The sequence below is a fragment of the Thermohalobacter berrensis genome, assembly GCF_003609645.1.
GTDB lineage: Bacteria > Bacillota > Clostridia > Tissierellales > Thermohalobacteraceae > Thermohalobacter > Thermohalobacter berrensis.
The window spans coordinates 1-44984 of record NZ_MCIB01000016.1 but is presented as its reverse complement, the minus strand read 5'-3'; the positions used below and the strand labels follow the sequence as shown (position 1 = coordinate 44984).

Genomic DNA, 44984 nt, shown 5'->3' with positions numbered 1-44984 from the left:
TTTCGTATCGACTCTTAATACTATAGCAAATTTTTGATTTGGTGTCAAGACTTTTTTTCAATTTTTTTGATTGTTTTTTCTTCCCTTTTCGCCGCCCTTAATTAGCGACAGTATGTATCTTAACATAAATTTTACATCCTGTCAAATGTTAATTATATCCTTTTTTGCATATTCTACAGTTGTTTATTAAACCGGAAAAAGTATTACAAATCAAGGAATTAAAGTAGTATTTTTAGGGAAAACTCTTTTTAAGTAAATTTATAAATTATCTAGTTTCAATATAATAATTGTTCCAAATATTTGGGAGGTGTAAAATGTCTTTACTAAACAAAAGAAAAAAGCATAGTGTTAATTCTGATTCTCCTTTTGCAATTTCAGAGTTTAGCAATATAGTCTTAGAATATTTGCATAATTATTATAATGAAAATTATGATAATCTTATAATAGTTTGTATAGGTACTGATAGGTCTACTGGTGATTCTTTAGGACCTCTTGTAGGGGATAAGCTATCTAGTTTTATGAAATGGTATCCTAATGTCCATCTTCTAGGCACTCTAAATGAACCTGTACATGCAAAGAATTTAGAAGATAAAATTAAATTAATAAATTGCTCATTTAGCAATCCCTTTATTATATCTATTGATGCATCTTTAGGTAAATCTGAGCGAATAGGATATGTAACAATTTCTACAGGACCTCTTAAACCTGGTGCAGGTGTCAATAAAGATTTACCTGAGATAGGAGATATACATATTACAGGGATTGTAAATATGGGTGGCTTTATGGAATATGTTGTACTTCAAAATACTAGATTAAGCATTGTCATGAAAATGGCAAATGTAATATCTAAATCTATACTTTTTAGCCTTTGGAAATATTATAATGGAAAAGAAAATATATTATAGTAAAACATATTAAAAATGCTGACGGATTTTAATCCATCAGCATTTTAAGTTTAAAATAGAGGACTATATATTCTATTGTTAATAATGTATTCTATTTCTTCTATAGATTTACCATTTGCATTAATAAGTATAGCTCCTTTACCAGTCATATCCTCCCCCTGATCCATGTTAGTAACCTGACCATAATAGGGAATTTCATGCCCATCTGACATATATATAATTGCTTCAACATCTCTATTTTCATTGATATCAAAAACTTCATATCCTCTTCTAATTAAATTTTCCTTTATTTCATTTAAATGTCCTTGGACTGCTATCTTTTTGGACACAGCTACACCTCCAGCAATAGTTCCTTACTTTTAGTATTATCACTGGAGGTTTTTTTATGCCTTTAGTTACATATTACGTTTAATTTTTTATTATATATTGAAAATAATAATTTTTCACTAATAGGATAAGTTTCTCCATCTAAATTAAGATATGCCTTGTCCAAAACTTCTATTTCTAAAGACTTTACTCTAAAGTACTCAACATATTTTTTATATTTTAAATGCTCTCCTTTAAAAACTGAAGGGAATAATGTTACTACTTTATATTTTGGCATTTCATTTACAATACATATATCAAAATTTCCATCATCTATAATAGAATCTGGACAAATTTCCATGCCACCACCATAGTATTTGCTATTCCCTATAGCTATAAGTAATACTTTTCTATCTATAATATTATTATTAACTTTAACTTTCAGTTTTTTATGTTTGTATGAAAATATAGTCTTTAGAAAACCTAAGGTATAAGCGGTCTTACCCCTAAAATATTTTTTAATATTTTCAATGTTTTGAGCTATTTGAGAGTCAACTCCAATACTAGCAACATTTAAAAAAGGTCTTCCATTTACACTTCCTATATCTATAACTTTAGTTTTTCCTTTTAAGATTAAATCTATTGCTTTATGAGGTTCTTTTGGTATATTTAAAGTTTTAGCTAAGTCGTTTCCTGTACCCCCTTGTATTATTCCTAAAGTTCCATGTCCAACTGAAAGAATTCCTGTTGCAACCTCATTTATTGTACCATCTCCACCTACTGCTGTTATTATATTAAAACCTGATTTTAGCCCATATTTAGTAATACTAACTGCATCCTTGGGAGCTTTAGTTGTAATTATTTTATACTCTATATCTTTATTCTTCATCTTTTCTTTTATAATAGGGATAATACTTTGTGACCTATGCCTACCTGCTATGGGATTTATAACAAAAAGTACCTTCACTTAAGCTCCTCCTAGTTTTATATTTCTCTAGAAATCTTCTTTACTGCATCTATAGCCTTTTCTATATCTTCTGTGGTAGTAAATGGGCCTATACTAAATCTTATAACCCCATGTTCAAAGGTTCCAATAGTTTTATGGGCTAAAGGTGCACAATGAAGCCCTGGTCTTACTGCAATATTAAATACTTTATCAAGAACATAGCTTACTTCTGAAGAGTCTTCATTACCAATATTTATAGAAACAACAGGTGCATGCTTTTCTATATCCATAGGGCCATATATTCTTACTTTGTCTATCTTTTTTAATTCATCCATAAAGTATTTAGTAAGTTCAACTTCATGTTTTCTTATATTTACTATACCTTTATCTAATATATATTTAATCCCTGCTCCTAAACCAATGATTCCCGGGGTATTTGGAGTACCACTTTCAAATTTATCTGGCAGCATTTCAGGCTGTGTAAGTAAATCTGATTTGCTACCAGTACCTCCTTCTTTCATTTGCCTTATCATAAGGCCTTCTTTTATATATAATCCTCCTGTACCTTGTGGACCTAAAAGACCTTTATGTCCTGGAAATGCTAGTAAATCAATTCCCATTTCTTCAACATCTATGTCATATACTCCAGCAGTTTGTGCTGCATCTACCATATATATAATGTTATTCTTTTTAGCTATTTTGCTTATATCTTTTATCGGAAATATTGTTCCTGTAACATTAGAGGCATGGGTTGTAACTATAAGCTTTGTATTTTCCTTAATGTTTTTTTCAATATCTTCTAGATTTATATTACCTTCTGAATCACATTGTACAATAGTTAATTCTACTCCCTTTTCTTCCATTGACTTAAGTGGTCTTAAGACTGAATTATGTTCCATTGAAGTAGTTATTGCATGATCTCCAGGTTCAAGAAGCCCTTTTATTCCAATGTTTAAGGCCTCTGTTGCATTTGAAGTAAATATAATATTCATAGGATTATCTATCTTAAAAAGCTTTGCAATCAATTCTCTAACTTCATATATAGCCCTTCCAGCCTTTAAAGCAAGTTTATGCCCTGATCTCCCTGGATTTGCACCATACTCTTTCATTGAAACATACATAGCCTCATAAACTTCATCTGGCTTTGGATAAGAAGTAGCAGCATTATCAAGATATATCATCGTACTCACCCCCAAGTCTAGATACAACTTTATTATAACATAATATTGCCATTATATTACTTTTTACTGGGACAATTATTGTTTATAATTATATATCATAATAATAAAAAAGCGAGCAAAGCTCACTTCCGCTAGGGGAACCTAGTTCCCCTTCGGCTGATACAAACCCTATTTTTTATTGTCTTACATAATTTTCTATAATACTTAAATGCAGTATTATCTTTTTTTCAGTAATTCGTTGAAATATACTTTCTTAGCCAATAAAAAAAGACTGCTATTGAAAGATCAATAGCAGTCCTTTTTTTACTCATTAACATTTAATTCTATAAAATCAAATTTATTTACATCGAACAATCCTAAGTCTGTCACCTTAATTTCAGGTATAACTGGTAATGCAAGGAATGATAGTGTCATAAATGGATCTATATCAGGGTTTACATTTAATTTATTATAGGCGATGTCAAGCATTTCTTTTAAACTTTCATTAACTTCTGACATAGATTTATCAGATATGAGACCTGCAATAGGTAATGGTAAAGTTTTTAATACTCTCCCTTCAGAACAAATTGTAATCCCACCACCTACACTAGAAACTTCTTTAATAGCTAAAAGCATATCATCATCATTATCTCCAACTACGATTAAATTATGTGAGTCATGGGCAATAGTTGAAGCAATTGCTCCTCCCTTTAATTTAAAGTTTTCAACTAACCCTAAACCTATATTCCCTGTAGCCTTATGTCTTTCAATTACAGCTAATTTCAATATATCTAAATCTTTATGATATTTAAAAACCCCATTTTCTGTGTCTACTTTCCTTACTACTTTCTCAGTTACAAGGTTTCTAGGAAGAAGGCTAATTACATTAACTATATCTGATTTTAATTTTATTTCTAAATCTTTCTTGGTAATTTCTTTTATTCTAACTGTATCGGTTACATTTGAATAATCACATTCTGTCTCTCTAAATAGAGGTTTTTTATTTTCTGCTACAAGTTTTCCATTTTTATATACTTTAGTTATATTAAAATTTTCTAAACTATCTAAAACTATTATATCAGCATCATATCCAGGGGCTATGGCACCAATATTTTTAAGTCCATAACATTCTGCAGCATTAATGGTACCCATTTGTATTGCTGATATAGGATCAATTCCATTTTTAATGGCTAATCTAACATTATTATCAATATGTCCGGCCTTTAAAATATCCTCTGGATGTTTATCATCTGTACAAAATAAACACCTTCTTATATTTTCTTTATTGACAGCTCTAATTAAGGTCCTTAAGTTTCTTGCAGCTGAACCCTCTCTGATTGAAATATACATGCCTAACCTAAGCCTATCTATCATTTCTTCTACTGTAGAACATTCGTGTTCAGTCCTAACCCCAGCTACTACATATGCATTTAAGTCTTTATCCTTTATATTGGGACCATGACCATCTATTATTTTATCTTTTGCTACAACTATCTTATCTATAGTTTTTTCATTTCCTGAAATAACCGAAGGGTAATCCATTAATTCTCCAAGTCCCAAAATTTTATCATGGTCTATCATTTCTCTTAATTCATCGGCTCCTAACACTGCACCGGCATTTTCAAATGAGGTTGCAGGAACACAAGATGGGAGCATAAAGTATATATTTAATGGAAGGCCTTCACTTGCATTTATCATATATTTAATTCCTTCTATTCCACATACATTGGCAATTTCGTGTGGATCAGCAATTATAGTAGTAGTTCCTAGTGGAACAACTCCCCTTGCAAATTGTATAGGGGAAACCATTGAAGATTCAATGTGGACATGTCCGTCAATTAATCCTGGGGCAACATAACTGTCATTTAAATCAGTTTCATTTAAACCTTCATATTCTCCTATCCCAACTATTTTCCCTGAATCTATTGCCACATCGCCTTTTATAATTTCCTGTGAAAAAACATTAACTACTCTACAATTTTTAAGGACAAGCTCTGCCTTTTCTCTTCCCGAAGCTATATCTATCATTTTTTTAATTCTTTCCTTCATTATAAGTCATCTCCTTTTCTTTTATAGCCTTAAGAAGCTTCTCAGGAGTTACAGGTATTTCTGTCATTCTTACTCCTACTGCGTCATATATTGCGTTTAATATAGCTGGTGCCACTGGAATCATAACTGGTTCACCAATCCCTTTTGCTCCATATGGAGCTGTAGATTCAGGGTCTTCAATAATCACCTTTTCTATATCTGGCATATCTAAAGAAGTGGGAATTAGATAATTAGTAAAGCTATTGTTTTTTATTTTCCCCTTTTCTATCTTTAGGTCTTCATATAGTGCATATCCTGCCCCCATTGCAAAACCACCGTCTATTTGTCCTTCTATTAACTCAGGGTTTATTGCCCTTCCTACATCTTGTGCTAATACTGCCCTTATAATTTCAACTCTTCCTGTTTCCGTATCAACCTCAACTTCTACACCACAAGCGGAAAAAGTATAGGGCCAATAGGGTGCTCCTTGACCTGTTTCTTCATCCATTTCAGTTGTTTGAGCAGTAAATACAGCTTCTTCCTTCAAGCTGCTTTCTAAAGATTCTGAAATTTCTCCTAAAGAAACTCTCTTTTCAGGTAAAGTTTTAGGATACACATACCCATTTTTTAAAGTTAAGCCTACAATACTATTTAGACCAAGATAATCTTTGGCAACTTCTAAAATGTCCCTCTTTAATTTTTCACAGGCCAATTTTATTGCATTTCCTGTGTTATAAGTTTGTCTACTAGCAGCAGCTGTTCCTGAATCGGGAGTAATACTGGTATCTTCATTTATAAATACTATATCATCAACAGATAACCCTAAAACCTCTGCAGCGATCTGACTTAAAGCAGTTTTAGCCCCCTGTCCTACCTCAGTTGCTCCAACATATATTGCTATTTTTCCATCTGATTTTAATTGGGCTACAGCCTTTGAAACATCAGGAAATCCATTTCCATATCCTGTTCCATAAAATATACTACCTATTCCAATTCCCCTTTTTTTCATACAACTCCACCCCTTTCACTTAATGGAGTTATACCTATTCTATCTGCTACTTCCTTAATACACCTATCAATTGGTACACTTTCTTCTAAGACCTGTCCTGTAGCCGTTTTTGACCCCTTTTTAAATATATTTTTAAGCCTAAAGGTTACTGGGTCCATATTTAGTTTCTCTGATAACATATCCATCTGTTGTTCATGGGCAATAGGAACTTGGGTTGCACCAAAGCCTCTCATTGCGCCTGCAAAGGGATTGTTAGTATATACTGCATAACTGTCTACCTTAACATTGGGTATTTCATATGGTCCTGTAGCATGAACCCCTGCCTTTCTTAATACATTTATAGCCCATGACGCATAAGCACCTGTATCTCCAATTATTTCAGCCTCCATAGCTAATAATTTTCCATCTTTATTACATCCAGTTTTATATCTCATTATCATGGAATGTCTTTTTGAGTGGGCTAAAAATGACTCTTCCCTAGAATATACGGCCTTGACTGGTCGTCCTGTTACCTTAGCTGCAATTGCAAGGTGAATTTGAAGAGTAATATCCTCTCTTCCTCCGAAGGCCCCTCCTACTGCAGGGTTGATTATCTTTACTTTATCTTTATTTACTTCTAAAGCTTCAGCTACTTCAATCTGGTCAAAGTGTGGATATTGGGTTGATGCACATACAACTATTGTTCCATCATCTTCAGTATATGCAATACCTGCCTCTGGCTGAAGAAAGGCATGCTCTACCATTGGAGTTTTATACTCACTTTCTACTATTACATGACATCTTTTAAAGGCTTCTTCTACATCTCCCTTTCTTAATTTATAATGGTAAATAATATTACTATTTCCATGTATTTTTACTGATTCTTCTTTCATAGCTTCTAAGGGATCAAATACTGCCTCTATATCTTCATAATTAACATCGATTACTTCTATTGCCTCTTCTACCGCCTTTTTATTTGTTGCAACTACAAATGCAATGGGATCACCTACTCTTCTTACCCTTTCACTACAAAAAACCTCATGATCCTTAAATAAAACACCATGGCAATTTTTCCCCGGTACATCTTTATATGTAAACACTTTAACAACGCCATCTATTTTTTCAGCCCTTGAAGTATCTATATTAATATAGGCATGTGGCCTACTTGAACGTAATGTTTTCCCATAAAGCATTCCTTCCATATAAATATCCTGTGGATATAAGGCTTTTCCTTTAACCTTTGACAACCCGTCAACTCGTATAATCTTTTTACCTATAGAATTTAGTCTCACAACCTACTTCCCCCTTTTTAAATATAAGGCTGCCCTTTCAATTGCATCTACTATCTTGTTATATCCAGTACAACGACAAAGATTACCAGAAATAGCTGCCCTTATCTCTTCTCTAGTAGGAGAAGGATTTTTATCTAACAAAGCTTTAGCAGATAATATCATTCCTGGAGTACAAAATCCACATTGTACAGCTCCAACATCTAAGAAAGCTTGTTGAATAGGATGAATTTCTTCCTCTGACTCAACACCTTCTATTGTTATTATCTCTTTTCCATCTGCCTGAAAAGCCAACACTAAACAGGAATTTACTATATCTCCATCCATAATTACTGTACAAGCTCCACATTCACCTTCACCACATCCCTCTTTAACACCTGTAAAGCCTAAAACATCTCTTAATAAATCTATAAGTCTTGTATCTTCCTTAATCTCCAGCATATATTCTTTTTTGTTCACAGTTAGTTTTATTTTTTTCAATACAATCACACCCTCATAAAATTAGATTCATATAATTAATGTAAGTTTTCCAAGGCCTTACTAATTGCACTTTTAAATACACCTTTTACAGCCTCTTTTTTAAAGGGTAAACTTAAACGGCCTTGTAACCTGTGTGAAATTTCCTCTTGAAGAATAATTGCTCCTTCTTCTATAGTTTCTTCATTTAACCTTTTTCCCAATAAAAACTCCTCTACTTTTCTCTCCCTTACTCCATGTTTACCTAATGCCCCATCTGCGATCTTAACCCTTTTACATTCCTTGCTTTTATCTAATTCTAAAAAAACACTTATACAAAGCCTAGAAATAGCCAATGCCTTTCTTAAACCTAATTTAGAAAAAGATAAAACTTGGTTTTTATTAATTTTTTTAAATTTTACACTATATAAAAGCTCATTTTCCTTTAAGTTAACTTTACCTTTATCTAAAAAGAGTTCTTCTAAAGATATTTCTCTCTCTTTATTTTTGCTCTTTAAAAGAACAGTAGAATCTAAAGCCAATAATGGAGGAACTATATCTGCTGCAGGAGAACCATTACATATATTACCCCCAATAGTCCCCCTGTTTCTTATTTGGGGTGATCCTACAGATTTTGCTGCTTCCTTTAATCCAATAAGTTGTTTATTAACTAGGTTACTTTTTACTATTTCCGTAAAAGTTGTTGCTCCTTTAATCTCAATAAATTCTCCTTCTTTTTTAATCCCATGTAATTCTTCAATATCTGAAATATCTACTAGAACCTTTGGATTTAGTCTTTTGTGCCTTAGGTGTACTACCAGATCTGTGCCACCTGCTATTATCCTACAGTCATTCCTATATTTATCTAAGAGTTCTAATACTTCATCAATATTTCTACCTTTATATACCTCCCTTATACCCATAAAACTCCCCCTTTTAATAAAAGCGGCCAAGGCCGCCTTTATTGTCACTAATTAACTGTCAGTTATTAACTACTTAAATTTTTCAGATATGACTTTGCTATGATTATATGAAAATTAATATTAATTAAATTTATCTAGCAATCAATGTCCTTTTTATTCCTGCAGATTCTACTTGCTTTTTTATTACTCTATTTACATCATCAATTAATAAGTCTTCATTAATAGTAGTAAGTTCACCCTCAAGCATTACTACTTTCCCATCGATTATAGTTGTTTCTACATCTTGAGCCTTTGCTGAATAAACTAACTGTGAAACTATATTAACCTCTTTAGAGGGACTGTTATGTAAATTGTTAAGATTCATAATTACTATGTCAGCTAACTTACCCCTTTCAATACTACCTAACCTATCTTCCATTCCCATAGCCTTTGCTCCACCTAAAGTAGCAAGCTCAAACACTTTTTCTGCCGGCATTACCGTTGGTTTAAGAAGCCTACCCTTTTGAATTAATGCAGCAATTCGCATCTCAGTAAACATATCCATATTATTATTACAAGGTGCTCCATCTGCTCCAATTGACACATTAACTCCCATATCAAGCATTTCTGGAATCTTAGCTATACCTGATGCTAGTTTTAGGTTGGAACTTGGACAGTGAGCTACACTTGTACCTGTATCTGCTAGAATCCTCATTTCTTCATCATCTAGCCATATACAATGGGCAAGGACTAAATTTTTACCAGTAAGTCCTATTTTATGCAAATACTTTAAGTTTCTCATACCCCTTTCTTCTTGAATAACTTGAACCTCTTCCCTGTTTTCTGAAGCATGTGTATGAATAATTACATTATATTCTCTAGCTAAATCCCTTACCCTTGTTAGTAACTCTTCAGAACAGGATACTGCAAACCTAGGTGCAAAGGCATATTGTATTCTTCCATTGCCTTTTCCATGCCATTTCTTTAGTAACTTAACACTCTCTTTTATAGATTCTTCAATATCCTCCATAAGACCATCTGGAACACCATCTCCATAATCCATCATACATTTGCCTGTTAAGGCCCTAATACCCGTTTCATAAGTAGCATTTATAGCTGCATCTGTGTGATTTACTGTCTCCATATCAATAATTGACGTAGTTCCACCTTTTATCATCTCAGCTATCCCTAGTTTTGCTGATATGTAATTTGATTCTTCAGTATGTGTAGCCTCTAGAGGCCATACTCTTTCTTTTAACCAATCAAGTAGTTCTAAGTCATCTGCTTGCCCCCTAAATAAGGTCTGTGTTAAGTGGACATGGGTTTGAATAAGTCCAGGAATAACTACCTTTCCTTTTGCATCAATAATTTGGTCAGCTTCTGTATCTATTTTTGATTTAACATCTATAATTTCATTGTCATTAATTAAAATATCTCCTTTAAAAATATCTCTGTTTTTGTTCATAGTGACGATGGTACCATTTTTGATTAGCAAACTAGACATCTATCCCAATCCCCTTTCATAAATTTAGAGCACTATATATAACTCCCATCCAGATGGATGGGAGTTATATTGTTTTAAGCAATTCCTGTTTCTATACAAGAAGCTTAATTACAAATAGTACTGCAAGTCCATACATTAGAGGTGAAGGTTCTTTCCCTCTTCCAGTTAATAGTTTTAATAATACATATGAAAGAACACCAAAAACTAATCCCTCTGCAATACTATAAGTTAAAGGCATCATTATTATAGTTAAAAATGCTGGTATGGCTTCAGTAAAGTCTTCTAAATTAATCTTTAATATTGGTGACATCATAAATAAGCCAACTAATATTAAGGCCGGTGCCGTAGCAGCTGATGGTACTATAGTAAATATTGGAGCAAAGAATAGGGCCAATAGGAAAAGAAGTCCTGTTATAAGTGATGTAAGGCCTGTTCTTCCTCCTTCAGCTACCCCTGATGCACTTTCAACATATGTAGTAACTGTACTTGTTCCTAAACAAGCACCTACAGTTGTTCCTAAAGCATCTGCAAATAAAGCTTCTTTTGCCTTCGGAAGGTTTCCATCTTTGTCTAGCATATCTGCCTTTGAGGCAACACCTATAAGTGTTCCAATAGTATCAAACATATCTACAAATAAGAAGGTAAATAATACAATTAACATGTTTATTGAAAATATCTGGTCAAAACCAACAAACTTAAAAGCAATTGGCTTTAATGATGGTGGTGGACTTATAAATCCATTTGGCATAGGAGTTACTCCCAATGGAATTCCAATTATTGTTGTAATTATAATCCCTATAAGAAGTGCTCCCTTTACCTTTTTTGCCAGAAGTATTCCTGTAATAATTAATCCTATTAATGCTAAAAGGGTTGCAGGACTAGTAATATCGCCTAACCCAACTAAAGTAGCATCATTATTAACTACAAGTCCAGCATTAACCAGCCCTATAAAGGCTATAAAAAGACCAATTCCTACACTTACTGCATGTTTTATGTTAATAGGTATACAGTTAAGTATTGCTTCCCTTACATTTAAGAATGTAAGGATTAAGAAAATTATCCCTTCTAGTAAAACTGCTGTTAATGCAAATTGGAAGGAATATTCCATCCCTATAACTACAGTAAAGGCAAAGAAAGCATTTAATCCCATTCCTGGGGCTAAAGCAAATGGGTAGTTAGCATAGAAGGCCATAACTAATATTGCAACAAAGGATGAAACTGCAGTGGCAGTAAAGACAGCCCCTTTATCCATTCCTGTTTCACTTAAAATTAAAGGATTAACTACTAATATATATGCCATTGTCATAAATGTTGTAAGCCCTGCTATTACTTCTGTTTTTACATTGGTACCATTTTCTCTTAACCTAAACATTTTTTCCAAAAAACCATCTTTAGCATGAGCTTTACTATTCACACAATCTTCCCCCTTTAATATTTATAAAATTTTACTCTACTACAGGTGTTAAAATTTCAAAGTTATTTACATCAACTAATCCTTTGTCTGTAATTTTCCATTCTGGACTTGTAGATAATGATACAAAGGATAAGTGCATAAATGGTGCATGAACCCTACAACCTAAATCCTCTTTAATAGTTTTTTCTAACTTGGCTATTTTTCTACTTACCTCTTCTCCCTTAAGCTCATCAGTAATAAGTCCTCCAACTGGTAGTCTCATATCCTCAATTATTCTACCATTCTTAGCTACAGCCAATCCCCCACCAAGCTCAATTACCCTATTTACTGCCTCTGTCATATCTCTAATATTAGTTCCTACAACTATAATATTGTGAGTATCATGGGCTACACTTTCGGCAAAGGCTCCATCCTTTAACCCAAATCCTTTAATAAATGCTTTTCCAACATTACCGTTTCTTCCATATCTTTCTATACATGCAATTTCTAATATATCTTTATTGGGATCTGGATTAACTATACCATTATTTACTTTTATGTTTGCTTCTAATTTACCAGTTAAATTCTGATCAGGTATAAGTTCTATACATCTAACTAAAGCTTCCCTTCCATCTGCGTAAATTTCTAAATCCCTTTCAGTAATTGGTTGACGTTTTACTGAGTTCTTTACATAATCTGGGTAAGTATATTGTGGAAGGTTTATTAACAGTTTCCCATCAACTGCAACCAGTTCTCCTTCAATAAATACAGCATCTACCTTCATTTCGTTTATATCTGAGATAATTGCTATATCTGCTAACTTACCTGGTGCTAGTACACCCCTATCCTTAAATCCAAAATAGGTTGCAGGGTTAATTGTTACCATTTGTATTGCCTCTACAGGGTCTACTCCTTGTTTTATTGTCCTTTTTACAATCTCATTCATATGACCTAATTTTTCTAAATCCTCTGCTACCATATCATCTGTGGCAAGTATACATCTTCTTGAATCTAGTCCTTCTTCAGTAACTGCCCTTATACATTCAGCCATATTTTTCTGGGTTGACCCTTCCCTCATAAATACGTATACTCCCTGTCTTAATTTTTCAACACATTCTTCCTTTGTTGTAGTCTCATGGCAGGAACATTCTCCTCCTGTAGCAATAATATGTGCTGCAAGTTCATTTCCAAAAAGCTCTGGAGCATTACCATCAACTATTTGTCCTATAGACTTTGCATATGAAGTAGAGGCTATTAAATCTGTAATTACTTCTGGAGTGTTTCTATATACATGTTTTGCATTACTAAATCCTTGTAGTTCACCAATACCTATTACATTAGGGTAATTAAGTATTTCTTCCATATCCTTAGAAGTAATATCATATGCAGCTGTCTCTAATGTAGGACAATCTGGGGTTAATGCAGGAACAACAAGGTGAACATGGTTTGGTACTTTACTTGCCTCTTCTGCCATAGCTTTCATTCCTATGGGCCCTAGAGCATTACCTATTTCATGAGGATCTGCAACTAATGTAGTAGTACCTGAAGGAATAGATAATCTTGAAAATTCAGTAATTGTAAGCATACTACTTTCAAAGTGCATATGAGAATCAATAAAACCTGGAGCTAGGTATTTTCCTTGAACATCAACCACAAGAGTATCTGGCCCTATGAGTTTTTCTCCATCACCCACAAGGAGTATATACTTACCCTTTATTGCTATATCTGCAGTATATACTTCCCTTGTTAACACATTTACTACATTCCCACCATAAAGAATTATATCTGCAAAATTATTATCTGACATTAAGACATCAATTAGTTGTCTATATTCAATTGCCTCTTTTACCTTTAACGGATTAAGCAAGAGACAGCCCCCTTCCTTAACAAATATTATGTAATGTCTTTATAGACATCTATATTGTCCACAATAGCTACAATTGCCACATCTATGGGTGAATCTGGTTTGTTTGCTGCTTTTCTTGCACCACTTCCCTTAGTATATATAACAATTTCACCTATTCCAGCACCAACTGTATCTATGGCTATTACAGATTGTCCTATTGGTTTTTTATCTTCGTTTATAGGTTGGACTACCATAAGTTTATACCCTACTAATCTTTCGTCTTTTCTAGTTGCAACTACTGTACCAACTACTTTCCCAAGAATCATATTACCTCTCCTTTTGTTTAAGTCTATTCCATTATGATTTCTATTCCCTTTTCCCTTGCTGTATCTCTAGCTAAATGGGTTATAATACTTCCCTTTGGAATAATTAATCTATCTTTATTTCCTACAAATTTTAATATATCCCCTTCAGTTATCACCTGTTTTTCTCCTTTTTCTTTACAATAAGTTTCTTCTTTGTAAGTTCTCTTATAATTGTAATTGGTCTTATTACCTCTTAATACTTCTGTTATACTAGATATATAGCTACCCTTACTTATCCTATTTACTCCCATATCCTCTAATTTTTCAATATACCTTTCAACCATATTACAAAGATACTTATTTTCAGACCTTTTGCCACCTTTAGTTACAACTGCTTCCATGTCCATAAAAACAGGCTTATTATCCCATAAAAATTGCCATAATAAAGTAGGTATAAATTCATCTTGTATTCCTAATGCCAATTTTATAGCTGTATTTTGTGTAGTAGTTAGAACAACTGCTCCATCAGACTCCTTGATGATATCTTTATAATGAAGTTTGTTATCATCAGTATAAACCTTTTCTGGTTTAAGTTCTTTCCTTAATGTATCAACACCTATAATCCTTTCAGCTTCCTTAGATATTGCAGCATTAAATTTAATCTTCTTTTCCTTCAACTTATTTATTTCTGAAATTGAGGAATATAAGCCTACATCAGTTCCAGTAAAAAGTACTAAAATATTACTTTTATAATATTTAGTTCTATTGTATCCATGTAAAGGGCTATTTTCTTTTTTGATATCCTTTCCTAAACTCACCTTAAGGCCTAACTCACTTATTATATTTTTTGTCAAATCATATTTATTCATTTTTAGCACCTCGTATCACTGGTGAAAAAAGTATCTTTTTTACTCATTCTTTTCTAGTAATACTCTTTCTACCTCTGTATGTGGTCTTGGGATTACATGTACTGAATGTAATTCTCCTACTGCTCTTGCTGCTTCTGCACCTGCATCAGTTGCAGCTTTTACAGCTCCTACATCTCCCCTTACCATTACTGTTACTAATCCATATCCTATTTTTTCGTATCCAACTAAAGTTACATTAGCTGCTTTAACCATAGCATCTGCAGCTTCTATAGATCCCACTAAACCTTTAGTTTCAACCATACCTAATGCTTGACTCATAAATTTCAACCTCCTTAATTTTTATTATCTAAATCTTTTTTTGTTTTACTTTCAGTTGTTTTTTTAGACTCTTTTTTCTTAATATTTTTTTCAAATCTTTTTATTAAACTATCAACTTCTTCATGGGGTCTTGGTATTACCCTATGAGATAATACAGTACCAACTCTGCTACCTGCATTAACACCAGCCTCTACACTGGCCTTAACAGCAGCAACTTCACCCACAAACTGTATAGTTACACTAACTGCCTTTCCAGCCCCTATGACCTTTTCGTAACCCACTAAAGTAACATCTGCTGCTTTACTTGCAGCGTCAAGTGCTGTAATTGCAGTTGTTAATCCAACTGTTTCAATTAAGCCTAATGCAGCTTTCACATCTCCACCTCCTATTAATCTACTTTAAGGAGTTATTCTTTCCTATTGAATTAAGTGAGACCTTAGGTATATAGGAATTCAAACTACTCTTTTTAACTTTTAACTTTTCCCTATTTTTATAATCATTTTTTACCTCTGTTTTATTGCTTTGGTTGTTTGCTTTTGAAGCTAAATCTTTTAATGTCAGCATAGTATTACTTTTTTTAGTTTTTCCATAGTCTTTATCCTTTCTAGCTAAGTTGTTTTTTCTAGTTAAATCCTCTAATGTTACTCTGTTAATATCTTTATTCCCCTTCTTTTTTACATTTTTATACATCACATTTAATAGTATTTTTTCTTCTTTTTTAGATAAATTATTAGATGTAGGACCTTCAGTATTACCCTTGTCTTTTCCTGATTTTTTTAGGATATTCTGCATAACAACCTTTGTCAATTGATTGGCCATTATCTCACCACCATGAGCCTATATTTTTATTCAATAACCTTCTCAACAACCTTATCAACCTCATCATGTGGTCTAGGAATTACATTAGTTGAAATAACTTCAGCTAACTGCTCTGCAGTTTCTCTTCCATTTTCAACAGCTGCCTTTACAGCTGCCACTTCTCCAGATACTATTGCAGAAACAATTCCGGAACCAACAAAATCTAAATCAAAAAGCTGAACATTAGCTGTTTTAACCATAGTATCTGCAGCCTGAATAGCAGCAACCAAACTCCTTGTTTCAACCATACCTATTGCTTGTTTCACTTTTCATCACCCTTATCTTACTTAATTAAATTGAAGGAAAGTACTCTTTTATATTTATATTTTCATAACCAGGCATTTTTGCCTTTTCAAATCTTTTTCCATCTTCTCCTAAAGGCTTTGTAGCATCAATTCCTACTTTATCTGTAACCCCCCTTAGAAAATGTGAAGGGTCTAACCCAGAACCTATTCCTCCTTCAATAATAACTATGTCCTTTGAACCCTGTACCCTTGTAGCTATAATTCCTTCAACCTCCTTTGAATCAAATATATCTACGTCATTATCTACTATAACTACATGTTTTAAATCCTTATTACTTCCTAAAGCTGCTAATATTGCTGTCTTACCGTCTCCCTCTGTTTTTTTGTTTATAGATGCAACCCCATGAAATCTATATCCTCCACCTACCGTTACATTAACATCATTTACATCTACTTGCTTATCTAGTGCAGAATAAAGCTCTACTTCCCTCATAAGACCATTTGCTAAATGTTCTTCTCTACATGGGAATGCAACTTGTAATATAGGATTGTTTCTATGGAGTACAGCCTTAACCTCCATTACTGGATGGGGTGCTTTCCCTCCGTAATATCCCATCAATTCACCAAAGGGACCTTCTTCAATTCTCTTATTAGGTACCATTACTCCTTCTAAAACTATTTCTGCATATGCTGGAACTTCTAAGTCTATAGTTTCACATTTTACTAATTCAAGGGGTTCTCCTCTTAAAGCACTATCTATCTTATATTTATCTACACCATATAATTCACTGCTTACCTGAGATGCTAAAAGGAATTCATAATCATAACCTAAAATAACTGCTATCTCTAAGGGTTTGTTTTGAGCCTCAAATTTTTCAAATAACTCTGTCATCATAGGCGAAGCAATTAAAACATTTATATTATTTCCTCCATTTACCTGAAGTCTTCTAACAGCTGTATATACATTACCAGTATCAGGATCTTTAAAGGCAACAATCCCAGAAGTTATAAAAGGAGCCGAATCTTCATCATGAAATGTTGGAATTGGAAACATTCTTGGTAGGTCGATGTTTCTTCTTATAATGTTTTCCTTTATAGGGCCATTAGGAATAACTTTAGGTTCCATAGGATTAGCAATTGCATTTATAAAGGCATGTATTCTTTCTTCGTGGGTTGTATCTATCATTTCATAATATAGCTTTCGATTTCCAAACATTCCACCTATTATTGGTATATTACTACCTTTAATACGGTTAAAAAGAATAGGTCTTGTGTTTTGAAAATATTTTAAAACTGCACCTAATTCATATTTAGGGTCAACCTCTTTTTCACATATAAGAAGGTCATTCTTTTCTTTAAGCCTTTTAAGGCTTGCCCTAAGCATCTGCTTTTCCACTTTATCCCCCCTTTTTTATGAATCTTCACCCCACCTCTTCATTAGATTATGTTCTATTCCTAATTGGTCTAATGTCCTTCCTACAATAATACTTACAATATCACCAATAGTTTGTGGATGATTATAAAAACCAGGTGCTGCAGGTAATACAACTACACCAGCTTTAGCCAGTTTCAACATATTTTCTAGATGAATAACACTTAAGGGGGTTTCTCTAGGAACTAATACTAATCTTCTTCTTTCCTTTATTGTTACATCTGCAGCCCTTGTAAGAAGATTATCTGTTATCCCATTAGCTATTGAAGCTAATGTCTTCATGGAACAGGGTATTATAACCATTCCATCTGTTTTAAAAGAACCACTAGCAATTGGTGCAGCTAAATTTCTATTATCATGGAAGTATGTTGCCAATTCCTTTAATTCATCAAGTTTTATACCACATTCATGTTCTACTACATATTCGCCCATATCTGATACAACAAGATGTGTCTCAATACCAAGTTCATTTAATACCTTTAAAAGTCCTACCCCATATATAGCTCCACTTCCACCTGAAATTCCTACTGTAATCCTCATAATGTTCCCACTTCCCTTTTCCAATTAAGCTGTAGCGAAGAACTTATTCTCCGCTACAGCTAATATTTTATTACTCTACCTTATTTTCTCTGTCTCCTCCTCCTAGCCATGGGTCTATTCCCTTTTCCCATGCATCAATATATTCATCTATAGTCATTACTTTACTAAACAAGCTTAAATCTTTTAGTCCATATTCATGCATTTCTGGTGTCTTAGATGCACATCCATCACTTAAAGTAATTACTTTATATGCTCTATAAAGGGCATCTGAAGCTGTGCTCCTTACACATACATTTGTCCAAACCCCTGTAACTACAACAGTATCTATATTCTCTTCCCTTAGATATAAGTCTAAATCTGTATATGCAAATCCACTATGTCTTCTCTTTTGAACTATATATTCATCTTCCTCTGGATAAAGCTCTTTTATAAAATCAGAACCCCATGTTCCCTTTACAGCATGAACAGGTCTAACTCTAAAGTCTGCATCATTTTTTCTATGGGCCTCTTGAATGTGTACTATTTGCACATTGTCATCTTCTCTACCTCTAACCCATTTAAATAACTTTTGTAAATTTGGAACAATATCATCTGCTCCTGGACATCTTAGTTTAGCCTTCTCCCCAACAAAATCATTTAACATATCAATAACAAGAATTGCATGCCTTGGCATTGAAAATCCCCCTTTTGTTTTTAAAAATTTTAAATTTTCTGCATAATGTGATTTCAGTATTCCTCATTTTTTATCTATTTTTTTAAACTTAATACTTAATAGCCTTATCTAATTTTTGAATACTTTGTCTCTTAATAAATTCACCATATCCCTCTTGACCTACTATTCCATTTTCATCATCATACACTAATTTACCCCTTACTATTGTCTTAACTGGTTTACCCTTTAGCTTATATCCATGGAATGGGGTATATTTAGATTTAGTATACATTTTGTCTTTATCAATAGTCCATTCCTTATCAAGATCAATCACTGTAAAGTCAGCATCTGAACCTATAAACATTGCACCCTTCTTAGGATATAATCCATAATGTTTAGCTGGACTTGTGCTTAGTACTTCTACAAGTCTACTTAATGATAATCTTCCTTTATTATATCCTTCACTAATAATTATAGGTACCATAGTCTCTACTCCTGGAATTCCTGGGAATGCAGTCCAAATATTCATTCCTTCAGCATCCTTTTCTGTTGCTATTTCATAAGGCGCATGGTCAGTTGCTATAAAATCAACACTTCCATTTTGTAGGCCTTCCCAAAGTTCTTCATTATCTTTTTCAGTTCTAAGTGGTGGTGCTATTTTAGCAAATTGCTTAAATTTACTCATGGCATCTTTATAGTTTAGAGTTAGATAGTGTGGACAAGTTTCTGCAGTAACATCTAGACCTCTCTTCTTGGCTTCACCTACCAATTTTGCTCCTATACCTGTACTCATGTGAACTATGTGTAGTCTTGCACCTGTAGCTTCTGCAAAACTAATACCAAGTTCAATTGCAACCTTTTCTGCTAATGGCATTCTAGCTTCTGCCCAAGCCGGGCCATCCATACGTCCCTCTTCTTCAAACTTCTTAACATAAAAGTCACACATATCAAAGTTTTCAGCATGTATACCTATTGGAAGTCCTGTTTCAGCAACTGCCTTAAAGGCTTCAAGCATCTCTGGGTCAGTTACTCTAGGATATGTTGGAACTGATGGAGTCATATATACCTTAAAGGCAACTACACCATAATCTGCCTGCTCCTTTACGTTATGAAGCCATCCTTCTCTAACATCTTCTCCTGTAACTCCTCCCCACATTGCATAGTCTACTATAGCTTTATCCTTTATTGCATTTAATTTATTTTCTAACTGTTCAACACTTCTTACTGATGGTACTGAACAACAAGGCATATCAATTACTGTAGTTATACCACCACTTGCAGCAGCAGATGTTCCTGTAAGGAAATTTTCCCTATGTGTAAATCCTGGATCATTAATATGTACATGTGAATCAATACAACCTGGTAAAGTTAGATGTCCTTCAACATCCATTACTTCTTTAGCTTCAATTCCATCTAATTCTTGAGTAAAGCCTGATATTTTCCCATCCTTTACTAAAATATTTGTAACTACAGTGTCATCCCCCTGTGGAATTCTAGCATTCTTCAAAATTAAATCATACATTGTAAAATCCCCCTTTTATTTTTTGAATCTTCTGAAAACACCCCTTGAAAAGGTTTTCTTGTTTTTGGATTAGCTAGGGCTATCCCTTTAGAGATAACCCTAGCTATATATAATATTAGAATAATCCAGTAATTTCTCCATCAGAAGAAATATCCATATTATTTGCAGCAGGAACTTTAGGTAGTCCTGGCATTGTCATAATATCCCCTGTTAATGCAACCAAGAATTTAGCCCCAGCTGATACTCTTACTTCCCTTACTGTAACCTTAAAGTCTTTTGGTCTTCCTTTAAGTGTTGGGTCATCTGATAGTGAGTACTGGGTTTTAGCCATACAAATAGGCATTTTATCTAAACCAAGCTTTTCTATTTCTTTAATTTGTTTTTCACATTTCTTTGTAAATACAACTCCATTACCACCATATACTTCTTTTACTATCTTTTGTAGCTTCTCTTTAATTGAATCATTTTCATCATAAAGTGGCTTAAATTCAGATGGCTTATTTTCTATAGTTTCTACTACTTTGTTAGCTAACTCTTTTCCACCTTCTCCACCTTTTGCCCAAACTTCAGATATTACAGCTTCTGCTCCATTTTCTTTACACTTTTCAAATAGGAAGTTAAGTTCTTTTTCTGTATCTGTAGGGAATCTATTAATTGCCACAACTACCGGTACTCCAAACTTTTGTACATTTTCAATATGCTTTTCTAAATTTCTAAAACCTTTTTCTAGGGCTTCAAGGTTTTCTTCATTTAGTTTATCCTTTTCAACTCCACCATGATTTTTAAGAGCTCTAACAGTAGCCACCACTACTGCACAATCAGGCTTTAATCCTGCAAATCTACACTTAATATTAAAGAATTTTTCTGCACCTAAATCAGCTCCAAATCCTGCTTCAGTTACAACATAATCTGCTAACTTTAGTGCCATCTTTGTTGCCATTACACTATTACATCCATGAGCTATATTAGCAAATGGTCCTCCATGAATAAATGCAGGTGTATTTTCAACAGTTTGAACTAAATTAGGTTTAATAGCATCCTTAAGAAGTAGTGTTAATGCTCCAGTTGCATTTAGATCCTTTGCCCTAACAGGCTCATCATCATATGTGTATGCAACTATCATATTACCTAATCTCTCTTTTAGATCTTCAAGGCTAGTTGCTAAACATAATATTGCCATAATCTCTGATGCAACTGATATATCAAATCCATCTTCCCTAGGAACTCCATTACCTTTACCGCCTAATCCTACAACAATATTTCTAAGGGCTCTATCGTTCATATCCAATACCCTTTTCCAAACTATTTTCCTAGGATCAATATTAAGTTTATTTCCTTGATGCAAGTGATTGTCTAAAAGGGCAGCTAAAAGGTTATGGGCAGTAGTTATAGCATGGATATCACCAGTAAAGTGAAGATTTATATCTTCCATTGGAACAACCTGTGCATATCCACCACCAGCAGCTCCACCCTTTACCCCAAAACATGGTCCAAGGGATGGTTCTCTTAAAGTAGTTATAGCTTTTTCACCGATCTTATTTAGCCCCATACTTAAGCCAATGTTAGTAGTAGTTTTACCTTCACCAGCAGGAGTAGGATTAATAGCTGTAACTAAAATAAGTTTTCCATCAGGATTATTCTCCAATCTTTTAAATACATCTAGGGAAACCTTTGCTTTATAATCACCATAAAGCTCTAGTTCGTTCCTCTCAATCCCTAGCTTTTTAGCCACCTCCTCAATTGGTAGCATTTTTGCTTCTTGAGCAATTTGAACATCTGTCTTCATCTTATACCTCCTATTGTTATTTTCTTTATAAACTTCTCTTTATTTATATGTTTTTCCTTCTTTATCTTTTTATTTATCTTTTATTCCATCAAATGTGTTTCTAATATTTGCTCTTTTCTAAAGTTCTCTAATCCTAGGAAATATTCTAATGAGTTCAATAGATGGTCTAGTTTTACTGGCCCAACTATTTCTGAACCTGTTACATTAACTCCATACCTTTGGGCTTCCTGTTTAACAAAATTAAATGCTCTATAAAGCGGTGTTCTAGTACAGTCGAACATATTCATTGATACAACTACCCCATCCCTTTCAGGAAACTTAATCCCTACTGATCTAATTGTTGTAAAACCACCACTAGGTCCCCTTAAAGCTTTAGCTATCTTTTTAGCAATCTCTAAATTTTCTGTGTCTAGGAATATATTATAAGCAGTTAACCCTTCAGTATCCGCACTAACTATAGTGGCACCAGCTGTTGGATGTAGAGCTGCCGGACCTATATCTGGTTTCCTTTCTTCAGTGTGTGCAACCTTTTTCAAACCTTCATATTGTCCTTTTCTTATAAAGGAAAGTGCTTTTCTCTTTTCGTTCCTAGCATTCTGTCCAGAAAAGTATACTGGTACTTTATATCTTTTATAAATTTCTTCTCCTATTTCCTCTGCTAATTGAACACATTCATCTAAACTAATATTTTTAAACGGGAATATAGGAATGGTATCTTGGGCACCTATTCTAGGATGAGTTCCTTCATGTTCTTCCATATTTATTAACTCATAAGCTTTACTAGCCATATTAAGTAATGCCTCTTTAAGTGGTTCAGGCTCTCCAATTACCGTAATAACCGTTCTGTTAAAGTCGTGCTCTGGTTCATAACTTACAAGTTTAACTCCTTCAACATTTTTTAACGGTTCAACAACAGCCTCAATAACTTCCTTTCTCCTACCATCGCTAAAGTTTGGTACAGCTAATACATATTTTTTATTTTCAACCATTTTAACTCCCCCTTTTGTTTAAAAAATATATACATTAATAAATTTAATGAATTTTCAAATTAATCATAATATTCTTACTTGATCCCTTCACTATACATGTTACCATAAAAATCCAAAAATACCTTTATTATAATTTAATAAATAAACACATAATAATCTGAATATTTTGATACTTCTTTTGTGACATATTTATAAATTTTTTATATCTTTATCTAATAAATATGTCCATATAGCTATTTCTAATCCAGTAGTATCAATTATTGAGGGCTCTTTATAACGAATCCTTTTCAGAATTGTCAGACTTTTCTATTTGTATTAATAAAGATATAATTATATAAAGATATATAGTTAATGTTGAAAGGCTATTTAAAAAAGGAGGGGGAGCATATGGGGCTTCGCTTAATTGATTTATCTCAAGAAATTTTTGAAGGTATGTCCGTGTTCCCAATGCATCAGAAAACTTTTATAATGACTAATATGACCCATAAAGAAAATATGAGGGAGACAGGAAGTAAAACCTTAGGTTTTTCAGCTAGAAATCTACTTATAAGTGAACACGGTGGAACACATTCAGATGCTGTTTGGGAATTTAAACCATCTGGACCTACTATTGATAAAATGCCTATGGAATGTTTTTGGGGAAGTGCTATATGTATCGATGTATCTAATGTACCTGCAAGTAAAATGATTGAACCAAAAGATTTAGAAACTGCTTTAAGGAAATCGGAACAAGAAATAAATAAAGGAGATATAGTACTCTTATATACAGGTCATTATGATAGAAATTTCGGTACAGATAAATGGCAAACTACATATACAGGACTAAGTTATGATGGTGCAAAGTGGTTAGCTGAAAGAGGAGTTGTTAATATAGGAGTAGACGCTCCTTCAATAGATCATCCTGATGATTTAGACTTTTCAGGACACTTAGTATGTGGAGAATACAATATAACAAACACAGAAAATCTTTGTAATCTTGATAAGGTTTTAAATAAACGCTTTTTATATATTGGACTTCCCCTTAAAATTAGGGATGGTTCTGGATCACCTATAAGGGCAGTCGCTTTAGTCGAGGAATAATCAAAAAGGACCTAGTATTTAAATACTAGGTCCTTAAATATTTATGTAAATAGCAGTGATGTTAACAATTGATTATACATCAATACTCCATGGCTCTGGTACCACTGCTGCCACATCAATACTCCATGGTTCTGGTACCACTGCTGCCACATCAATACTCCATGGTTCTGGTACCACTGCTGCCACATCAACACTCCATGGTTCTGGTACCACTGCTGCTACATCAACACTCCATGGCTCTGGTACCACTGCTGCCACATCAACACTCCATGGCTCTGGTACTACTGCTGCCACATCAACACTCCATGGCTCTGGTACCACTGCTGCTACATCAACACTCCTTGGCTCTGGTACCACTGCACATAAGTTAAAAATAGAAACTACAAGTAGTAACATAATAAGTAAAACTGTTTTACTTGTTTTCATAAACTATCCCCCTTAATATATTTAATTTTTATTATTTAAAATAAAATTAATTATTTCATTACTTTTTTCTATACAACCTAATTGGTTATAACATAATATTAGTTTAAAAATTATATTATCATTAGTCTGAATTAGATTTTTTTTTACCAACCCAAATACCTTTTCCTTTAAGACATCTATTTTCTTTTTATTATTAGACATTTTATATATATCAATTAGATTTAGAGTTGCTTTAGCCTGAATTGTTAGATTATTTTTCCTTTCTGCATATTCTAATGACTTTTCAAAGTATTCTTCAGCCTCATTATATCTATCTAAAAACTTATATGCACATCCTATCTCATAATAAATCTGACATAAATAAACATTCGTTGAAGGTAACTTATTTAGAAATTCTAAAATAGTATTTAGACATTCAGATACTCTTTCCTTATCATTCATTCCATAAAGAGTATTAAGAATATTTACCAGAACAATAATCTTTTTTTCTATTAAGTTATCATCTATAATAGTAAGTATTTTTTCATGAATGTTGAGGCCTTTTTCATATTCTTCCATTTCCTTATAACAAATTGCTTTTAAGGTTAGAAGGTCAAATAACTTTTGCCCATCAATTCTATTTAATTTATCTTCTACCTTTCTGATTATATCAATAGAATGAGAATATAGCTCTAAATGGTAGTAAGTTAAAGCTGTATTAAATAATATTTTAGATAATAAATCTTCTGGTATAATTTCTTCATATATGAGAACAATTTTACTGTAATGAATAGCTTCATCATATTTTTCTAGCTTTAAACAGCATCTTGTTATTTTTAATATTAAAGTACAAATAACAGTAGGCCTTGATATTTTAATAGAATTTTCAAATGCCTTTATAAAGTAAATATATGCCTTATAAAATTCTTTTTGAGAATAATAGTAATCTCCAATTTTTCCAAAAGCAACTGTCTTCTTATCGGGAATATCCCAGTTAATTAAAAAGGTTTCAATTTCTTTTATTTTCTCTTCCTTGTCCCTATCAGAAGCTGCAGATTCAAACTGATTGATATATTGGTCTACCTTTTTCTTTGCATAATATCTTTCAGGGTTAAGTAAATCCTCTGGGTCTATTATCATATTTATATTACTTTTTCTTAAAAGCTTGTTCATATTTTCAGCAAGTATTTTTGCCGTTTTTTCATTTAAAGGTGTTTTGTTATTCTCTATAAGGCTTATAAGATTTCTTGTAATTTCTCCACCAGTAATTTCATGCTGTTTAAAACCCAATTCTTTTCTAACTCTTTTTAAATGCTTTCCTAGACTATTTTGATTGTTGCTCAAAATGTTTTCACCTCGCATATATTATATCATAAAAATTTTATAAGGTAAATATTTTTACTTTTTCTTAACTTAAAAATTTTATATCCTAACTATTTCGGCATTTTCTAAAGCTTCGTAATGTGTATATCCACCAATATGTAAAATAGTATCACCAAGTTCAGGGTCAACTTCCATACTACCCATACATGGAAAACTATGCCAATATTTGGCAACTCGCATTTTTGCTTCTTCGCCTAGTTTGCTACCGGTTAAGTGTTTAGCTATATTATAACCATTCCCACAAGGAGCTGAAATAATAACTTCAGCCCATTCTATAATATCATTACTATTAACATAAAATTTAAATCTAGGTTTACCTATTTTAAATATTTCTATAAATTGATTTATTGTTTTTGACTTCCCCTTGTTTAACGTACAAAATGGCTTTGGAAAAGCATATTCTAATGAGTACTTCTTACACTCTTCTATGGTTTTATCCTTAACCCATCTTGATACCCATTTTGAGTCCTCGATTGGAACAATAAGAGCTTTTCCTCCACTTTCATAAGCTAGTCTAGGGATTTCAATTAAAATATCCTCATGTATACCTAGAGGGATAAAAACATCACTTTTTTTGAATTTTTCTGGCAAATAATCTAAAGGATTGTCCACAAATAAAGGGTATACATCTGGTAAACTGATAATTTCTTTTATATTTTGGCTAAAATCTAAATTATATTCTCCTCTACACCAATAACATTTTTTACCACATAAATTACATACTTTTTTCTCGTCTTTTAAATGAGGAATAAATTTGTTGTTGGCAAATTTCGTATCTGTCTGCATTTCAAAAACAGTTTTAGGCATCTTATGACTCTTATTAGAATGAATTATTGTTATATTCATATATATCCCCCTAAATCACACATCTAAAATAGGTTTTATTTTTAAGGCTATTTGTAAATTTAACCTATCTTCAGCGTTATCTAAATCCATACCCGTAATTTCTTTTATTCTTTGTATTCTATATAGTACCGTGTTATAGTGAGTAAAAAGAGCTTTAGACATTTGTTTAAGATTACCATTATATTTAAAATATGATTCTAGTGTTTTTACTAATTCTGTAGATTTGTTTTTATCATATTCTACTAGTATCTTTAAGGTCTCATTATAGAATATTTCCATTTCATCCTTTAGATTGTCATTACATAGTAGTTTATAAATTCCTAATTCATTAAAGGAAGTTATTTTGCTTTCCCCTAAAATTTCACCTGCATGAATTGCTTTAATTGCATCTGTATAGCTTTTGTAAACATTTTCCAAACCTTTGTATGGTCTACCAAATCCCGCTCTATATTCTAAATTGGTTATTTTGTTATCTAGTACTTTTTTTATATTTTGTCTGATTTGACCTATTTTCATAGTTAATCGTTCCCCATCGCTATCAAATAGGAGTATTCTTATGCTATCTGTTTTACTAGATACAAACCCTTTAATATCCAGCTTATTCATTAAATCTTTAATAGCTCTAATAATCCCTGATATTGTCTGTTGAACTTCATCTGTTGATAGTTTATCTTTTCCCATATGAGAATTTATCAAATTGATAATAGAAACAACATATATATTATCTAATCCTAAATTAAAAAATGAAGCCCTTTCTAAAGCTTTTTTCTTTCTCTTTTTGTCCAGTGATATTAAATCTTCTAAATACTCAGATTTGTATCTATTTTCAACTTCACTTACTGAAAGTTTTTTTAAAATTTCTAAAGCAATTGTAGTAGAAGCAGTTTCTAATATTGACAAATCAAATCCACTAAAGGGAGTATCTATTGCCCATGAAAATATGTGCCCATATATGGTGTTCTTTACAACTATAGGTAATATAACTCTTTTTATATACTTCCCGCTAATCAACTCTGTAGTTTCAGTGAATTTTTTTTCGTGGTAGTTAAAAGAACTAGAATTGTAAAAGCTTCTCATATTATTTATAAGCAATTCTTTTATATATTTATCTAAGTCACCAAATTTCATTATTTGTTTATTAGGGAATTCTAACTTAATTAGCACAGGATTATTTAGGTTTTTATGTATTACATTAGCTATACTTTCTATACTTGCCCCACTTAGCATTGCATTCATCAATTCTTCATGAATCCTATCTAGTCTTTGAAGCAGTAAAGCCTCTTTATTAAAAATTTCTTTAAAAATAGGTGTCATAATATCTGAGAAAGGAATATCATAATAGAGGTCTATAATTGGAAAATTGAGAGTATTTGCTAAATCGATTACTTCTGAAGATAAGCGTTTTAAATATGGATGGATTTTAATACCTATTCCGGCAAGCCCTTTTCTAGAGCATTCTTTAATAAGCTTTTTTTGAATTTCTATACTATCCTTTCTAAAGGAATATGCAGTAGTTAGTAATAGTTCCCCCTCATGGACCCAATTTAGTATATCTGGATCTGCCATAATATTAACTCTAGATACAGTATTATCTACTCCTTTAAAACCTGCAATTAATTTACATTTTTCCATACAATTCATTTTTAAAACATCTTTAATGGTGACACCATTCTGCCTTCCCAACAAGCTTACTCCCCCCTGAAATACACAACACAATTTATTAATACTCTATAAATAATTACTATGGTAACCTGTAATTATTTATAACTTTTTAAAATTTTTTATAAATTAACCTATTTCTATTTTATATTATTTATTATGTATACACAAAGATTAAGATAACTTTAATTAGAGATTCTATTGAACTATTTATAGAGGAATAAAAGGAACTTGGAAAGTATTGCTAAAAGGTATCTTGAATTACATAATCTAAGAGATTAAATGCTAATTAAAGTTGAAAACAATGATGGTAAGGGAGTAAGAGAAGATTTGGAAAATGCTAAAAATATGTGTAAAGATATAATTAATAAGTTTAAAAAATAGCTAACATAGTTAAATATTTAGAAAATAGAAATGAATAGATCTTATTATAAAAATAAGCATCCGCAATGCGGATGCTAAATTTTATTCATCTTCTACAATAACCTCTAACTCTCCACTATTCGGGTCAATTACAAGTCCATGTATCTTCACATCTTTAGGAATATAAGGAGAATTTTTAAGTTTGTTTACTACTTCCTTAACATTTTCACTTTCATTATCAATAATACCTGTCCATTCCTTTAAATCAATTTTATTTATTTCTTCCTCTGGTATACCCCTCTCAATCATCTTATTTTTAATATCATCTAAATCCTGTTTTGCCATACCACAATCTTTATGTCCTACTATAAACACTTCTTTTATTCCCATCATTATTGTTCCTAGAGATACTGACCTTATAACATCATCACAGTTATTTCTAATACTATTTCCTGCATTCTTTAATACTTTAACTTCTCCCCTTTTAAATCCCATTGCTTCTTCTACTAGTCCAATTAATCTTGTATCCATACATGTAAAGATTAAGGCCTCTTTTGAAGCATGGGAATTTGTTGGCCTATCTAGTTCTTTTTCCTTTCTCTTTTTAACAAACTCTTTATTCCACTTAATAATTTCATTAAGCATAAGTTTACCTCCATAGTTCATTTATATTTTTATCTTTAAGTTTATTTAATTATATCATTATATTTTTATAAATTTAATTCCAATATTTATTATTTTTTATCTTCTAATACTTCAATTGTATCTCCTACTTTAATTTTTCCACCCTTAATAACTCTAGTAAATATCCCCTCTTTAGGCATTATACATTTTCCTACTTCTTTAGCAATAGCACAACCTGAATGACATTCTTTCCCTATTTGGCTGATTTCTTGTATCGTTTCTCCAATTTTTAATTTTGTACCAACAGATAATTCATGTAGATATATTCCTTCAGTTGTAAGATTTTCAGCAAACTTACCACTACAAAGTCCCTTTATACCTAGTTTTTTCATTTTCTCAACACTTTCTACACCCAATAAACTTACTTGCCTATGCCATTTCCCAGCATGTGCATCCCCCACTAAACCATGGCCTTCCTTAAAAAAACCTTCCTCTATTGACTTTTTAGGTACACCCTTCTTTTCACTAATATTTACTGCAACAACCTTACCTTTTTTAGCCATTTTATTCCCCCTCAAGTATGTTCCAGATTTACCTCCAGTCTTTTTTATAAGCATAATATCACTAATTATCATATCTTTATCAACTGATTTACACATATCATAAATGGTCAAAGCAGTAATAGAAACAGCATTTAAAGCTTCCATTTCAACACCAGTTTTCCCTACAGTTTTTACTTCAGCCTCAATTTCAATACAGTCATCTAAAATATTAAACTTTATATTTGCTCCTGTTATAGGTATATTATGGCACATTGGTATAATATCACTAGTCTTTTTAGCTCCCATTATACCTCCTATTTGGGCTACAGATAGGACATCCCCTTTTTTAATAACTCCTTCTTTTATCTTCTTTATGGTTCCCTTTTTCATTTTTATTTTTCCTTTTGCAATTGCTGTTCTTTTTGTATCATTTTTGTCCCCGACTTCTACCATATGGGCCCTTCCATTCTCATTTAAATGTGTAAATCCCATTTTTACCCTCCTATTTGAAACATATTTTTTTCTATATATGTTCCATCTTCTAAATAATGTGATTCTGGCTTCTCTTTAATAGCTTTTATTATTATGTTCTTTAAATTAGAGCCTTTTCTTAAATGACCCTTTAAGTCTATTTCTCTATTAGAATGTAAACATAATTTTAGGCTACCTGTTGATGTAAGTCTAACCTTATTGCAATTATTACAGAACTTACAAGAAATAGGGTTTATAAGTCCGATTCTTCCTTTATTATTATTTAATCTGTAGTAAACTGCTGGAGAAGAAGGATTAATATTTTCGACTTTAACTAAATCTTTTACTTTATTAAGTACAATTTCATTTGATATAAATCTTTCTAAAGCCCAATTAGAGGCCTCTCCTACTGGCATTAATTCAATAAACCGTACATCTATACCATCTTCAGTAAATTTAAGAAAATCTTCTATCTCATCTTCATTAAATCCTTTAATTAATACAACATTAATCTTTATTGGACTAAGTCCTACCCTTTTAGCTGCTTGTATACCTTCTAATACATCTTTTAATTTGCCACCCCTGGTTATAAAAGAATATTTATCATCATTAAGTGTGTCTAAACTTATATTTACTCTTTTTAACCCAGCATTTTTTAAGTCCTTTGCAAACTTTTTTAAAAGAGTACCATTAGTTGTTATTGCTAAATCTTTTAGTCCATCTAAGTTTGCTAAATCTTTTATAAGACTAATCATTCCCCTTCTAGCTAACGGTTCTCCACCAGTTAATCTTATTTTGTTTACACCTAAAGCAACAAATGTTTTTGCTATCTCTTTTATCTCTTCTATTCTTAGTATATTTTTATGCTTTAATTTACATATCCCCTTTTGCGGCATACAGTACATACATCTTAAATTACATAAATCAGTAACTGATATTCTTAAATAATTAATCATTCTTCCAAAAGAATCTCTCATTATATCGCCGCCTTTAAAAAAGTTAATTAGATTTAATTATTTTTACTTCCCCTGTATCCTTAAACTCATATCCACCTAATAAACTTACCTTATCTTTAAACTCTTTAGATTTAAGTATATCTACAAACTCCTTTATCTTTTTATCTTCTAAAAACTCGTAAGGTACTATAAAATCATAATCTTCATAACCTACAGGAATAAATTCTAAGTCCATTGCCTTTGCTGCAGACATTATACCTAATCCTGTTGTAGCCGTCCCTGACTTTACTGCCATAGCAACAGCCATGTGTGTAGTCATTTCCCTTTCATATCCTCTAATTTCATTAGAGTTTATACCTAATTTATTTAGATTATAATCTAAAAGCATTCTAGTTCCAGATCCCCTCTGTCTATTTACAAAAGCTACGTTTTCTCTTATAAGATCTTTAAAACTTTTTACTCTATATGGATTTCCTTTTTGAACTATAAATCCTTGTAATCTTCTTACTCCCTTTACTAAAGCTATTCTTTTACCCGGGAAATATTTTTTTATATATGGAATATTGTATTCTCCACTTTCTGGATCTAATAGATGTACAGGAGCTATATGACATTCTCCCCTTTTCATGGCCATTATACCACCCATACTTCCGATATGACCTGATGATAAGTTCATCATATCTCCTATAACATCCATAATAAGATCATGACTTCCAATGGATACTAAAGTATCTTTAATCTTATCTTTTGATTTTAATAGCTTTACCTTTACTTCTTCTCCAGCCTCTATACCTTCACTATTTTGTGGTATTTCTAATATTCCATCTGCTTTTACTAAACTCATAGTAACTCCCGCTCCACGGGTTAAAGGAGTTGCTATATATCTATTCTGTACATACCCTAAAGTTACCCTTATTAATTCTTTATGTTTTAATGACGAAACAATCCTCTTTGAAATGGTAGCTTTAATTGTATCTGTATCCTCTTTTTGTCCTGTATACTTATAAATTAGTGGTTTTACAAACGTATCAAAGGTTAGGTAAGCTGATACCGGATAGCCTGGTACACCTATAACTGGCTTATTATTTATAATTCCTAAAATAGTAGGCTTCCCAGGCTTTAAAGCAACTCCATGAACTACTACCTGGCCTAATTCTCTAATGGCCTTTGCTGTATAATCTTCAGTTCCTGCAGATGAACCAGCATTTATAATTAAAATATCATTTTCTTCAATTCCTTCTAAAATACTTTCCTTTAGCAAATTATATTTATCTGATACTGGAGAATATCTCTTAGGTATTCCTCCATATTTAAATGTAAGGCCTTCAAATACCCTTGAGTTTGATTCTAAAATCTTACCCTTTTCTAATTCTTTAACATTTTCAACAAGTTCTGTCCCTGTAGGAATAATACCAACCAATGGTTTTTTATATACTTTTATTTTTTCTATTCCTCCTGAAATTAGGGCTCCTAAATCAATTGGTCTAATTTTATGCTTTGATGGTATTATCATTTCTGTAGCAACTATATCTTCACCAATTAGTCTTATATGCTGCCATGGATATGCTGGTTTTATAATCTTTACCTTTCCACTACCTAATTCAATAACATCTTCTATCATAATCACTGCATCATAATCATTTGGTATAGGGTTTCCTGTGTTAATATATTGAAAGTCTTTCCCTTCCTCTAAAATTAAAGGATTTACCTCTGTGGCACCATAAGTCCATTCTGCCCTAACTACTATTCCATCCATTGCTGCTGCATTATAATATGGTGATGATTTTTGTGCATATACTGCCTCATATGTCACCCTATCCATAGAACCTAATACATCAATTTCTTCAACATTAGGTTGTATATTTAATTTTTCCATATAAAGGGATTTTGCTTTTTCTACATCAGTATTAGATATATATATATTTCTTTCTTCCTTTCTCATCCTCTCCCTCCTAATTATTAATCTAGTCTATAAAAAGAAAACTTCTCTTTCCTCTCCCTTAGTAACCCCTTCTTCATGGGATTTTATAACTATATAGCCATTAGATTTAGATAATAATGTAATCATACCTGACTTTCCAAAAATAGGAGTGGCATATAATTTTCCATCCCTTTCTTCTAATGTAACCATTTGATAGGTTTCTTTACCTGGTGAAGAATGTACATTAAAGTCCATAATAGCTTTAGTTTTTCTAATTTCTTCTTTGTAGTCTATAAGTTCTTTAATAAAATGTTCTACAAATACCTTAAACACTATTATTGCAGATACAGGATGTCCAGGCAGCCCAAAGACAGCTTTACCATTTGCTCTACCAATAAGAGTTGGCTTACCAGGCTTTATAGATACCCCATGGACAAAAACCCCTATATCATCAAAGGAATTTATCAAATCATAGGTATAATCTCTAGCTCCTACTGAACTACCCCCTGATATTAAAACTATATCTGATAAACTTAAAGCCTTTTCCATTTCTTCTTTCAGTAAATCAAAATCATCTTTAACTATTACTTTATCCACTACTTCTCCACCTATTTTCTTTATTAATGCAGATAAACTGTATCCGTTTATATCCCTAATTTTCCCTATTTCTAATTCCTCATCAATATCAATTATTTCATCTCCAGTGGAAATAACATAAAATTTTGGCCTTCTATAGACCTTCACCTTAGATATACCAATAGCCGCCAAAGCCCCTATGTCTTGACTTGTTACTCTTTTCCCTTTTTCTAAAACAAGTTCTCCTTTCTTTATATCATCACCTTTAAATATTAAATTTTCTCCTGGTGATATTGCTTTATATACTGCTATGGTATTCTCATCAAGTCTTTCTGCGTTTTCTATCATGATTACACTGTCCGCTCCTTCGGGTATCATTCCTCCAGTAGGTACATAAACTGCTTCTCCAGATTTTATTTTTATATTTGTATTTTCCCCCATTTTTACTTCTCCTACTATATTTAAAAAACTAGGCATTGATTCATTTGCTCCATGACTATCACTACTTTTTATAGCATATCCATCTACCGTAGAACGATTAAATTCAGGAACATTTATATTAGATATTATATCCTCTGCTAAAACTCTATTTAGACTGTCTAATATATCTACTTCTTCTATAGGTAATTTGTAATCTTTAAAATTATTAATTAACTTTTCTCTGGCCTCCTCTATTGAAACTACCTTAAAGAAATCCATTTATCCTATTCACCCTTCCATTTTCTAAATATATAGTATTATCACATAGCCTTTTGGCCTGCTCTAGGTTATGGGTTATTATAATGATTGTTGCTTTTTCATTGCTATTATAATTTTTTATTTCCTTTTCTATTGTCTTAATGGATTCAGGATCTATATTTGATGTAGGCTCATCTAACATTACAAGTTTAGGTTTAAATATTAAAGCCCTAGCCAATGCAACTTTTTGAGATTCTCCTCCAGATAGTAAATGTGCCTTTTCATTCTTTAAGTTGTAAATTTGTAATCTATTTAACATTTCACTTACCCTTTTATCAATTTCAGCCTTATTCTTCTTCCTAATTTTCAAAGGATATGCGATATTATCATAAACACTTCTCCTAAACAAATAGGGTTTTTGGAAAACCAAAGTCATATTATCATATATATTATTATTTAAAGTACTATTATCATAGGTTATCCTTCCAGAGAAATCCTCATCGAGACCTGAAATAATTCTAAGAAGGGTAGTTTTACCTGCACCATTAGGACCTATTATTCCAGTAATTTTTCTTTTTTCTATATGCAACTCTTCTATTTTTAAAACTAATTTATCATTATAGTACTTCTTTAAATTTTTTATCTTTATTTCCATTAATAATCCTCCTGATGATAGCTATATATTAAACTGTTAATAATAAATGATATTGCAAGTAAAACTAATCCTAAAGCAATTGCCGTTGAATAATTTCCCATAGAATTAAACATAGCAATAGAGGTTGTTATAACTCTAGTACGGTTCTTAATATTACCTCCAACAATCATTACTGCTCCAACTTCAGATATTGCTCTAGAAAATACAGTTACAAGGTTTATAAATAAATCAATTTTTAACTCTCTTATTAATAGGAATATTATCTTTACACCTCGAGCCCCTAGTGTAATTCCTACCCTTTCTATTTTTTTACCACGATTCTTAGATAAATTATAGGATAATCCTAAACTTAGAGGAGTTACAAGTAAAGACTGTGCAATTATCATAGCCGTTGGAGTATATAAAAGTTCTAAAAAACCTAAAGGTCCCCTTCTAGAAAGTAAAATAGCCACCAATAGACCGACAACAACAGAAGGAATACTCATGAGTGTATATAATAATCTTGAAAACAATTTTTTTCCTTTAAAATTCTTTATTCCTAAATATAATCCCAATGGTATGAAGATTATAGAAGAGATTAATGTGGCAGTAGAGGAAACAAATACTGATAAGAATATTATTTCATACAATTCCCTGTTAAAACTTACTAAAAGTTTTAAAGCTTCAATAATTCCATTTATAATGTAATCCATTTAATATACTCCTTTTTCCCATTCTCCAATAGTTTTTTAACCTTTGTCCAAAAACTATGTTATATAAATGTTTCACGTGAAACAAAATTATAGAAAGAAATTTCTATGCCTCCCGTTTTTAAAATCGTCTTTTACTGTTTTTTTACTTAACAATCTATACTTAAAATTATAATTAATTTATACCTCTAGTTATAAATACCTAGCTCATAATTATTTAGCATTTGGTACAAATAGGGGCATTCCAAATTTATCTTTACCATACTCTCCTATTTGTTTCTGAGTTTCCTCTGATAGAAGCCATTCTATAAATTTCTCAGCACCTTTGTTGTTTATGTTCTCATTTTTGTCAGGATTTACAGGTATTACACCATATTGATTAAATAATCTATCATCCTTTTCTATAATAATTTCTAAGTCTAATTTATCCTTTAGGTTTAAATATGTAGCTCTATCTGTAATTGTATAGGCTTGTTTTTCACTTGCAATCTTTAGAGTTTGAGCCATTCCACTTCCAGAGGATAGATACCATTCTCCTTCAGGTTTTACTTTAGCTTCTTCCCAAAGGGCCTTTTCTTTCTTATGTGTACCAGAGTCATCCCCTCTAGAAACAAATTTGTAATTTCCTTCAGCTATTAGCCTTAAACCCTTTACTATATCCCTAGGAGATTTTTCCTTAAGATTTCCCTTATCTTCTTTAGGGCCTACTAAAACAAAATCATTATACATTACATCTTTTCTATATAATCCATGTCCCTCTTTTACAAATTCCTCTTCTGATGGTTTTGCATGAACTAATAAAGCATCTGCTTCACCTTTTCTTCCCATCTCTAATGCTTTACCAGTTCCCACTGCTATGACATCAACCTTTATTCCAGTTTCTTCTTCGAAATTAGGTAATATGTAATCTAATAAACCACTATCTCTAGTACTAGTTGTTGTAGCAAGTATTATTCTTTTACCTGTGTCACTTTGAGCTTTATTATTGCTACATCCTACTAATCCCCCAATAATCAGTAATGATACAAGTAAAATTGATAAAATTCTTTTCATTTTTATCCCCCTTAGTTTTTGAATATTTTAAATTTCGTAAATTAGTAGATTAACTAAAAAACAGTCCTGAAAGGACTGTTTGAGTTGATGAAATATACACTTTTATAAGTGCTTCAACAACTCAAATTTCCCTTTCCTAACACGGGAGGCATAGAAATTTCTTTCTATACCCTATCGGCATAAATTCCATAGCATAAAAGCCTTAGAAATTTATACTCGGAAAATTTGAGTATATATTCATTTTTTCCCTCCTAGCAAAACCAATTAATAAGATATTTAATTTTCTAGCTATATCTATGCTTAAACTGGTAGGTGCTGATCTAGAAATGAGAATCGGTATTCCCCTTTTTAAAACCTTAATAAGTATTTCTGATGATACCCTCCCACTAGTTAAAATTATTTTGTCCTCTAAATCTATTTCCTCTAACAAAGCCCTACCTAAAACCTTATCTAATGCATTATGTCTTCCTATATCTTCCTCAAAGAAAATAATCTTATCTTTACTACATAAGGCACAGCTATGTACACCACCAGTATTTAGAAAAAGTTGAGACTTTTTATTAAATTTCTCTGTAAGACCAAATATTTCCTTCTTTTTTATTTTAGGAATTTTATTTATTTTTTTTGCTTTAAAAGAATCAATTACATTATAGAAAATAGTTCCTTTACCACAACCACTTGTTATTGTCCTTTTATTATAAAGTTTTAATGCTAATTGATCTTTTCTTTTAGTGTAAACATATCCAATACCCTTTTCATAATCTATTTTTATATCCTTTAAGTCTTCTTTTATATCAATTAGACCTTCTGACTGTAAAAAACCTATAACTAAATATTTCAAGGACTTAGGAGTACATAAAAGTGTTACAAGCTCCTCTCCATTTAAATATATGGTAAATGGGTATTCTTTTATTACTAAATCCTCTTCCCTTTTTATAGAGTCTCCTTTAATTCTTAGTATTTCATATTCTTTAGTCTCCTTCATGTTTATCAGTCCCTTTAAATATAATTTTTGAGGGACAAAATTGCCCCTCAAAATTAAATCCATATGACTTAAATTATATTAGATATTAAAAATCTAATAAGTCTACATATTTCTTAAGATCCTTTTTAGTATTCAAGTTTAAAAACATGTTCCAATTTGGGCTAAATTGTCTAGCAGTTTTTTCTTCTATATAATAAGTTTTTAGGTCTTTTAATAGAGGATAAATTGCCTTTCTATTATCTTTTAAATAACACTCTATATCCTTAACTATATCCTTTGAATAAAAAGAATTAAATGGCTCTATCCATTCACCTAACTTGGTAACACATGCATCAATATCTAATTTGTAAATTCTTTTTTTCATATACCTTATATAATCAAGATTAATATTTGGCATATCACAGGCGATAAAATATACATACTTACTTTCTGCTTCCTTAAGTCCCGCATGTATACCACTTAAAGGCCCTTTCTGTTTTATTTCATCAGTAATAACCTTATTTCTAAATCCTTTATAATATTCTAATTTGTTAGTTACTATTATTATTTCATTAAACTCCTTATTAAGCTTTTCTACAATTATAGATATAAGTCTTTTCTTCTTTAGTTTTAATAGTTGCTTATCAAATCCCATTCTTGTGCTTTTTCCTCCAGCTAATATAACTGCTGAACCAAATTTTTTCATATCCATCCCTCTATCTTGCACATTCACCTGCTTGGCCAGTAAGTATTTCCAAACCATGGTGAAGGGCATCTGTTATATACTCTAAAGATTCTTTCACAGCTTTAGGACTTCCTGGTAAGTTTATTATAAGTGTTCCTTTTCTTATCCCCGATATTCCCCTTGATAGCATAGCCTTAGGGGTAATCTTAAGGCTATAATACCTTATAGCCTCAGATATTCCGGGTGCTAATCTAACTGCAGCCTTTCTTGTGGCCTCTGGAGTAACATCCCTTGGGCTAAAACCCGTTCCCCCTGTTGTAAGAATTAAGTCTAACTTTAGCTCATCAGACATGTATACCATCTCTTCATATAGTTTTTCTTCATCATCTGGAAGAATTACATATCTTTCAACTTTGTACCCCTGTTTTTCCATTATTTCTATAATAGCTTTTCCGCTTAAATCTTCCCTTTGTCCTTTGTATCCCTTATCACTGGCAGTAATTACCCCAACTTTAAACATACTATTCACCTCAAGATATCTTTTTAATATTTACAGCACATACCTTTAGTTCTGGTATTTTAGCTATTGAATCTAACGCTGTATTAGTTAGATAGTTTACAGCTCCATCTGCATAGTGGAATGGCATAAAAACAATATTGTCATTAATAATATCTACTAATTTAACCTTAGTAGTTATCTCTCCACGTCTCGAACTTACCTTAACCTTATCTCCATCTTTTAATCCTAGTTTATTAGCTGTTGAAGGATTAATTTCTATATATGACTCTGAGGATATCTTATTTAGACCTTCAACTCTACCTGTCATTGTCCTAGTATGATAATGGTAAAGCATTCTACCTGTAGTCAAAATGAAAGGATAATCAGCATCAGGCTGTTCAGCACTTTCTGTATGGTCTACTGCCATAAATAATCCTTTGCCCCTTGCACATTTGCCCTTATGAAGATATTTAGTTCCTGGATGGTCTTTTGTTGGACAAGGCCATTGTAGTCCTATTTTTTCTATACGGTCATAATTAATTCCACCATACTGTGGTGTTACCTCAGCTATTTCATCCATTATCTCTGATGGATGACTATATTTCTTTTTATATCCTAATCTATTCATTATATCCATTAAAATCTCCCAATCTGGCTTTGATTCACCAACAGGTTCTATAGCTTTTCTAATTCTTTGAACCCTTCTTTCTGTATTTGTAAAAGTTCCATCCTTTTCTGCAAAGGATGCAGCTGGAAGTACTACATCTGCAAGTTCAGCTGTTTCAGTCAGAAATATATCTTGCACAACAAGAAAATCTAGGTTTTCTAAGGCTTTTTTTACATGATTAATATCAGGATCTGAAAACATTGGGTTTTCTCCCATTATATACATAAATTTTATAGTTCCTTTTTCAGCAGCCTTCATCATTTCTGGTATAGTTAATCCTACTTTTGATGATAAGTTAACTCCCCATGCTTTTTCAAATTTTTCCTTAACCTCAGACTCATTAACTTTTTGATATCCTGGATAATCTGCTGGAAGTCCCCCCATATCACAAGCACCTTGGACATTATTCTGTCCCCTTAATGGGTTTACTCCTCCAGACTCTACTCCTATATTCCCACATAATAGTGCTAAATTAGATATAGACATAACTCCATGTGTTCCAGATTTATGCTGAGTTATACCCATTGCATAAAATATACCAGCTTTATCTGCCTTAGCATAAAGTCTTGCTGCCTTTCTAATATCATTAGCATCTACACCACAAATTTCTGCTACTCTTTCAGGTGTATAATCCTTAACTAACTTTTCTAAGTCCTCATAATTTTCAGTTCTCTCTTTAATATATTCCTTATCTTGTAAACCTTCTTCAATTATTACATTCATTAATCCATTAAATAATGCAACATTTGTTCCTGGTTTTATTTGTAAGAATACCTCTGCGTCTTTAGCTAACTCTATTTTCCTAGGATCTGCCACAATAAGCTTGGTTCCCCTTTTTATAGCCTGTCTCATCTGTGCAGCTATTACTGGGTGGTTCTCAGTTGTATTTGACCCAGTAACAAAAATTACATCGGCACCTAAAACTTCCTCTATACTATTTGTCATAGCACCGCTTCCTAACGTAGTTGCAAGACCTGCAACTGTTGAGGAGTGTCAGAGGCGTGCACAATGGTCTACATTATTATTACCTATAACTGCTCTAAAAAGCTTTTGAAACAGGTAATTTTCCTCATTAGTACATCTTGCTGATGTAAGACCTGCAAAAGATTCAGTACCATATTTTCCTTTTATTTCATTAATCTTATCAGTTATTAAACTATATGCTTCTTCCCAAGAAGCTTCAACAAATTTTCCATTTTTCTTTATTAAAGGTTTTTTAAGTCTATCGGGATGATTTACAAATTTATAACCAAATTTTCCTTTTACGCATAAAAGTCCTTTATTAGATGGTCCCATGGCAGGATGAACTTCAACTATTTTATTATCCTTTACTATTAAGTCCATCTGACAACCTACTCCACAGTATGAACAGGTTGTTCTAACTCTTTTAGTTTCTTCATACATAAATCTTTCTTTTCTTTTTGGGATTAAAGCTCCAACAGGACATACAGATACACAATTACCGCAAGATACACAATCAGATTTTTCTAAAGGCATTTCAAAAGGTACTCCAACATGTGTATTAAATCCTCTTTCAGAAAAACTTATAGCACCAGTACATTGTAATTCACTGCAAACCCTTACACATTTACCACAATCAATACATTTATTTTGGTCACTTATATAAAAAGGATTGCTATCATCAATTGGATAGTTCTTTTTTTCTCCCACATATTCTACTTCTTTTATATTATATTCATAACAGTATTTCTGAAGTTTACAATCTCCAGATTTATCACACATTAGACAGTTTAATGGATGATTAGATATTAGAAGATTTAAAATTTCTTTTCTAGCCTCTCTAACCTTTTGACTGTGGGTATAAATTTCCATACCTTCCTCTACTTTAGTAGAACATGATGTAGGCAGTTTCTCCATACCTACTATTTCTACAACACATATTCTACAAGCAGCATGGGGTTCTAACCTTTCATCATGACATAAAGTAGGTATATTTATTCCTAATTCTTTACAAGCTTCAAGTATAGAATAATCTTTAGGCACTTTTACTTTTTTCCCGTTAATTGTGATAGAAACCATATTTTCCCCCCTTTTATCCCCCTTTATACAGGATGTTTTTCTCTTTTCTTATAATGTGTGTGAAGTAGTTCATGTGATTTATGACTATTTGGTTTGTCGAAGTATTCATCATAAATTTTATTAATCATTGGATTTTCATGGGATTTTCTAATTTTCTTTGCCTTATCTTCATTATATAGTGCCTTTGCCCTTTCCTTTCTTATATCTTTACTTAGTTTTATTTTATCATTAACATATGGCTGTCCTCCACCAGTAATACATCCCCCTGAACATGCCATTACCTCTACAAAATGGTAAAACTTCTCTCCAGCCTTAATCTTTTCTATTAACTTATTTGCTTGACCAATACTATGAACGACAGCTACTTTAATCTCTTTTCCATTTATTTCTACTAAAGCCTCTTTTATTCCTTCCATTCCCCTAATATTTTCAAATTCTAATTTTTTTAATTTCTTACCAGTAGCTACTTCATATACAGTCCTTAATGCTGCCTCCATTACCCCACCTGTTACACCAAATATAACTGATGCCCCTGTTGATTCTCCTAGGACTTCATCAAAATCCTCTTCAGGTAAGCTGGTAAAATCATTTATGGTTTGTTTAACCATTTTAGCTAATTCCCTTGTTGTTAGTACAATATCAACATCTGCGTATCCAGTAGATTGAAGTTCTTCTCTTTGTGATTCAAATTTCTTGGCTGTACATGGCATTACTGATACTACATATATATCTTTAGGATCTATTCCATTCTTTTTAGCATAATATGACTTTATGACTGCACCCATCATTTCTTGAGGAGATTTGCAAGTAGAAATATTATCTAATAAATCTGGGTGGTAATGTTCACAATATTTAATCCATCCTGGACAACATGACGTAAACATTGGGAGTTTTTCACCGTTTTTTAATCTCTCTAAAAACTCATGTCCCTCTTCCATTATTGTTAAGTCAGCGGCAAAATCAGTATCAAATACTTTATCAAATCCTAGTCTTTTTAATGCAGCTACCATTTTCCCTGTTACCCTTGTTCCCATTGGAAGTCCGAATTCTTCACCTAATGCTGCCCTTATAGCAGGGGCTGTTTGAACTACAACATGCTTATTTGAATCTTCAATTGCATCCCAAACATAATCTATAGATTCCTTTTCTCGTAGGGCTCCTACTGGACAGGCAGTAATACACTGACCACAATTAATACAAGGAACCTCACTAATACTTTTTTCCGCCACTGGTCCTACTTTTGTTTCAAAACCTCTATTGGCAAATCCTAATACACCAATATTCTGTACTCTATTACATACACTTACACATCTTCCACAAAGTACACACTTATTAGGGTCTCTTACTATTGAAGTGGATTTCATATCAACAGTTTCTACTTTCATTTTTCCTTCAAAGGATATTTCCTTTATATTAAATTCATTTGCTAGGTTTTGTAACTCACATTTATTATTACGCTCACATGTTAAACATTTTCTATCATGGGATGAAAGCATTAGCTCAACAACTGCTTTTCTAGCTTCTCTAACCTTTTTAGTATTAGTCTTTACTACCATTCCATCTTCTACTTGAAGTACACAAGAAGCTTGTAAAGTTCTAGCTCCCTCAACTTCTACAACACAAACTCTGCATGCACCTACTTCATTTATTTCCTTTAGATAACAAAGTGTTGGTATATTAATTCCTGCACTTCTTGCAGCTTCAAGTACCGTATAATTTTCTGGTACTGTTACCCTTTGGCCATCTATAGTTAACGTAACATTACTCAATCTGTTATCCCCCCTTATTTTGTTACTTCCTTACAATTGCATTAAATGGACATTTTTCTACACAAGCACCACATTTTACACACTTATCTTGGTCAATAGTATGTGCTTCTTTTCTCTCTCCACTTATTGCATCTGCAGGACAAGCCTTAGCACATAGTGTGCATCCTTTACATTTGTCTTCTTCGATAAAGAATGAAAGTAATTCTTTACAGCTTCCTGCCGGACATCTTTTTTCATTTACGTGTGCTTCATATTCATTTCTGAAGTATTTTAATGTTGATAATACTGGGTTTGGTGCAGTTTGTCCTAGTCCACATAATGCTGTGTTTTTAATTGTATGGGCTAATCTTTCTAGTTTATCTATATCTTCAGGTTCACCTTTTCCCGATGTTATCTTCTCCAGTAACTCTAGCATTCGTTTTGTACCTTCACGGCAAGGAGTACATTTACCACATGACTCCTCAACTGTGAAGTCTAGGAAGAATCTTGCTATATCAACCATACATGTATCCTCATCTAACACTATCATTCCACCTGAACCCATCATTGACCCAAGCTCTGTTAATGAATCAAAGTCTATTGGTGTGTCTATATGTTCTGCTGGTATACATCCTCCTGATGGTCCACCTGTTTGTACTGCCTTAAATTCTTTTCCCTTTGGTATTCCTCCACCTACTTCGTAGATTACTTCTCTTAATGTTGTTCCCATTGGTATTTCTATTAATCCTGTATTGTTTATCTTTCCACCTAGAGCAAATACCTTTGTTCCTGGTGATTTTTCTGTTCCTATACCTTTAAACCATTCTGCTCCTTTTAGAACTATACTTGGAACATTGGCATATGTCTCAACATTGTTTATTAGTGTTGGTTTTTGCCATAACCCTTTGTTTGCTGGATATGGTGGCTTGTTTCTCGGCATTCCTCTTTCGCCTTCTATTGATGCTATTAGGGCAGTTTCTTCACCACATACGAAAGCTCCTGCTCCTAGTCTTATTTCAAGGTCAAAACTAAAATCTGTACCAAAGATGTTTTCTCCTAATAATCCCTTCTCTTTTGCTTGGTCTATAGCCTTTTGTAATCTTTGTACTGCTATTGGATACTCTGCTCTTATATATACATATCCTTGGTTTGCTCCTACTGCATATCCGGCTATCGCCATTGCCTCTATTACTGAATGAGGGTCTCCTTCTAGGATTGATCTATCCATGAATGCTCCTGGG

At 32.3% G+C, this 44984-nt stretch carries 43 protein-coding genes, 1 pseudogene and 1 riboswitch; of the genes and pseudogenes, 2 read left to right on the top strand and 42 right to left on the bottom strand.

Going from position 1 to position 44984, the window contains the following annotated elements; all coding sequences use genetic code 11:
* Nucleotides 1-314 precede the first annotated feature (314 nt).
* Entirely contained in the window at nt 315-905 is a 591-nt protein-coding gene (gene yyaC / locus BET03_RS08325) for a spore protease YyaC (RefSeq protein ID WP_120169254.1), read from the top strand.
* A 50-nt stretch (nt 906-955) separates the two neighbouring features.
* On the opposite strand, the gene BET03_RS08320 is transcribed toward yyaC, so the two are convergent.
* The 23 genes from BET03_RS08320 to ftcD all read right to left on the bottom strand — a co-directional run bounded on the left by BET03_RS08320 (nt 956) and on the right by ftcD (nt 23239).
* A complete protein-coding gene (locus BET03_RS08320) occupies nt 956-1234 on the bottom strand; it encodes a YkuS family protein (protein ID WP_183108793.1) in 279 nt (92 codons plus the stop codon).
* Between the two features lie 62 nt (nt 1235-1296).
* Nucleotides 1297-2178, bottom strand: coding sequence for a diacylglycerol/lipid kinase family protein (locus BET03_RS08315; protein ID WP_120169250.1), 882 nt, complete (start codon nt 2176-2178; stop codon nt 1297-1299).
* 17 nt (nt 2179-2195) lie between these two features.
* On the bottom strand, nt 2196-3338 hold the full coding sequence (locus BET03_RS08310) for an aminotransferase class V-fold PLP-dependent enzyme (RefSeq protein ID WP_120169248.1): 1143 nt from the start codon (nt 3336-3338) through the stop codon (nt 2196-2198).
* 303 nt (nt 3339-3641) lie between these two features.
* Nucleotides 3642-5366, bottom strand: coding sequence for an adenine deaminase (gene ade / locus BET03_RS08305; protein ID WP_120169246.1), 1725 nt, complete (start codon nt 5364-5366; stop codon nt 3642-3644).
* Nucleotides 5350-6354, bottom strand: coding sequence for a xanthine dehydrogenase family protein molybdopterin-binding subunit (locus tag BET03_RS13960; protein WP_120169244.1), 1005 nt, complete (start codon nt 6352-6354; stop codon nt 5350-5352). The genes ade (BET03_RS08305) and BET03_RS13960 overlap by 17 nt, the downstream gene beginning before the upstream one ends.
* Complete coding sequence (locus tag BET03_RS13955) at nt 6351-7625, bottom strand: xanthine dehydrogenase family protein molybdopterin-binding subunit (RefSeq protein WP_120169242.1); 1275 nt, start codon at nt 7623-7625, stop codon at nt 6351-6353. The genes BET03_RS13960 and BET03_RS13955 overlap by 4 nt, the downstream gene beginning before the upstream one ends.
* A 3-nt stretch (nt 7626-7628) precedes the next feature.
* Nucleotides 7629-8081 carry a (2Fe-2S)-binding protein gene (locus tag BET03_RS08290; protein ID WP_279230368.1) on the bottom strand — a complete coding sequence of 151 codons (453 nt, stop codon included), beginning with the start codon at nt 8079-8081 and terminating at the stop codon, nt 7629-7631.
* Between the two features lie 56 nt (nt 8082-8137).
* Complete coding sequence (locus tag BET03_RS08285) at nt 8138-9001, bottom strand: FAD binding domain-containing protein (protein WP_120169238.1); 864 nt, start codon at nt 8999-9001, stop codon at nt 8138-8140.
* Between the two features lie 130 nt (nt 9002-9131).
* On the bottom strand, nt 9132-10484 hold the full coding sequence (locus BET03_RS08280) for a 5'-deoxyadenosine deaminase (protein ID WP_120169236.1): 1353 nt from the start codon (nt 10482-10484) through the stop codon (nt 9132-9134).
* Between the two features lie 91 nt (nt 10485-10575).
* Nucleotides 10576-11856 (bottom strand): NCS2 family permease, encoded by a 1281-nt coding sequence (locus tag BET03_RS08275; RefSeq protein ID WP_120169262.1) that lies wholly within the window; start codon nt 11854-11856, stop codon nt 10576-10578.
* A gap of 73 nt (nt 11857-11929) precedes the next feature.
* On the bottom strand, nt 11930-13744 hold the full coding sequence (gene ade / locus BET03_RS08270; protein WP_243096895.1) for an adenine deaminase: 1815 nt from the start codon (nt 13742-13744) through the stop codon (nt 11930-11932).
* A gap of 26 nt (nt 13745-13770) precedes the next feature.
* Complete coding sequence (locus BET03_RS08265; protein WP_120169234.1) at nt 13771-14049, bottom strand: EutN/CcmL family microcompartment protein; 279 nt, start codon at nt 14047-14049, stop codon at nt 13771-13773.
* Between the two features lie 23 nt (nt 14050-14072).
* Entirely contained in the window at nt 14073-14897 is an 825-nt protein-coding gene (locus BET03_RS08260; RefSeq protein ID WP_120169232.1) for a flavoprotein, read from the bottom strand.
* Nucleotides 14898-14936: 39 nt separating this feature from the next.
* A complete protein-coding gene (gene pduA / locus BET03_RS08255) occupies nt 14937-15215 on the bottom strand; it encodes a propanediol utilization microcompartment protein PduA (RefSeq protein ID WP_120169230.1) in 279 nt (92 codons plus the stop codon).
* A 14-nt stretch (nt 15216-15229) separates the two neighbouring features.
* On the bottom strand, nt 15230-15589 hold the full coding sequence (locus BET03_RS08250) for a BMC domain-containing protein (RefSeq protein WP_120169228.1): 360 nt from the start codon (nt 15587-15589) through the stop codon (nt 15230-15232).
* A gap of 19 nt (nt 15590-15608) precedes the next feature.
* Nucleotides 15609-16034, bottom strand: a complete 426-nt coding sequence (locus BET03_RS08245; RefSeq protein ID WP_120169226.1) for a hypothetical protein — start codon at nt 16032-16034, stop codon at nt 15609-15611.
* A 26-nt stretch (nt 16035-16060) separates the two neighbouring features.
* Nucleotides 16061-16339, bottom strand: a complete 279-nt coding sequence (locus tag BET03_RS08240) for a BMC domain-containing protein (RefSeq protein WP_183108792.1) — start codon at nt 16337-16339, stop codon at nt 16061-16063.
* Between the two features lie 25 nt (nt 16340-16364).
* Nucleotides 16365-17714: a UbiD family decarboxylase gene (locus BET03_RS08235; protein ID WP_120169224.1), complete on the bottom strand. Its 1350-nt coding sequence runs from the start codon at nt 17712-17714 to the stop codon at nt 16365-16367.
* A 15-nt stretch (nt 17715-17729) separates the two neighbouring features.
* On the bottom strand, nt 17730-18290 hold the full coding sequence (locus BET03_RS08230) for a UbiX family flavin prenyltransferase (protein ID WP_120169222.1): 561 nt from the start codon (nt 18288-18290) through the stop codon (nt 17730-17732).
* Between the two features lie 70 nt (nt 18291-18360).
* Entirely contained in the window at nt 18361-18963 is a 603-nt protein-coding gene (locus BET03_RS08225; RefSeq protein WP_120169220.1) for a cysteine hydrolase family protein, read from the bottom strand.
* Nucleotides 18964-19051: 88 nt separating this feature from the next.
* Complete coding sequence (gene allB, locus BET03_RS08220; protein ID WP_120169218.1) at nt 19052-20464, bottom strand: allantoinase AllB; 1413 nt, start codon at nt 20462-20464, stop codon at nt 19052-19054.
* 115 nt (nt 20465-20579) lie between these two features.
* Nucleotides 20580-22250, bottom strand: coding sequence for a formate--tetrahydrofolate ligase (locus tag BET03_RS08215; protein WP_120169216.1), 1671 nt, complete (start codon nt 22248-22250; stop codon nt 20580-20582).
* A gap of 80 nt (nt 22251-22330) precedes the next feature.
* On the bottom strand, nt 22331-23239 hold the full coding sequence (gene ftcD, locus BET03_RS08210; RefSeq protein ID WP_120169214.1) for a glutamate formimidoyltransferase: 909 nt from the start codon (nt 23237-23239) through the stop codon (nt 22331-22333).
* Nucleotides 23240-23626: 387 nt separating this feature from the next.
* Here ftcD and BET03_RS08205 point away from each other — a divergent pair, with 387 nt between their 5' ends.
* Nucleotides 23627-24319 (top strand): cyclase family protein, encoded by a 693-nt coding sequence (locus tag BET03_RS08205; RefSeq protein ID WP_120169212.1) that lies wholly within the window; start codon nt 23627-23629, stop codon nt 24317-24319.
* 72 nt (nt 24320-24391) lie between these two features.
* Here the strand turns inward: BET03_RS08205 and BET03_RS08200 are convergent, their stop codons facing one another.
* From BET03_RS08200 to BET03_RS08115, 19 genes and pseudogenes are all read right to left on the bottom strand, one after another.
* Nucleotides 24392-24745: a hypothetical protein gene (locus tag BET03_RS08200; protein WP_120169210.1), complete on the bottom strand. Its 354-nt coding sequence runs from the start codon at nt 24743-24745 to the stop codon at nt 24392-24394.
* A gap of 21 nt (nt 24746-24766) precedes the next feature.
* Entirely contained in the window at nt 24767-26068 is a 1302-nt protein-coding gene (locus BET03_RS08195; protein WP_183108791.1) for a hypothetical protein, read from the bottom strand.
* Between the two features lie 78 nt (nt 26069-26146).
* The gene (locus BET03_RS08190; protein WP_120169206.1) at nt 26147-26953 is read right to left on the bottom strand and encodes a DUF166 domain-containing protein; all 807 of its coding nucleotides are present in this window, start codon (nt 26951-26953) and stop codon (nt 26147-26149) included.
* A 15-nt stretch (nt 26954-26968) separates the two neighbouring features.
* Entirely contained in the window at nt 26969-28639 is a 1671-nt protein-coding gene (locus BET03_RS08185) for a PucR family transcriptional regulator (protein WP_243096894.1), read from the bottom strand.
* A 438-nt stretch (nt 28640-29077) separates the two neighbouring features.
* Nucleotides 29078-29620 carry a beta-class carbonic anhydrase gene (locus BET03_RS08180; RefSeq protein ID WP_120169204.1) on the bottom strand — a complete coding sequence of 181 codons (543 nt, stop codon included), beginning with the start codon at nt 29618-29620 and terminating at the stop codon, nt 29078-29080.
* Nucleotides 29621-29709: 89 nt separating this feature from the next.
* A complete protein-coding gene (locus BET03_RS13745) occupies nt 29710-30162 on the bottom strand; it encodes an MOSC domain-containing protein (RefSeq protein ID WP_207666053.1) in 453 nt (150 codons plus the stop codon).
* Nucleotides 30163-30183: 21 nt separating this feature from the next.
* A pseudogene (gene moaC / locus BET03_RS13740) lies at nt 30184-30633 on the bottom strand (cyclic pyranopterin monophosphate synthase MoaC); the annotation flags it as partial.
* Between the two features lie 2 nt (nt 30634-30635).
* A complete protein-coding gene (moaA, locus tag BET03_RS08170; RefSeq protein ID WP_120169200.1) occupies nt 30636-31589 on the bottom strand; it encodes a GTP 3',8-cyclase MoaA in 954 nt (317 codons plus the stop codon).
* A 22-nt stretch (nt 31590-31611) separates the two neighbouring features.
* Entirely contained in the window at nt 31612-33510 is a 1899-nt protein-coding gene (locus BET03_RS08165; RefSeq protein WP_120169198.1) for a molybdopterin biosynthesis protein, read from the bottom strand.
* A 27-nt stretch (nt 33511-33537) separates the two neighbouring features.
* On the bottom strand, nt 33538-34764 hold the full coding sequence (locus tag BET03_RS08160) for a molybdopterin molybdotransferase MoeA (protein ID WP_120169196.1): 1227 nt from the start codon (nt 34762-34764) through the stop codon (nt 33538-33540).
* The gene (locus BET03_RS08155) at nt 34751-35398 is read right to left on the bottom strand and encodes an ABC transporter ATP-binding protein (RefSeq protein ID WP_120169194.1); all 648 of its coding nucleotides are present in this window, start codon (nt 35396-35398) and stop codon (nt 34751-34753) included. The genes BET03_RS08160 and BET03_RS08155 overlap by 14 nt, the downstream gene beginning before the upstream one ends.
* Nucleotides 35398-36090 carry an ABC transporter permease gene (locus tag BET03_RS08150; RefSeq protein WP_120169192.1) on the bottom strand — a complete coding sequence of 231 codons (693 nt, stop codon included), beginning with the start codon at nt 36088-36090 and terminating at the stop codon, nt 35398-35400. The genes BET03_RS08155 and BET03_RS08150 overlap by 1 nt, the downstream gene beginning before the upstream one ends.
* 210 nt (nt 36091-36300) lie before the next feature.
* The gene (locus BET03_RS08145) at nt 36301-37140 is read right to left on the bottom strand and encodes an ABC transporter substrate-binding protein (RefSeq protein ID WP_120169190.1); all 840 of its coding nucleotides are present in this window, start codon (nt 37138-37140) and stop codon (nt 36301-36303) included.
* Between the two features lie 112 nt (nt 37141-37252).
* A riboswitch (molybdenum cofactor riboswitch) is annotated at nt 37253-37374 on the bottom strand.
* Nucleotides 37343-38125, bottom strand: a complete 783-nt coding sequence (gene fdhD / locus BET03_RS08140) for a formate dehydrogenase accessory sulfurtransferase FdhD (protein ID WP_183108790.1) — start codon at nt 38123-38125, stop codon at nt 37343-37345. It overlaps the preceding riboswitch by 32 nt.
* Nucleotides 38126-38210: 85 nt before the next feature.
* Nucleotides 38211-38810, bottom strand: coding sequence for a molybdenum cofactor guanylyltransferase (locus BET03_RS08135; RefSeq protein ID WP_120169188.1), 600 nt, complete (start codon nt 38808-38810; stop codon nt 38211-38213).
* A 10-nt stretch (nt 38811-38820) separates the two neighbouring features.
* On the bottom strand, nt 38821-39309 hold the full coding sequence (locus BET03_RS08130; protein ID WP_120169186.1) for a MogA/MoaB family molybdenum cofactor biosynthesis protein: 489 nt from the start codon (nt 39307-39309) through the stop codon (nt 38821-38823).
* 10 nt (nt 39310-39319) lie between these two features.
* Nucleotides 39320-41995, bottom strand: coding sequence for a formate dehydrogenase subunit alpha (gene fdhF / locus BET03_RS08125; protein ID WP_120169184.1), 2676 nt, complete (start codon nt 41993-41995; stop codon nt 39320-39322).
* Nucleotides 41996-42018: 23 nt separating this feature from the next.
* Nucleotides 42019-43764 carry an NADH-dependent [FeFe] hydrogenase, group A6 gene (locus BET03_RS08120; RefSeq protein WP_120169182.1) on the bottom strand — a complete coding sequence of 582 codons (1746 nt, stop codon included), beginning with the start codon at nt 43762-43764 and terminating at the stop codon, nt 42019-42021.
* A gap of 22 nt (nt 43765-43786) precedes the next feature.
* Nucleotides 43787-44984, bottom strand: a 1198-nt coding sequence (locus tag BET03_RS08115; protein ID WP_120169180.1) for an NADH-ubiquinone oxidoreductase-F iron-sulfur binding region domain-containing protein, incomplete at its 5' end; no start/stop codon positions are given.

Excerpts from the sequence above, each read along its gene's own strand:
- yyaC (WP_120169254.1), top strand. The coding sequence starts at position 315 with ATGTCTTTACTAAACAAAAGAAAAAAGCATAGTGTTAATTCTGATTCT.
- BET03_RS08275 (WP_120169262.1), bottom strand. The coding sequence starts at position 11,856 with ATGTTTAGGTTAAGAGAAAATGGTACCAATGTAAAAACAGAAGTAATA.
- BET03_RS08200 (WP_120169210.1), bottom strand. The coding sequence starts at position 24,745 with ATGAAAACAAGTAAAACAGTTTTACTTATTATGTTACTACTTGTAGTT.
- BET03_RS08280 (WP_120169236.1), bottom strand. The coding sequence starts at position 10,484 with ATGTCTAGTTTGCTAATCAAAAATGGTACCATCGTCACTATGAACAAA.
- BET03_RS08230 (WP_120169222.1), bottom strand. The coding sequence starts at position 18,290 with ATGAGGATTACAGTAGGAATTTCAGGTGGAAGTGGAGCTATATATGGG.
- BET03_RS08245 (WP_120169226.1), bottom strand. The coding sequence starts at position 16,034 with ATGGCCAATCAATTGACAAAGGTTGTTATGCAGAATATCCTAAAAAAA.
- BET03_RS08135 (WP_120169188.1), bottom strand. The coding sequence starts at position 38,810 with ATGAAAAAATTTGGTTCAGCAGTTATATTAGCTGGAGGAAAAAGCACA.
- BET03_RS08190 (WP_120169206.1), bottom strand. The coding sequence starts at position 26,953 with ATGAATATAACAATAATTCATTCTAATAAGAGTCATAAGATGCCTAAA.
- BET03_RS08265 (WP_120169234.1), bottom strand. The coding sequence starts at position 14,049 with ATGATTCTTGGGAAAGTAGTTGGTACAGTAGTTGCAACTAGAAAAGAC.
- BET03_RS08260 (WP_120169232.1), bottom strand. The coding sequence starts at position 14,897 with ATGAATAAATATGATTTGACAAAAAATATAATAAGTGAGTTAGGCCTT.
- fdhD (WP_183108790.1), bottom strand. The coding sequence starts at position 38,125 with ATGAAGGAGACTAAAGAATATGAAATACTAAGAATTAAAGGAGACTCT.
- BET03_RS08215 (WP_120169216.1), bottom strand. The coding sequence starts at position 22,250 with ATGAAGACAGATGTTCAAATTGCTCAAGAAGCAAAAATGCTACCAATT.
- ftcD (WP_120169214.1), bottom strand. The coding sequence starts at position 23,239 with ATGGTTGAAAATAAAAAATATGTATTAGCTGTACCAAACTTTAGCGAT.
- BET03_RS08205 (WP_120169212.1), top strand. The coding sequence starts at position 23,627 with ATGGGGCTTCGCTTAATTGATTTATCTCAAGAAATTTTTGAAGGTATG.
- allB (WP_120169218.1), bottom strand. The coding sequence starts at position 20,464 with ATGTATGATTTAATTTTGAAGAATGCTAGAATTCCACAGGGGGATGAC.
- moaA (WP_120169200.1), bottom strand. The coding sequence starts at position 31,589 with ATGAGAGATTCTTTTGGAAGAATGATTAATTATTTAAGAATATCAGTT.
- BET03_RS08130 (WP_120169186.1), bottom strand. The coding sequence starts at position 39,309 with ATGTTTAAAGTTGGGGTAATTACTGCCAGTGATAAGGGATACAAAGGA.
- BET03_RS08150 (WP_120169192.1), bottom strand. The coding sequence starts at position 36,090 with ATGGATTACATTATAAATGGAATTATTGAAGCTTTAAAACTTTTAGTA.
- BET03_RS08155 (WP_120169194.1), bottom strand. The coding sequence starts at position 35,398 with ATGGAAATAAAGATAAAAAATTTAAAGAAGTACTATAATGATAAATTA.
- BET03_RS08145 (WP_120169190.1), bottom strand. The coding sequence starts at position 37,140 with ATGAAAAGAATTTTATCAATTTTACTTGTATCATTACTGATTATTGGG.
- BET03_RS08180 (WP_120169204.1), bottom strand. The coding sequence starts at position 29,620 with ATGCTTAATGAAATTATTAAGTGGAATAAAGAGTTTGTTAAAAAGAGA.
- BET03_RS08285 (WP_120169238.1), bottom strand. The coding sequence starts at position 9,001 with ATGGGTATAAGGGAGGTATATAAAGGTAGAAATATTGATGAAGTATTA.
- BET03_RS13960 (WP_120169244.1), bottom strand. The coding sequence starts at position 6,354 with ATGAAAAAAAGGGGAATTGGAATAGGTAGTATATTTTATGGAACAGGA.
- BET03_RS13745 (WP_207666053.1), bottom strand. The coding sequence starts at position 30,162 with ATGGCTAAAAAAGGTAAGGTTGTTGCAGTAAATATTAGTGAAAAGAAG.
- BET03_RS08165 (WP_120169198.1), bottom strand. The coding sequence starts at position 33,510 with ATGAGAAAGGAAGAAAGAAATATATATATATCTAATACTGATGTAGAA.
- ade (WP_120169246.1), bottom strand. The coding sequence starts at position 5,366 with ATGAAGGAAAGAATTAAAAAAATGATAGATATAGCTTCGGGAAGAGAA.
- BET03_RS08310 (WP_120169248.1), bottom strand. The coding sequence starts at position 3,338 with ATGATATATCTTGATAATGCTGCTACTTCTTATCCAAAGCCAGATGAA.
- pduA (WP_120169230.1), bottom strand. The coding sequence starts at position 15,215 with ATGAGTCAAGCATTAGGTATGGTTGAAACTAAAGGTTTAGTGGGATCT.
- BET03_RS08225 (WP_120169220.1), bottom strand. The coding sequence starts at position 18,963 with ATGCCAAGGCATGCAATTCTTGTTATTGATATGTTAAATGATTTTGTT.
- BET03_RS08160 (WP_120169196.1), bottom strand. The coding sequence starts at position 34,764 with ATGGATTTCTTTAAGGTAGTTTCAATAGAGGAGGCCAGAGAAAAGTTA.